The 57,671-nt window shown below is 45.7% G+C and carries 41 protein-coding genes and 1 tRNA gene (2 of these 42 cut by a window edge); 26 read left to right on the top strand and 16 right to left on the bottom strand.

What is annotated here, in order from left to right:
- Window positions 1-1,056: the 5' portion of an ATP-binding protein gene (locus tag QZW47_RS07925; RefSeq protein WP_293125833.1), read on the bottom strand. The gene continues 438 nt to the left of window position 1, outside the view; only the first 1,056 of its 1,494 coding nucleotides appear in the window; it begins with the start codon at window positions 1,054-1,056; its stop codon lies off the left edge, out of view.
- 90 nt (window positions 1,057-1,146) lie between these two features.
- On the opposite strand from QZW47_RS07925, the gene ispE reads away from it, so the two are divergent.
- The 4 genes from ispE to QZW47_RS07905 all read left to right on the top strand — a co-directional run bounded on the left by ispE (window position 1,147) and on the right by QZW47_RS07905 (window position 4,239).
- Entirely contained in the window at window positions 1,147-2,124 is a 978-nt protein-coding gene (gene ispE / locus QZW47_RS07920) for a 4-(cytidine 5'-diphospho)-2-C-methyl-D-erythritol kinase (protein ID WP_293125831.1), read from the top strand.
- A 183-nt stretch (window positions 2,125-2,307) separates the two neighbouring features.
- Window positions 2,308-2,661, top strand: coding sequence for a DUF3082 domain-containing protein (locus QZW47_RS07915; protein WP_293125829.1), 354 nt, complete (start codon window positions 2,308-2,310; stop codon window positions 2,659-2,661).
- Window positions 2,662-2,722: 61 nt separating this feature from the next.
- Window positions 2,723-3,340, top strand: coding sequence for a DUF488 family protein (locus tag QZW47_RS07910; protein ID WP_293125827.1), 618 nt, complete (start codon window positions 2,723-2,725; stop codon window positions 3,338-3,340).
- A gap of 182 nt (window positions 3,341-3,522) precedes the next feature.
- Window positions 3,523-4,239: a hypothetical protein gene (locus QZW47_RS07905; RefSeq protein WP_293125825.1), complete on the top strand. Its 717-nt coding sequence runs from the start codon at window positions 3,523-3,525 to the stop codon at window positions 4,237-4,239.
- Window positions 4,240-4,681: 442 nt separating this feature from the next.
- On the opposite strand, the gene QZW47_RS07900 is transcribed toward QZW47_RS07905, so the two are convergent.
- A complete protein-coding gene (locus tag QZW47_RS07900; protein WP_366930825.1) occupies window positions 4,682-5,263 on the bottom strand; it encodes a Uma2 family endonuclease in 582 nt (193 codons plus the stop codon).
- Between the two features lie 173 nt (window positions 5,264-5,436).
- On the bottom strand, window positions 5,437-6,000 hold the full coding sequence (locus tag QZW47_RS07895) for a type II toxin-antitoxin system Phd/YefM family antitoxin (RefSeq protein WP_293125823.1): 564 nt from the start codon (window positions 5,998-6,000) through the stop codon (window positions 5,437-5,439).
- 90 nt (window positions 6,001-6,090) lie between these two features.
- On the opposite strand from QZW47_RS07895, the gene metH reads away from it, so the two are divergent.
- Complete coding sequence (metH, locus tag QZW47_RS07890) at window positions 6,091-9,684, top strand: methionine synthase (RefSeq protein ID WP_293125821.1); 3,594 nt, start codon at window positions 6,091-6,093, stop codon at window positions 9,682-9,684.
- 425 nt (window positions 9,685-10,109) lie between these two features.
- Here metH and QZW47_RS07885 read toward each other — a convergent pair whose 3' ends face one another.
- Together QZW47_RS07885 and QZW47_RS07880 are read right to left on the bottom strand one after the other, a co-directional pair.
- A complete protein-coding gene (locus tag QZW47_RS07885) occupies window positions 10,110-10,733 on the bottom strand; it encodes a hypothetical protein (RefSeq protein WP_293125819.1) in 624 nt (207 codons plus the stop codon).
- A gap of 250 nt (window positions 10,734-10,983) precedes the next feature.
- Window positions 10,984-11,310 (bottom strand): YbjQ family protein, encoded by a 327-nt coding sequence (locus QZW47_RS07880; RefSeq protein ID WP_293125817.1) that lies wholly within the window; start codon window positions 11,308-11,310, stop codon window positions 10,984-10,986.
- Between the two features lie 277 nt (window positions 11,311-11,587).
- Between QZW47_RS07880 and QZW47_RS07875 the strand changes: the two genes are divergently transcribed.
- The 8 genes from QZW47_RS07875 (at window position 11,588) to QZW47_RS07840 (ending at window position 23,917) form a co-directional block, all read left to right on the top strand.
- Window positions 11,588-12,688 (top strand): tetratricopeptide repeat protein, encoded by a 1,101-nt coding sequence (locus QZW47_RS07875; protein WP_293125815.1) that lies wholly within the window; start codon window positions 11,588-11,590, stop codon window positions 12,686-12,688.
- A 129-nt stretch (window positions 12,689-12,817) separates the two neighbouring features.
- The gene (locus QZW47_RS07870) at window positions 12,818-13,741 is read left to right on the top strand and encodes a class I SAM-dependent methyltransferase (protein WP_293125813.1); all 924 of its coding nucleotides are present in this window, start codon (window positions 12,818-12,820) and stop codon (window positions 13,739-13,741) included.
- 230 nt (window positions 13,742-13,971) lie between these two features.
- On the top strand, window positions 13,972-15,663 hold the full coding sequence (crtO, locus tag QZW47_RS07865) for a beta-carotene ketolase CrtO (protein WP_293125811.1): 1,692 nt from the start codon (window positions 13,972-13,974) through the stop codon (window positions 15,661-15,663).
- Between the two features lie 235 nt (window positions 15,664-15,898).
- Entirely contained in the window at window positions 15,899-16,129 is a 231-nt protein-coding gene (locus QZW47_RS07860) for a YgiT-type zinc finger protein (RefSeq protein WP_293125809.1), read from the top strand.
- A 27-nt stretch (window positions 16,130-16,156) separates the two neighbouring features.
- A complete protein-coding gene (locus QZW47_RS07855) occupies window positions 16,157-17,962 on the top strand; it encodes a hypothetical protein (RefSeq protein WP_293125807.1) in 1,806 nt (601 codons plus the stop codon).
- A 105-nt stretch (window positions 17,963-18,067) separates the two neighbouring features.
- Window positions 18,068-19,168, top strand: a complete 1,101-nt coding sequence (locus QZW47_RS07850; RefSeq protein ID WP_293125805.1) for a saccharopine dehydrogenase NADP-binding domain-containing protein — start codon at window positions 18,068-18,070, stop codon at window positions 19,166-19,168.
- 741 nt (window positions 19,169-19,909) lie between these two features.
- Window positions 19,910-21,235 (top strand): hypothetical protein, encoded by a 1,326-nt coding sequence (locus QZW47_RS07845; protein ID WP_366930828.1) that lies wholly within the window; start codon window positions 19,910-19,912, stop codon window positions 21,233-21,235.
- A gap of 453 nt (window positions 21,236-21,688) precedes the next feature.
- Entirely contained in the window at window positions 21,689-23,917 is a 2,229-nt protein-coding gene (locus tag QZW47_RS07840) for a PAS domain S-box protein (RefSeq protein WP_293125801.1), read from the top strand.
- Between the two features lie 218 nt (window positions 23,918-24,135).
- On the opposite strand, the gene QZW47_RS07835 is transcribed toward QZW47_RS07840, so the two are convergent.
- Window positions 24,136-24,501, bottom strand: coding sequence for a hypothetical protein (locus tag QZW47_RS07835; RefSeq protein ID WP_293125799.1), 366 nt, complete (start codon window positions 24,499-24,501; stop codon window positions 24,136-24,138).
- A gap of 509 nt (window positions 24,502-25,010) precedes the next feature.
- Between QZW47_RS07835 and QZW47_RS07830 the strand changes: the two genes are divergently transcribed.
- From QZW47_RS07830 to QZW47_RS07800, 7 genes are all read left to right on the top strand, one after another.
- Entirely contained in the window at window positions 25,011-25,904 is an 894-nt protein-coding gene (locus tag QZW47_RS07830; protein ID WP_293125798.1) for an ion channel, read from the top strand.
- Between the two features lie 259 nt (window positions 25,905-26,163).
- A complete protein-coding gene (locus tag QZW47_RS07825; protein WP_293125796.1) occupies window positions 26,164-26,490 on the top strand; it encodes a DUF433 domain-containing protein in 327 nt (108 codons plus the stop codon).
- A 3-nt stretch (window positions 26,491-26,493) separates the two neighbouring features.
- Complete coding sequence (locus QZW47_RS07820; protein WP_293125794.1) at window positions 26,494-26,844, top strand: DUF5615 family PIN-like protein; 351 nt, start codon at window positions 26,494-26,496, stop codon at window positions 26,842-26,844.
- 201 nt (window positions 26,845-27,045) lie between these two features.
- Window positions 27,046-28,224: an exonuclease SbcCD subunit D gene (locus QZW47_RS07815; RefSeq protein WP_293125792.1), complete on the top strand. Its 1,179-nt coding sequence runs from the start codon at window positions 27,046-27,048 to the stop codon at window positions 28,222-28,224.
- A 690-nt stretch (window positions 28,225-28,914) separates the two neighbouring features.
- Window positions 28,915-31,956 carry an SMC family ATPase gene (locus tag QZW47_RS07810; RefSeq protein ID WP_293125790.1) on the top strand — a complete coding sequence of 1,014 codons (3,042 nt, stop codon included), beginning with the start codon at window positions 28,915-28,917 and terminating at the stop codon, window positions 31,954-31,956.
- A gap of 410 nt (window positions 31,957-32,366) precedes the next feature.
- Complete coding sequence (locus QZW47_RS07805; RefSeq protein ID WP_293125788.1) at window positions 32,367-33,536, top strand: pyridoxal phosphate-dependent aminotransferase; 1,170 nt, start codon at window positions 32,367-32,369, stop codon at window positions 33,534-33,536.
- Between the two features lie 15 nt (window positions 33,537-33,551).
- Window positions 33,552-35,426: an aminopeptidase P family protein gene (locus QZW47_RS07800; protein WP_293125786.1), complete on the top strand. Its 1,875-nt coding sequence runs from the start codon at window positions 33,552-33,554 to the stop codon at window positions 35,424-35,426.
- A 70-nt stretch (window positions 35,427-35,496) separates the two neighbouring features.
- Here the strand turns inward: QZW47_RS07800 and QZW47_RS07795 are convergent.
- Together QZW47_RS07795 and QZW47_RS07790 are read right to left on the bottom strand one after the other, a co-directional pair.
- Window positions 35,497-35,569, bottom strand: a tRNA-Thr gene (locus QZW47_RS07795).
- Between the two features lie 542 nt (window positions 35,570-36,111).
- Complete coding sequence (locus QZW47_RS07790) at window positions 36,112-38,271, bottom strand: WD40 repeat domain-containing protein (RefSeq protein ID WP_293125785.1); 2,160 nt, start codon at window positions 38,269-38,271, stop codon at window positions 36,112-36,114.
- Between the two features lie 502 nt (window positions 38,272-38,773).
- On the opposite strand from QZW47_RS07790, the gene QZW47_RS07785 reads away from it, so the two are divergent.
- The 5 genes from QZW47_RS07785 to QZW47_RS07765 all read left to right on the top strand — a co-directional run bounded on the left by QZW47_RS07785 (window position 38,774) and on the right by QZW47_RS07765 (window position 48,061).
- Complete coding sequence (locus QZW47_RS07785; protein ID WP_293125783.1) at window positions 38,774-39,919, top strand: sulfate ABC transporter substrate-binding protein; 1,146 nt, start codon at window positions 38,774-38,776, stop codon at window positions 39,917-39,919.
- Window positions 39,920-40,055: 136 nt separating this feature from the next.
- Window positions 40,056-40,916 carry a sulfate ABC transporter permease subunit CysT gene (gene cysT / locus QZW47_RS07780; protein WP_293125781.1) on the top strand — a complete coding sequence of 287 codons (861 nt, stop codon included), beginning with the start codon at window positions 40,056-40,058 and terminating at the stop codon, window positions 40,914-40,916.
- Entirely contained in the window at window positions 40,906-41,787 is an 882-nt protein-coding gene (cysW, locus tag QZW47_RS07775; RefSeq protein ID WP_293125779.1) for a sulfate ABC transporter permease subunit CysW, read from the top strand. Before cysT ends, cysW begins: the two co-directional genes overlap by 11 nt.
- A gap of 136 nt (window positions 41,788-41,923) precedes the next feature.
- Complete coding sequence (locus tag QZW47_RS07770; protein WP_293125777.1) at window positions 41,924-42,283, top strand: NIL domain-containing protein; 360 nt, start codon at window positions 41,924-41,926, stop codon at window positions 42,281-42,283.
- Between the two features lie 654 nt (window positions 42,284-42,937).
- Complete coding sequence (locus tag QZW47_RS07765; protein WP_293125775.1) at window positions 42,938-48,061, top strand: DUF4347 domain-containing protein; 5,124 nt, start codon at window positions 42,938-42,940, stop codon at window positions 48,059-48,061.
- Window positions 48,062-48,568: 507 nt separating this feature from the next.
- Here QZW47_RS07765 and QZW47_RS07760 read toward each other — a convergent pair.
- Window positions 48,569-48,949 carry a c-type cytochrome gene (locus QZW47_RS07760; protein ID WP_293125773.1) on the bottom strand — a complete coding sequence of 127 codons (381 nt, stop codon included), beginning with the start codon at window positions 48,947-48,949 and terminating at the stop codon, window positions 48,569-48,571.
- Window positions 48,950-49,129: 180 nt separating this feature from the next.
- Here QZW47_RS07760 and petG point away from each other — a divergent pair, with 180 nt between their 5' ends.
- Entirely contained in the window at window positions 49,130-49,249 is a 120-nt protein-coding gene (petG, locus tag QZW47_RS07755; protein ID WP_015174208.1) for a cytochrome b6-f complex subunit V, read from the top strand.
- Between the two features lie 171 nt (window positions 49,250-49,420).
- Here petG and QZW47_RS07750 read toward each other — a convergent pair whose 3' ends face one another.
- From QZW47_RS07750 to QZW47_RS07720, 7 genes are all read right to left on the bottom strand, one after another.
- Window positions 49,421-50,503: a glycosyltransferase family 1 protein gene (locus tag QZW47_RS07750; RefSeq protein ID WP_293125759.1), complete on the bottom strand. Its 1,083-nt coding sequence runs from the start codon at window positions 50,501-50,503 to the stop codon at window positions 49,421-49,423.
- 735 nt (window positions 50,504-51,238) lie between these two features.
- Entirely contained in the window at window positions 51,239-52,309 is a 1,071-nt protein-coding gene (locus tag QZW47_RS07745) for a glycosyltransferase family 1 protein (protein WP_293125757.1), read from the bottom strand.
- Between the two features lie 129 nt (window positions 52,310-52,438).
- Window positions 52,439-54,568, bottom strand: coding sequence for a glycosyltransferase (locus QZW47_RS07740; protein ID WP_293125755.1), 2,130 nt, complete (start codon window positions 54,566-54,568; stop codon window positions 52,439-52,441).
- 155 nt (window positions 54,569-54,723) lie between these two features.
- Window positions 54,724-55,326: a hypothetical protein gene (locus tag QZW47_RS07735; protein ID WP_293125753.1), complete on the bottom strand. Its 603-nt coding sequence runs from the start codon at window positions 55,324-55,326 to the stop codon at window positions 54,724-54,726.
- Window positions 55,327-55,425: 99 nt separating this feature from the next.
- Window positions 55,426-56,499 (bottom strand): glucose-1-phosphate thymidylyltransferase, encoded by a 1,074-nt coding sequence (locus QZW47_RS07730; protein WP_293125751.1) that lies wholly within the window; start codon window positions 56,497-56,499, stop codon window positions 55,426-55,428.
- 359 nt (window positions 56,500-56,858) lie between these two features.
- Entirely contained in the window at window positions 56,859-57,569 is a 711-nt protein-coding gene (locus QZW47_RS07725; protein WP_293125749.1) for a M15 family metallopeptidase, read from the bottom strand.
- A 21-nt stretch (window positions 57,570-57,590) separates the two neighbouring features.
- Window positions 57,591-57,671 carry the final stretch of a hypothetical protein gene (locus QZW47_RS07720; protein WP_293125747.1) on the bottom strand. It continues 1,368 nt past the right edge of the window, so 81 of the gene's 1,449 nt are visible here — the last part of the coding sequence; its start codon lies beyond the right edge, outside the window; its stop codon occupies window positions 57,591-57,593.

Here is a 57,671-nt window from a genome sequence, read left to right as displayed (position 1 = left end):
AGCAATAATATTCATAAATACCTGATTGAGCTGTCCGGGATAGCACTCTATTTTTGGCAAATCGTCATATTTTTTAATAATTTGAATACCTGGAAAATTAGAGTGGGGTTTGAGACGGATTTGCAAAATCATCAGGGTGCTGTCAATGCCTTCGTGGATGTCGGCTAATTTCATTTCTGCTTCGTCAAGCCGAGAGAACAGTCTTAGCGATTTCACAATGTCGCGAATTCGGTTGGCTCCGGTTTTCATGGAAACTAAGATTTTTGGTAGGTCTTCTCTGATAAAATCTAAATCAATTGATTTGATTTTTTCTTGAATTGCAGGTTCGGGATTGGGGTATTTTTCTTCATAGGTGTCTGTGAGTTCCAGCAAACTTTCTACATAGTTGGTGGCGGGAGCGATATTGCCGTAAATGAAGTTGATGGGATTGTTAATTTCGTGGGCGACGCCAGCTACTAATTGTCCTAGAGATGACATTTTTTCGCTCTGGACAAGCTGGCATTGCGTCTGCTGCAATTCTGATAAAGTTTGGGCGAGATGTTGAGTTTGCAGCTTTAATTCGGCGGTGCGTTCTTCTACTCTAATTTCTAACTCGTCTTTAGCTTTTTTCAGTGCCTGTTCTACTGATTGGCGCTCGATTATTTCGGCTTGTAGGAGGCTGTTTGCTAGTGCTAGCTGTGCGGGACTGGGAAGGGCTAGGGCTTGAGGGATTAAGTTTACTAAAAGTATGGCTGTAGCGAAGGAAATCATGGCGGTAATTGCTTTCATGGTTCCGGAAATCCAATAGATAGGATGCCACAGCGTCCAGACTTCAAATATGTGAGTGATCCCGCAGGCGACGATAAAGGCTCCAAACATGGCAAAGATCCAGTTGAAAGGTAAGTCTTCGCGTTGCGAAATAAAGTAAACCAGTGTAATGGGGATTGAGAAATAGGCGATCGCAATTATTGAATCTGAGGCTACGTGTAGCCAGACTAACTTGGTTTGCCAGAGATAGCAGTGACCGTGGGGAATAAATGACCCGGAACTAAAAAAAGTTTTCCACATATCCTGCATAATATTTCCTTTGAGTTGTGAGAAAATAGACTCTGACTGGTGTCAATTAATTTCAACCAGGGGTTTATTTCACCTGCGGCTTAATCACCTATGCGTTCATATTCTCTGCTAGCTTCAGCAAAAATCAATCTGTATTTGGAGATAATAGGCGATCGCCCCGACGGATATCACGAACTGGCGATGGTGCTTCAAAGCATAGATTTAGCCGATCGAATTGACTTGCGCGCGATCGGAACCGACACGATCCGCGTGCGCTGCGATCACCCGCAAGTCCCGCCGGATAAGAATAATCTGGCTTACCGGGCGGCGGATTTGTTGGCGCAGCAATTCCCCGATGCTTTGGCGAAATACGGCGGAGTCGAGATTGCGATTCACAAGCAGATTCCGGTGGCGGCGGGGCTCGCGGGCGGTTCTGCAAATGCGGCCGCAGTGTTAGTTGGGATGGACTTGCTGTGGCAATTGGGACTCACTCAGTCGGAGTTGCAAGAGTTGGGGGGAACTCTGGGTTCTGATGTGCCTTTTTGCATAACTGGAGGTACGGCTCTAGCAACTGGCCGCGGGGATAAACTGTCTCCACTCCCCGATTTGGGAGGGTTGTACGTGGTACTGGCAAAGTTTCGCAATCTCAGTATTTCTACTGCCTGGTCGTATCAAACTTATCGCCAACAGTTCAGTAGTTCCTATTGTGCACCAGAGGATTTGGATTGTCGCCGGGAAAGGCTGCATTCGGGGCCGATGGTGGGGGCGATCGCGCAAAAAGATCGATCAAAAATTGGTCAATTGTTGCACAACGATTTAGAAAAAGTTGCTTTACCAGTATACCCGCAGGTGTTGCAATTGCGCGAGGCTTTTGAGTCGGCGGGAGTTTTGGGCGCGATGATGTCGGGTTCCGGGCCGACGGTGTTTGCGCTGTGTGAGTCTCAACAGCAAGCTCAGCAAACTTTAGAACGGGTGAAAAGTGCGATCGCTTCTCCGGATTTGGATTTTTGGGTAGCCAAGTTTAGCAATACAGGTATTCGGATTTTTTCTGAGGGAAATGATGTAAAAGCAGCGGTGGCGACGGTGTAACTCGCAGGTGGTGCGATCGCGATCGTCCGTGAAATGTCGAGGGGGGCGATCGGTCAAAATGAATCTAACTTTGCACAGAGTCTATTTAACTCGAATAACTGATAAAATCTCAGGAAACAACGATTTTTATTTTGGTTAATCCACCAAAAATCTTAAATCTCAAACCTAAAATCTCAAATCGCCATGGCTGATTTAACTAATCCAAATTCTACGTCTCAACCTGTAAAATCTAGTGGGGAAGGTGCCCCTACACCTGCTTCACCGCCGACGGTTGTGCGGTGCGTGACAGGTTCGCTGATGGCGGGCGGATTTGCCGCGGCTTTGTACGCCCTAACTTTGTCGGTAGCCCAAACTTTTGCTAACAAGCCGATTCATTCCGACAATACAACCGTGATTAATATTGCGGCGGCCGTCCGCACATTAGTCATGGGAATTGTAGCTTTGGGCGCAGGCGTTTTTGCTTTTGCATCTGTGGGTTTGATGCTGCTAGCCGCGCAGCTTTTGATTCAAAAATTGGCGAAAAAACCCGCAGCCTGAAACCATCGTCCGAGAGAAACTCTCGTCCGCAACGACGAGAATAAATCATCAGATCGAAGCAATGGAATTATTGACGATCGGACACTCCAATCACAGTATTGAAGCGTTTGTTTTCCTGCTGAAGAAATACAGAATTACAGCGGTTGCGGACGTGCGATCGCATCCTTTCAGCCGCTATTTACCTCATTTTAATCAAACAGAAATTGCAGCCTCTCTGTCTGCGGCTGGCATTCAATATGTGTTTTTAGGTAAAGAGTTGGGCGCGAGGCCGGAAGATTTGAGCTGTTACGATACAGGCGGTAAAGCTTTGTACGATCGCATAGCAGCCACTCCTCTATTTTCCGCCGGAATTCAGCGCTTGCTCAAAGGCGCAGCCAATTATAAAATCAGTTTAATGTGTGCGGAAAAAGACCCAATCACCTGTCACCGGACTATTTTAGTTTGCCACAAACTCAAAGAATTTAATTTACAGATTAATCACATTCTGTGCGATGGCAATTTAGAATCGCACCAGGATTTAGAAGCAAGGCTTTTGAGCAAGTTTAACAAATTGAAAAACAATAACGCTCCGTTGCAGTTAAGTTTGTTTCAATTAGAACCTGAAGTAAAAGATGAAATAGTTGATTTAGAAACAGCTTATTATCGTTACGGATTGACCAGGGCTTATATCAGCAAATAAGGCAATAATCGGCGAGAGATTCTTTATTTTCTATTAATTTTTGCAGCAACTCTTGACATCGAATATGTTTACAATTACGCCACAGACATCCTCGCGCACCAGAGGTTGAGAAAATTTGTTCGAGTTTTAACGTTCTTCGTGCTATAATTCTGCGGGACTGTAGCAGAAAGGGGTGCTTTTTGATGAAAGCAGAATTTTATTATGACTGTCACAGATATATTTGCAGTTTGGTGCAAGTTGATTTTAGCAAAGAATTAAAAATAAAAAATTATCAAGGTTTTGTCTTGGCTGTTAAGCAAGGTGAAAAAATTGGGCTTTTGGGGAAAAGTCGTCATAATGCTAAGAAAGTTGATGTCTCTAAGCCGCATTTTTATAATGTGATTAAAGCAGCTATGAGCGCTTTAGAGTTAGAAACGAGAAATGAGGTGATATTAGAGAGAAATCGCACGATTGCTGATGGTGAAGAAATGATTCAGCAGCACAATCGAGAAATTCGCCTTTTGCATGAACAGCTTAGAATTCAAGCGAGTCACATTGAGCATTTGTCAAGGGAAAATCAGCAGTTGTCGGCGCAGCTAGTAGAGAAGGAAATTAGAGAAACTCAAATTAGTCAAGCCATTGAGGAAGATTTAGTGCTGGCGGGAATTGAGCATGGAATTGGAGAAGCTGAAATTGATCCAGAAGTAGATGAATTACCGATGATAGATTCTGGGTTAGAAGTACATTTAAGCCAAAATCAGCAAGATGTGGAGGAGGTTGAGAAAGCGGAATTAATCAGCGGGGGCGATGTTGAAGTTGTTGATTTAGAAATTATAGAATCAGTAGAAGTGACGGGAGGCGAAAGTGAAATTAAGCATTTGCCTAAAAGAGGTTCACAGAGAAGGAGCAGAAAGAAATAATGAAAATTTTTAATTTTTTTCAATACTCACAGGTTCGTAGTGAGGACTTCAGTCCTTTGATTTTATGCGGACTGAAGTCCTCACTACGAACCTTTGAGCGTGAGGACTTTAGTTTTTTGATTTTAGGCGGACTGAAGTCCTCACTACGAACCTTTGAGCGTGAGGACTTTAGTTTTTTGATTTTAGGCGGACTGAAGTCCTCACTACGAACCTTTGAGCGTGAGGACTTTAGTCCTTGCATTTAAATGCGGACTGAAGTCCTCACTACGAACCTTTGAATGTGAGGACTTCAGTTTTTTGATTTTATGCGGACTGAAGTCCTCACTACGAACCTTTGAGCGTGCATTTTTTATAGGTCGATATTTGGCAAAATTTCTCTAATTCTTGTCCGAAATAGACGCACTGCTGCTCTTTGTCCGATCGCCCTGCTTTGTTCGATAAATTAGGGTATTTCTGCGATCGGCAAAAATGGAAAAGCTATACTTTGAGTAACAGTCTGATATGCGCCATCTACCAGTTGATAAACTTCTAGAGTTTGGCGGCGGTATCTCCAAATTTCTGGAACTCCCAAAGCGGCATAAATTGCGAATTTATTCAGAGAAGAATTCGTGTAGTCTGATTCTACCGCTAAATCGGGCGGCGGATCGGTTTGCAAGTCAATATCTCTGCTTCTGACTAAAGCTTCATTCTGGATGTAGAAACAGGTATCTGGTTCGATCGCCCTTTTCAACTCTTCTCTTTCCAGCAACAGCGCGCCAACGTGCATAACCTCAATTTCTAACTCGTCTGCTATGGCGTTCACGAAGCAGCCTAACATGATTACAGGTACTTCGTGTTTTTGGTAAGGTCTTCTGATTTCTAACACTCCATTGTCATAGGCAATTCTCCACGCGCGATCGTCTCCGACATCAGCCAGCAATGCTTGAAAAGTTCGCCAGCTAACGCCTTTCAAAACAACTTTTGATTCGTGGTGGATAATTTGCTGTTGTACGGGAGGAGACGGAGTTATTGTTTGCGCGTTCATTTTGCGATTCCTTTGTATTGGTTTTGCGATCGAAGGCGAACAAACTTATACCAGTTATAGACAGCCGTGTTAGGAAAGAAGTGTTGTTTACTATTTTGTCAGGTGCGTCGCTATTAGATTGTCGATCTGATGCGACGTATTTTCTATGGCGACACACCCTACGAATAGTTTTATTATGATAACATTTTTAGTCTGGCTTGCTCAGCCATCAGGTAGTCTGGAACCCAAAATCGATCGAGAGACATCAAAATGGCTACAGATATGAAAATATCAACATTTTCTCCCATTTCCTCAGTTGGCAGCAAACCAAATAATTCGTCGAATTCGTTGACATCTGCTAAGATATTATCAATGTCTTCTACAAGTTCATCTGGGTAAATGCAGTGAATTGCTTCATCATTTTCATAATATGCTTCTTCGTCAGGAAAGAATTGTGATGGTTTGAGTTCTTCCATCAGATAATCTAGTTTGTGAAACTCTGTTTCTAAAATTATGGCGGCGATGTCTTCCCCGGCTTGTTGTAAGATAATCCGATCGCCCTTTTGCATCACTCGTTTAATTATGGCGATCGCATTTTCGCAAAATTCCTCCACAGTTAAGCGGAAAAATCCCTCCGATCCCGCCCGTCGCTCCCCTACAGCCGCACCCGCAGCAGAATTTTGACAATCATCCAGGGCGATCGGTAAAATCGTAGGTGCGATCGAACTATTGTCAGCAGCCTTAAATCCTTCAGTCATCAGCCGTTCCTCAACAGACGCATAATTGTTGACAATATTGCACAATAGAGAAAATTGTAAATATATAGCACCTACGTTTTTTTACCGCTGATGAATAGCAGATTCCTCGATCGACTCCACCACCCCTCGCGCCCCGTCATCGTCTTCGACGGCGCCATGGGCACCAACCTGCAAGTCCAAAACCTCACCGCAGAAGACTTCGGCGGGAAAGAATACGAAGGCTGTAACGAATATCTCGTGCACACCAAACCGGAAGCCGTCGCCAATGTGCACCGGGGATTTCTCGAAGCAGGCGCCGATGTCATCGAAACAGACACCTTCGGCGCCGCTTCCATTGTGCTTGCGGAGTACGATTTAGCCGACAAAGCTTATTATCTCAACAAAACAGCGGCTGAACTCGCTAAGGGTATCGCGGCCGAATTTGACACGCCAGAAAAACCGAGATTTGTCGCAGGATCGATCGGGCCCGGCACCAAATTGCCAACCTTAGGACACATCGACTTTGACACGCTAACCGCCGCTTTTACCGAACAAGCTGAAGGACTTTATGACGGCGGCGTTGACTTATTTATTGTCGAAACTTGCCAAGATGTGCTGCAAATTAAATCAGCATTAAATGCGATTGAAGAAGTATTTAAGAAAAAAGGTGCGCGGATTCCGTTGATGGTATCAGTCACAATGGAAGCCACCGGTACAATGTTAGTCGGTTCCGACATCAGCGCAGCTTTAGCTATTTTGCAGCCGTATCCGATAGATATTTTAGGATTGAACTGCGCCACCGGGCCCGATCGCATGGCGGAACACATCAAATATCTATCCGAACATTCGCCCTTCGTGGTTTCGTGCGTACCCAACGCTGGTTTACCCGAAAATATTGGCGGCCACGCGCATTACAAACTGACGCCGATTGAATTAAAAATGGCTTTGATGCGCTTTGTCGAAGACTTAGGCGTGCAAGTCATCGGCGGCTGCTGCGGTACTCGCTACGATCACATCCGCGAACTATCAGAAATTGGCACAACTCTTAAGCCTAAAATTCGCGAGATTACTTGGGAACCGTCCGCTGCTTCAATTTATAGCGCCCAACCCTACGAACAAGAAAACTCATTCTTAATTGTCGGCGAAAAACTCAACGCTAGCGGTTCCAAAAAATGCCGCGATTTGCTAAATGCCGAAGACTGGGATGGTTTAGTAGCAATGGCTAGGGAACAAGTGCGAGAAGGCGCGCACGTTCTCGATGTTAACGTTGATTATGTCGGGCGCGACGGCGTGCGCGATATGAAAGAGTTAGTTTCTCGCGTTGTGACTAATGCAACTTTGCCTTTAATGTTGGATTCCACCGAGTGGGAAAAGATGGAAGCAGGATTAAAAGTTGCGGGCGGCAAATGTTTGCTAAATTCTACTAACTACGAAGACGGAGAACCGCGTTTTTATCAAGTTTTAGATTTAGCCAAAAAATACGGCGCGGGAATTGTCATCGGAACGATTGATGAAGATGGGATGGCGCGGACTGCTGACCAAAAATTTGCGATCGCCCAACGTGCATATAACGCCGCCGTCGAAAGAGGAATTCCCGCCTCGGAAATCTTTTTTGATACCCTGGCTTTGCCAATTTCCACGGGGATTGAAGAAGACCGAAAAAACGGCAAAGCTACGATTGAATCGATCCGCCGTATCCGCCAAGAATTGCCGGGATGTCACGTGATTCTGGGAGTTTCTAATATTTCCTTCGGCTTGAATCCGGCGGCGCGACAAGTCTTGAATTCCATGTTTTTGCACGAAGCGATGCAGGCGGGGATGGATTCGGCAATTATCAGCGCGAATAAGATTTTGCCGATCGCCAAAATCGACCCCCAACACCAGGAAATCTGCCGTAAACTGATCTACGACGAACGGGAGTTCGACGGCGATATTTGCGTTTACGACCCCTTGGGCGACCTGACAACGGTGTTTGCTGGCAAAACTACTAAGCGCGATCGGACTCAAGACGAAAACCTCCCCGTCGAAGAACGGCTGAAACGCCACATCATCGACGGCGAACGGATTGGGCTCGACATCCAACTCGCCAAAGCCTTAGAAACCTATCCGCCATTGCAAATTATCAATACTTTCTTGCTAGACGGGATGAAAGTAGTCGGAGAATTGTTCGGATCGGGACAAATGCAATTGCCATTTGTATTGCAGTCAGCAGAAACCATGAAAGCCGCAGTTGCTTATTTAGAACCGCACATGGAAAGTTCCGAATCTGGGGATAATGCCAAAGGCACATTTATCATCGCGACTGTTAAAGGCGATGTTCACGACATCGGCAAAAATCTGGTTGATATTATCCTATCAAACAACGGCTACCGAGTTATAAACTTGGGAATTAAACAGCCAGTTGACAATATCATCGAAGCCTACGAAAAACACAAAGCCGATTGTATTGCGATGAGTGGCTTGCTGGTAAAATCTACCGCATTCATGAAGGAAAATCTGGAAGTATTCAACCAGAGAGGCATCACAGTTCCCGTAATTTTGGGAGGTGCGGCTTTGACTCCCAAGTTTGTGCATGAAGATTGCCAAAATACCTACAAAGGTAAAGTAGTTTACGGCAAAGATGCGTTTTCTGACTTGAACTTTATGGACAAACTCATGCCAGCAAAATCTGCTGGTAACTGGGAAGATTTGGCTGGATTTTTGGATGAGGCTGAAAATGGCAACGGGGCGGTGAAAGCAGCTAAAACTTCGGCAGAGACTGCGGTTGAGGATGCCAAGAAAGCCGACATTCCGGTGATTATTGATACCAGGCGTTCCGAAGCAGTTGACGCAAATATCGATCGCCCGAATCCTCCTTTCTGGGGAACAAAACTCTTATCGCCCGAAGAAATCCCCTTTGAAGAGCTTTTCTGGCACTTAGATTTGCAAGCATTAGTCGCGGGACAATGGCAATTCCGCAAGCCAAAAGACCAATCGCGGGAAGAATACGATGCTTTCTTAGCTGAGACAGTTTATCCAATATTGGAAGAATGGAAACACAAAATCATCACCGAAAAGTTACTGCATCCGCAAGCAATTTATGGGTATTTTCCCTGTCAAGCTGAAGGCAATTCGTTGTATGTGTATAACCCGGAAATTATGAATGGCGGGCAAGATGCCCACCCCACAAAAGAAAGTGGCACAGGCATCTTGCCTGTGACTGCCACACCTGCTGCAACATTGACATTTCCCCGGCAAAAATCTGCGCGCCGGATGTGCATTGCCGACTTCTTCGCACCGAAAGAATCCGGTAAAATTGATGTATTTCCGATGCAAGTAGCGACGGTGGGAGAAGTTGCGACGGACTACGCCCAAAAGCTATTTGCTAACAATCAATATACCGATTATCTCTACTTCCACGGATTGGCGGTACAGACAGCGGAAGCGGTAGCAGAATGGACTCACGCGCGGATTCGCCGGGAATTAGGCTTTGCTGGCGAGGAACCGGACAACATTCGGGATATGCTGGCGCAGCGATATCGCGGTTCGCGCTACAGTTTTGGCTATCCGGCTTGTCCGAATATGGCGGATCAGTACAAGCAACTGGATTTGCTAAAGTGCGATCGAATAAACCTGTATATGGATGAAAGCGAACAACTTTATCCCGAACAATCAACCACCGCAATTATTACCTATCATCCAGCCGCTAAATACTTCACTGCTTAATTTGTTGGTGCGCGCAGGTTTGTAGTGCGGACTTCAGTCCGCTCCAAAAAAGGACTAAAGTCCTCACTACGAACCTGTTTTTTTATTAGTTTGTAGTGCGGACTTTAGTCCGCATCAAGAAGGACTGAAGTCCTCACTACGAACCTGTTTTTTTATTAGTTTGTAGTGCGGACTTTAGTCCGCATCAAGAAGGACTGAAGTCCTCACTACGAACCTGTTTTTTTATTAGTTTGTAGTGCGGACTTTAGTCCGCATCAAGAAGGACTGAAGTCCTCACTACGAACCTGTTTTTTTATTAGTTTGTAGTGAGGACTTTAGTCCGCATCAAGAAGGACTGAAGTCCTCACTACGAACCTGGAAAAACAAAAAAGCACTTTAAAAAAAGTGCTTTTATCAACATGAAGTTTAATTGTCTGACCAAATTTTTACGAGTAATTGCGAGGAGTGCGTGCGCCTGCTGATGCTCCGGCCATTGCAGCCACCAAACCCAATAGCGATCCGAATAAAAACGACCAACCAGCTTTGGCGGCATTTTCAGCAATATTGCGAGCATCCTGAGCAGATACGCTAGGAGCTTGGTTCGGCAAATTTACGCCACCTTGCTGCGCTTGATTAATCGCTGCTCCGGCATTCGCAGCTACTACGCCAAAAGTCCCGGCTACGCCATTTGCTAACAGCCAAGAGCTAATTGTTAAGGTAGTTGCCCACAAAATTGCGCCGTTCAAAAGCGCCGTGCTGCGGTTCATCGGGCCACAAGCGCGAGCTGTTACCCAACCGCCAACGCCCAAGCTAATTAACAAACTGATAATTGACCAAATTCCGACTCCAGTACCTACGCTGCCGGCTATACTGCGCGGAGCTCCTGAATTAGCAATGTTGCTCAAGCCGATCGCAGCACCCAACGCACTTAACACCAATTGTGTGCCGATCGCAATTACCAAACCTGAAAAAATCGGGCCCCACCGCACTAGATCGTGATATTCCATAACTGGCTTCACTAATGTCGGCTCGGTAACAATGTTATCTACAGGTCTATTTACGTATGCCATAGCTTTTCCTTTCCTTTGGCTGTTTGTTTAGTTTTTAACAATCTTTCACCTAAGCATTGATTGTGGCTGAGATTGAGAGAAACTATATCTGCCTGCGGAAAGAATCAGTATCTACGTCTGAAGAAAGAAACAAAAAAGTCATTAGCCATCAGCCAGCAACTATTTGCTAATGACTAATGACTAATGACTAATGACTAATAACTATTTTATCCAGTTAAAAAACTTCGTGCGCGTATAGAGGAAAGGCCGCTTAACGCAATTTGACAGCCGTCCCAACGGCAGTAATCAACAGCAAAGCCCCCGAAGAGTCTACATTAATCGTGCCGGTGTCAACTTCCACCCCGATTACGGCATTAGCACCCAAGCGCTGGGCCCGTTTTTCGAGTTCTGCGAGGGCATCTCGCTGTCCTTTGAGAAACACTTCCTCGTAACTGCCGGTGCGCCCGCCGATGATGTCGCGAATGCCGGCGAAGAAATCTCGCAGGGCGTTGGTGCCGTAGACCACCTCAGCAGTTACAATTCCCAAGTAAGATTGAATTTCTGCTCCTTGGATGATATCAGTTGTTGTTACAATCATCAGTTGGCCTCAAGTGCGAAAATTTTGATTTGGTCGATTTCTGTAGGTTTACTACATCTCGCCACTCAAAAATTCCAGTCAAACCCTAAGCTGTCAGTCGATTTTAGATTTTAGATTTTAGACTGACTGTCGCATTTAATCTGGGAAGTTGAACTTTGGCCTAAAATTTGGGGATCGATCCTGATGAGTATCGGGGGCTTGTGTCCGTTTCTTTTGGACAAGCATCGCAACTTGACAGCAATTCGCTCTTTTATTCCACACACACTCTTTGAAACAAATGGCCGTCCACAAACAAAGTCTCTTGGTTTTCAGCACGCTGTTGGTAGCAGGATTCGCTGTCGCAGTCCCGCATCGGGCGCTCTCAGCAGAAACACCTGTTGAGGTTAAGCCTCAAAATAATTCAAATTTAGATGCTCTACTGCGACAAGGACGCGAGTTGGTAGATTCAGGAGACTACAGTAGGGCGATCGCCATTTATCAACAAGCAGCCCGTTTAGATGCGGAAAACCCTCGTATTTTTTCCGGTATTGCCTATTTACAAGCGCGTCAGGGCAACTATCAAGCCTCAGTCGAATTTTACCAACAGGCGATCGGTCTCGAACCCAAAAATGCTGACTTCCAATACGCCTTAGGATATGCTATGGCGAATTTGCAAAACTATCCCGCAGCCGCCGCAGCTTACCGTCGCGCCACTGAGCTCGATCGCAAAAATGTCAACGCTCGGCTCGGGCTCGGAGTAGTGCTGTTTCAGCAAAAAGATTACAGCGGTGCATTTAAAGCATACCAAGAGGCGATCGCCCTCGATCCGAAAAACTGGCAAGCTTATTCTTCATTGGGTTTAGTATTGATCCAGCAGGGAAATTTTACCAGTGCTGTCACCGTACTCAAACAAGCAGCCAAACTCGCTCCCAAACAAGCCGCCATCCAGTTAAAATTAGGTACTGCTTTGCTCCGCAGTGGCAACACTTCCGAAGGGCTAGCAGCTTTTGAAGAAGCTGCCAAACTAGAGCCGCGAAATCCCGAAGTACAGTTAGAAATTGGCGAACTTCTGAAGTCTCAAGAAGACTTCGACGGAGCACTTTTAGCTTATAAGCGGGCGATTGACGTGCGCCCCAATTTAGTGGAAGCATACGCTGCGATCGGGGAAATTCAGCTACAAAAACAAGATTTTTCAGGAGCGATTATCACTTTTCGGCGAGTGATTCAGCTCGACCCAGACCGAGCAGAAGCTTATTACAATATGGGTAAAGCATTCAAAGCGCGCGATCGCCAATCCGACGCAATTGAAGCTTTCCAAAAAGCCCTCGACACTTATCGCCAGCAAGGCAACAATGACGGCGCACAAAAAGCCGAGGCTGCACTCAATGAACTGAAGTAATGAGTCATTAGTCAGTGGTCAGTGGTCATTGGTCATCTCGCCCGAAGAGCGAAGTCGAAGGGTGGTCAGTGGTCATTGGTCATTAGTCATCTCGCCCGAAGAGCGAAGTCGAAGGGTGGTCATTAGTCATTGGTCATTGGTCATCTCGCCCTGAGCGAAGTCGAAGGGTGGTCATTGGTAATTAGTCTGCCAACTGTCAACTGTCAACTGTCAACTGCCAACTGTCAACTGCCAACTTTCAACAGACAACTAATTAAAATGAATTCAAATGATTCTAAACCGCCACTATACGAGATGAATCCGCTCGGTCGATTTTCCGATCGCGCTACGGATTATGTCAAATACCGCCCGAGTTATCCAGCCGCTGCGATCGATGCGATTTTAGCAGGACTTGGGGAACCTTCACAGTTAACCGCAGCCGATCTCGGTGCAGGTACAGGGATTTCTTCGCGTCTTTTAGCAGAAAGAGGCGTTCGAGTATTAGCGATCGAGCCTAATGCCGAAATGAGACAAGCCGCTGCACCTCATCCTTTGGTAGAGTTTCGAGACGGAACTTCTGAAACCACTAATTTGCCAGACGAATCACTCGATTTAGTTGTTTGTTTCCAGTCTTTTCACTGGTTTAACCATATTTTAACTTTACCCGAATTGCGGCGAATTCTCAAGCCGTCGGGAAGGTTGGCTGTAGTTTGGAATTTGCGCGATCGCGCGGATGCGCTGACACAGGGCTACACTCAAATTGTTAAGAGCGCTTCCCACAACCATCCTGCCGAACAGCGCGATCGCTCGATCGACTCTTTGCTGGCGAGTTCAGATTTTACTGATGTTACATCGACGGAATTTACTAACAGACAAAATCTAGATTTAGCAGGCTTGATTGGACGAGCAAAAAGCTCATCTTATATTCCCAAATCCGGGCCTCAATTGCAGAAACTTATCTCGGATTTAACCGAACTTTATCAAGCTCAGTGTGGCGGGCGTGGCTTTATTTCATTGGTTTACAACACGATAGTTTATCAGGGCAATCGTACTGATTGTCAAAATCTTTATTGATGCCGATAAATTAAAGACTTTGTGATATAATGCTGAGCAAGTTGGCGGGCGATAGCTCGTTAAATTCAAGAGAAAATAAAGGCGATAGCACAGCCATTATTGTTGATAACTCTATCTTTTGTAAGATGGTCAAACTAATCTCTTAAGATGAATCTATTTCTATTGATAGAGCCCGCAAAGTTGTTAACATTTGTAAAATGAGCAAAATATCCTATCCCAGAGCTTCATCTATGCAAACGTATGATGTGATTATCATAGGAGCAGGTCACAACGGACTGGTCTGTGCGTCTTATCTCCTCAAAGCCGGATATACTGTTTTGTTGTTAGAAAAACGGTCGGTTCCCGGCGGCGCAGCGACTACCGAAGCAGCAATTCCAGAATTACCAGATTTCAAATTCAATTTGTGCGCGATCGACCACGAATTCATCCATTTAGGGCCAGTCGTAGAAGAATTAGAACTGGAAAAATACGGATTAGAATATCTTTACTGCGATCCAGTAGTCTTTTGTCCGCATCCCGACGGCAAATATTTCTTAGCGCACACTTCCGTAGAAAAAACTTGTGCAGAAATTGCCCGCTACAACGAGCGCGACGCTAAAAAATATGCCGAATATACAGACTTTTGGCAGCGCGCTTTAAGCGCAATGATTCCGATGTTTAACGCGCCTCCAAAATCTATCATTGATATTGCAGGTAACTACGATATTGCCAAACTCAAAGACTTATTTTCAGTCATCGGTTCCCCAGAGAAAACGCTGGACTTTGTACGCACGATGATTACCAGCGCTGAGGATATTCTCAATGAGTGGTTTGATGAGGAATTTCTGAAAGCACCTTTGGCGAGACTCGCGGCAGAGTTGGGTGCGCCTCCTTCACAAAAGACTATTGCGATCGGTGCAATTATGATGGCTATGCGCCACAATCCCGGTATGGCTAGGCCGCGCGGAGGAACGGGTGCATTGGTGCAAGCACTGGTCAATTTAGTGAAAACCTATGCGGGTGTTATACTTACTGACCAGCACGTGGAGAAAATATTAGTTGATAACGGTCGCGCTGTCGGTGTTCGAGTTGCAGGCGGCACCGAATATCGAGCTACCAAAGGTGTCATTTCTAATATTGATGCGAAGCGTTTGTTTCTGCACTTAATGGACTCCAGCGATGTTGACGGTGCCGATCCGAATTTGCGGGAAAGATTGGAGCGCAAAATTGTCAATAACAACGAGACTATTCTGAAAATTGACTTAGCTCTCAATGAAGTACCTAAGTTCGATCGCTGGAATCACCGAGATGAATATTTAATGGGTTCTGTTTTAATTGCTGACTCGGTGAAACACGTCGAAATTGCTCATACCCAGCCCGCGATCGGCAAAATCCCCGATTCCGATCCGTCGATGTATGTCGTGTTTCCGACGGTACGAGACCCCTCAATGGCTCCCCCCGGACATCATACGGCTTGGATTGAATTTTTTGCTCCCTACCAAATCGAAAATGCGGAAGGAACCGGCCAGCATGGTACGGGTTGGACGGATGAGCTGAAGAACAAAGTTGCCGATCGCTGCATTGACAAATTAGCAGAATACGCCCCCAATATCAAAAATTCCATCATCGGGCGCCGCGTGGAAAGTCCGGCCGAATTGGGAGAGCGTTTGGGGGCGCTGAAGGGGAATTATTACCACGTTGACATGACGCTGGATCAGATGATATTTTTCCGCCCGTTACCCGAGTTGGCGAATTACAAAACGCCGATCGACGGTTTGTTCCTCACCGGAGCCGGGACGCACCCCGGCGGCTCGATTTCGGGGATGCCGGGACGCAATACGGCTCGCGTGTTCATGCACTCGCAGCAGCCTTTGGCGCAAACATTAGCAGATGCGGCTAATTCTCTGAAATCGACGGCTAAGTCGGTGTTTCGGATTAATTAAAACTGGACTGACGCACTCCGCCAAAGAAACCGGGTTTTTACCATAAAAATTCGTAGGAACTCATGGATTATCTAAAAAACCCGGTTTCTCGATCCCCATGCGTAAGTCCGGTAGAAGCAGGGGCGGAAATTTTCTGCCCCGCTAGATTTAATGTTTCCATTGCGCTTAGTTGCCAGATAGAATAATTTTATTTATAATTGAAAGTTAAGTTTTACATATAAATCTGCCAGTGATTATGTTTCCCGAACGTGAAGTCTGGAACGAAACCATGATTGAACAAAGAGTTAACTATACTCTGGAATTAGATGGAAATTTCATCATTGTTCAAAATGTGCCAGCCAGATTGTGTGTAGAAACAGGAGAGCGTTTTTTCTCACCAGAAACAGTAGAGCGACTACAGCAAATTATCTGGAAAGGAAAACAGCCAAGTCGCACGCTGGAAGTTCCTGTTTATGAGTTTGTGTAATTAGCGGATCGAGAGGCAGTGTAGGTAATGTCATCCCAACTTTTAAAAGATCGTTATCAGGCTTTGGAGTTGCTTGAAATCGGCGACAGTCATCTCAAATTGGCAGAAATCGATCGAGCCGAAGAAAATTTTGCAAAAGCTTTTCAGATAGCCCAAACATTCCCCAATAACATTCCTAAAACTTTGCCTCAATGCTCAGTTTCTGTAAGAGAACAAGTGTTAAATGGGTTCATTCGCAGCTATGCTAAAGTAGAAAACTACGACTCTGCTATTCGGGTGGCACGAGGCATAGAAGATGAGGATTTTCAAGCTTGCGCGTTAAGTGCGATCGCGTCTCAAGTTGCAGCATCGGGACAGCCTGACTCGGCTCTGAGTATTGCCGAAACGATAGCAAGTAACTATTATAAAGCTGTGGCTTTGATTTCTATTTCTTGCAGCTACATTAATGCTGAACAAACAAGCCAAGCTGCTGAAATATTGATTCAGATCATCAGAATTGCTGAAATCATCAAAAACGAACTAAACCCAGCCTGGATGTTAACTCATATTTCTTACTATGTTCAGGAAAAATTAGGACAGCTAGATACAGCTTTTGAGATTGCCCAACTGGTAGAAAATGACTGTGACAAAGCCTTAATTTTAAACCGATTTGCCCAAAAATATGCTCGATCGGGGAAATTCGATCGAGCCATCAAGATTGCTGAAATAATAATAGACAATGAGGAAAAAGAATTAGCTCTAGCTGGGATAGCTAGTGAATATGCCAAAGCTGGACAATCGGATGAAGCCCTGAAAATTGTTGCAACCATAGATAATTGGAAAAACTCACCCTTGATTGAAGTTATAAAAAATTATGCTGAATCTGGGGAATTTGAACGAGCAAAGCAACTTACAGAAACCATAGAATACTCACAAGATAATGACGACCGATTTGAGGCATTCAATGCCATCACCGACGGCTACGTTAAAGCAGGACAATTTGAGCAATCTATACAATTTGCTGGAAGCTTAGATGATAATTTTAACAAAACCGAGGCCTTATCAGTAATCGCATACCGTTGCGCGGAGTTCGGACAATTCGATCGAGCTTTTCAAGTTATTCAAACTATATATGAAATCAATGATGGTTCAGTATGCGATATTTTTTTAGATTGTATTCTTGACTTTGTTGCTAAGGCCAAAGAACGAGATCGGGTGTTAAAGATTATTCAAACAATAGAAAATGAGTCTTACAGAAATTTTATGTTAGGTTGGAGCGCTGCCGATTATGCTAATGCCGGACAATTCGATCGAGCGATAAGCATCGCTGAAATGATGACAGATGGCTCTTTTTCATCCTATGTGTTGAGTTGGGAGGTTGAAAGCGCGATCGCATCCAAGCAGTACGATCGAGCCGTTCAGGTCGCTCAAACAATACATGATATGAATCGTCTACAATCCATCAGGTTGGGTAGGAATGTCATCGCTGTAGCTGAGGCGGGGGAACTTAACCAAGCATTCAAAATTGCTCGAACAATTAATGATAAGCATGAAAAAGCTCAGGCGTTGGCAAACGTTGCCTTGAGTTATGCGGAATCTGCACAACAGGAAAAAGCATCTGAAGTGTTTGCCGAAGCTGTTGAAGTCGCTCATTCTGTAGAGAATATTTATCTAAAAATTGGGAGTTTAGAAGCGATTGCCACTAATTTATCTCGCGCCGGAGAACTCTCAAAAGCTATGGAAATTCTTTCAGGTGTCCTTCAGATTGTTTCAACCGTTGACGATGAGTTTAACAAATGGTCACTACAGCGAGAGTTAAATTCTAAAATGAGGAAATTGACAAAAAGCGAATAATCTTGATAATTCATAAGAACTCAACTAGACAAATCATCCTTTGTGCAGATGGAAATTATGCCTCAAAATAGAGAAACTTAGATTAGCGTTACCCTTTTTTAAACGATGACAAACCGAGTTTTGATTGTCGGCGGCCGGGGACGAATTGGCAACAGCGTTGCTCAAGACATTGTTACCCACACCGACGCAGAAGTTACTATTACCGGACGCGACCCCAATGGCTCTCTTTCGCCAGAGTTGCCGCCAGATCGATCGCACTATTTAGCTTTAGATTTAGCAGACAGTGCAGCTTTGCACCAAGCGGTTGCAGCCTCTAACCTCGTCGTGCACTGTGCCGGCCCTTTTCACTACCGAGACGCCGGCGTATTGAAAACTTGCATCGAAGCAGGTGTGAATTATACCGATGTCAGTGATAGCCGCAGTTTTACTCGCAGAGCTTTAGAATTGCGCGAAACAGCTAAAAATGCCGGGGTGACAGCAATTATTAACACTGGCATTTTTCCAGGAGTTTCTAACAGCATGGTGCGCCGAGATGTTGAGCAATTAGATAGCGCAGAACAGATCCATTTGAGTTATGTTGTCGGAGGTTCCGGCGGTGCTGGCGTTACCGTCATGCGTACTACTTTTTTGGGTTTGCAAATGCCTTTTGATGCTTGGATTGATGGCAAATTACAGCAGATTAAGCCCTATACCGATCGCGAAACGATAGAATTTCCCCAACCCTACGGCAAAACCGGCGTTTACTGGTTCGATATGCCGGAAGCCACTACTTTGCCCGAAACCTTCCCAGTGAAAACAGTTATTACTAAATTCGGCACTTTTCCCGACCTTTATAATCACTTGACTTGGTTTGTTGCCAAATACTGGCCAGATAGCTGGCTGAAAAATCCCTCGGTGATTGAGTTTTTGTCCTATGTCAGTTACGGGATGACGGCTGTTAGCAATAATTTTAGCGGTGTGGGCGTGGCCGTGCGATCGCAAGTAACCGGTCTCAAAAACGGTCATCCCGCCAAAGTTTGCTCGATCGCCCTACACGAAAATGCCGCCGCCGCTGCGGGCATTGGTACTGGCAGCATCGCTCAATTAATCTTAGAAGGCAAACTGACAAAACCGGGCGTTTGGTCGGTAGAACAGGCTCTATCTACTGAGCTATTTGAACGATCGATGCAGAGTAGAAACCTCAATATTAATCAAGAATGGTTGTAATGAAAGCACTGGAATTCTTTAGGGTGCGTCAGCTCATAGATACTCGCTCCCTCGCAAAAGTAACGCTCTGCTGACGCACCCTACTACTAATCTATCTTTTGGTAGAAGTAATGGTAACAAGCAGGCGCTTAATCTGTTACACATCACGAGAAATATGTCTGTGCGTGCGATCGAGATGCGCTAGCTGCTACAAAAGTTGTGATTCGGGTGTGGGTTAGGCACGGCATAGCCCCAAAAATAAGACTGTGCTTCTTGATATCGAACAATATTTTCAACGCGAGTTGAGCAAAGTTATTGCGGATTTTTAGCCCCTCTCTACATCGGGATGGGTATTTTTAGGCTTTTTTGAAATCCATGTTTTCAGAAATCAAGATTTTTCACGGCTGGTAACGCAAAAAAAACTTGATTTCCGAAAAAGTTTGAAATTGGCATTTTTTGTTGACTCTTAGGCTTAAAATTAAACTATAGCAGTTCTCAGAAAGATGAGGTATTAACCAATTAATGCCTCAATCCCTCAATCCCCCAATCTAAAATCTAAAATCTAAAATCAGAACCTGTAGCTCACCTTTTTGAGAAAGGCTATAATTCAGGACTCAGCCATCGATCGCCTATTTATGCGATTGTTCGCAATCGGCATCATTCTATTGCAGCCAAATTGTGCAACCGTTGGTTGTATCAAGTCCGAATAATTGTAAAAAATCTAAATCCTTTCATTCAAAATTGGTATAACTTGTGCATACAATGTTGGAAAGAGCTTGGACACTCAAGCAAAATTTAATTGACTTTGTGCTGGATGCTGAGGGAGATTTGGCGGTAGCTTTGGAAGCTTTTGCCGCAATTCGCTCGACGGGCGAACGCTACGATATTGCTCAGCAAAATCAAGTGATTGACAGTTTTACCGTCGAAGGTAAAGTCGGAGACAAAACGCCGATCGACCTTTTTGTCGAAAGTCACCCGGATTTAACCGATCGCGATATCAGTTTGCTCAAAAGTTGGATCAGAAAAAGCTTCCCCGGCTTGTTTGAAATTACTCAAATTTCCCCTGACAGCTTTGAGGTGACAAACTGGCTGACGGCGAAGCACTACGCTGTCAAACCCAACAGCGCCAATTTCGTGCAAGAAATGTCTCGCTTCAAGTTAGGAGAAATCTTGCGGGCTCGGATTGCGCCTCTCACCGATGACTGGTGGATATTGTCTGCGCCTCCGATTCCCATGGGGAAATTGGGTAAGCCTAAGTTGGCCGTGGCGATCGGCAATTTCAAGCAAAATTACAAAAATAACCTCTACAGCGACGCCCCAGAACTCTTAGAACAAGCTTGGAAGTCAGTAGAACAGTATCACGACGATTTTATCGAATTTTTTGGCAGCGAGGAAGTCACGCTATCGGGATATCACCTTAACAAACAGTTGGCTGAATTTCAGGAGGTAATGACTAAAAAACGCTTAGCTGATATGGGTATCGATCAAAGTAAGTCTTTCGCAGATATTGTTGAAGATGCCGGAGTTGATCCAGAAGAAATCAAAGCAGTGGCGATCGCAGCAGCAGGCGCCGATACTAAAGCAGTTGAGGTGGTACTCGACAGCAATCCCCGTTCAAAAATGGTAACGCCGAAAGTCGAATTGCCCGATCGCTTCAAAAAAGCCGAAAAGGTGACAGCACTTTCTCATCCCCGCTGGGGACAAAGCTTTTTGTCTAACTACAGTCAGTTTACCGAAATGCTGGCAGCAGAGGAGTTTTCCACCATTCCCGGTTACGATAAACTCGTTCGCAGCTATCTCGAAGATCCGGCAATTAATGTGTGGATCTGGCGGCGGTTAGCTAAAGTTAATCCAGCCAAATTAGGCAAAATTTTGCAAACAGTATTGGCGCGCACAGATTTTCAGATCGAGACCGATTTAGATTCTTTGCTGCAAGAGTTTAAAAAACCCTTAGAACCCGAACTCCCTGAAATTGCCAGCGTTCCCCTGCACCTGCACAACTTGTTTCAGGAAGCTTTAGGCGAAGTTCACAAGTCAAAGTCCAAACCGCAGGATAAAAAGAAAACCTCTAAGGGCTTTAAATCCTGACCTTCCCCCTCGCAAACCGCACGCTCACACTGATTGATTGTTCGGATGTCACTGCATTTGATCAGAGAGTCGGTTTTAACCGACTTTAACTTTGAGGCAGGGGTTTAAACCCCTGCCGGACTCCGGTACAAGCTAAAAGCTCGATCTTTAATGCAAAATTCCGCTGCGCCACCGACTCACCCAGCAATCTCAAAATTTAAAACTATCTTCAGTAATCTTACTTAGCCCAATATTTTCTCAAACTTTCTAGCATTACCGATCGGTTTCGCCACAGGGAATTAGGATCGCCATTAAGGCTATACCGCTGAAGTTAAAGATTTATTTCTTTTGACACTTGACTCCAATAAGGTGGTATGCTTATAAAATGAATAACATCTTTTAATCGTCGCAGTTTGAGCGCTTACTACAATGACCCAAAAAGTATTTAAGCATTTCGACGAGTTGCAGGGACCTATGGAGCAACTACCTCTAGAGCAAAAGGAAATTTTTACCAGTAATATTAAGGATTTATCCGGATCTTTGGAGGAATTGGTGACGGAGTTTCAGTCACTTTTATTAGCCAAAGAAAAACAAGCAAACTTAGAAAAAATTAACCACAATTTAGAACTTAAAGTTTCCCAGCAAGCTGCTAACATCAGAAATCTAGAGCGGCAGTTAGAGCAAAGCCAGATGCTGCACAGTAGGGTGACTCAGGCACTGACAAAAGGGGAAGCTAGACTGCAAACTCTCCTGCGAAACTCTTCCGATATAATTACAATTATTGAAGCTAACGGGCGGATACGAGACCAAAGTCCGAGCGCAGTAGAGCGGATTTTAGGCTACAAACCCGAACAAAGAATTGGTGAATTCCACAGCGATTTACTGCACCCAGATGATGTACCCGCTTGGCAAGCATATTTTGCCAGATTGCTCAAACAGCCAGGGATTGCACCGCCGATCGAATATCGGAAACGCCACGCTAGCGGTGACTGGGTGTATTTAGAAGTCATTGCTAACAATTTGCTGCACGATTCCAGCATCAACGGCATAGTCATCAATTCCCGCGACATCACAGAGCGCAAACTCTCAGCAGCAGCTTTAGAAAAATCGCAACAGCAAATCGTTAATATCTTAGAAAATATCACAGATGGCTTTTATACGCTAGACCGCAATTGGCAGTTTACCTACGTCAACCAGAAAACAGAGGATTGCTTGCAAAAAAAGCGTCAAGAGCTTTTAGGTAAAAACATTTGGGATCTGTTTCCAGACACCGCGAACACGATTTTCTTCAAGCAATTTTACCGCTCGGTATCTGATAACGTTAATGTTAAATTTGAAGGATATTACCCGCAGCAAAATATCTGGCTAGAAATCGAGGCTTATCCGTCGGAAGAAGGTTTATCGGTGTTCTTTCAAGATATCACCGATCGCAAAAACACCCAAAATGCGCTGCAAAAAATACACTCTCAGCTCCAACAGCAAACCAAGCTGCTAAATACTGTACTCTCAACTACACCGGACAGACTGTTAATGTTCGATCGCTCTGGGCGACTAACTTATATCAACCGCGCCGGATTAGAGTTAACACTCCTGTCAAAAACCTGCATTTTAGGCAAAACATTAGAAGAAATTGGCTTGCCACCAGAACTGATTAAACTCCACAATAATTGCTGGGAAAATATACTAGCCACAGGACAAAGTTTAACAGCAGAAACTGACTTTATTAATCCGCGTACTGGGCACAGGAATTATTGCAGCTACATCTTTAGCCCCATCGTGAGTGCGAAGGGCAGCATCGAAGCAGTTCTCGTTACAAATAGAGATATTACTGAACTCAAAGAAGCCGAAGCAGCCCTGCGCGCATCCGAATCTCGCTACCGAATTATCTCGCAAATTACCTCAGATTTTGCCTATTCTTTTAACATATTGCCCGATCGAACATCGGTCTGCGAGTGGATGACCGAAGCTTTTACCCACATCACCGGTTACACTCCATCAGAAATCGAAACTTCAGGGGGTCTGCAATTTGACTGCATTCATCCCGACGACGTAGAAATGCTGCTGGATCAAATGCAGTCTCGCGACGGCAGGCGCAAGGAAGTCAGCGAGTATCGAATTGTCACAAAATCCGGTGAAATCCGGTGGCTGTGGGATTGCAGGCAAGTTGTGTGGGATGAAGCCGAGAATCGCGCTGTGGGTGTTTACGGTGCTTGTCAGGACATCACCGAACACAAGTTAGTACAGGCCAAATTGTGCGAAACTAATCAAGTTTTACAAGGCTTAATTAAAGCTTTGCCGCTGGCAGTTGTCGGCGTCGATGCGTCGGCTTTGGTGACGCTGTGGAATCCGGCGGCGGAGCGAATTTTTGGTTGGCAGGAGTCTGAGGTTTTGGGGAAGGTTTTGCCGATCGTTCCTAGTGCTGAAAGCGTAAAGTTTAATGCCATGTTTCAGTCCGAATTGGCAGGGAAAGCGCAAGTTGCTAAGCGCTGCCGGCGGCGGCGGAAAGACGGTTCGTTAATTGATATCCGTATCTCGACTGCACCGCTGCGAAATGCCCAAGGCCTGATTACCGGCACTATCAAGATTGTTTCTGATATTTCAGAAGTTAAGGGAAAGCTACAGCAGAATAGCAATTTCAAGTCCGATGGAGCGCAGCCATTTTGGGCGCGTTACGTCCGTATTCCCGATCTAACAAACAATTAAACCAGCCCGCAGCTAGCAACAATATAAATCAGATAGGTTTGTAGTGAGGAATGCGAGTCCTTCTTCGATCCAATCGCAAGGACTAAAATCCTCACTACATCTGTTGCAAAATTCCTTTTAATCAAATTTCGGAACAGGCTCTCCGGCCCGTTCCACAACAATATTTTTTTCTGTGGAACAGGCCGGAGAGCCTGTTCCCAGCTATTTTTGCCAGAAGTCTACTCTTCAACTTGTCTGACAGCCATGCGTTGCAGCGGCAGGCTGAGTATGCTAGAAGCAGTCAACAAGTAAGAAAGAACAGTAGTCAGCTTCAAACTGAGCAACAACCAGCTATCCTCTGGCAAATGAAGTTTCAGCCCAAAAACAGAGATGCAGTAGACTATCCAGTAAGTAAAGCTCATCTTGATCAGGATTTCTTCACTCAAAGTGCGATCGTCGTCCGCCGGCTGAGAGTCACCCTTATCGCCCAGCAGGAGTAGACCGGCGATCGAAGCCACAAAAGAAACGATCACGAGATTGTCATGCCAGTTAAGCTCAACCATTTCTAAAACTCCGCTTGTATCGTAATTTTTGGAATTAGACATCAGTCTAAAGGATAAGTTTTCCAGCTCCAAGCAATAGTTACAATTTGACACAGCCGCAGTTACAAATCGCAGTCAGGAACTCAGGTCTAAAGACACTGAGCTTGCAAGAGCAAATCTCGAAGCAAGCTATTCTGACCAGCCTAAGTCTTAACTGACTACGTTATTTAGGTCACGACACCCTGGAATGCGAAGCTAGTTCCCCGCTCTGTCGTTTGCAATTAAACAGTTCTAAAGTCACTGGAACAGTGTTGCAAGCCCAACAAGCCCTCATAACATTGACCGACAAGCTAACATCACCCCGAAAGGGAGCCCAACAAAGGCAACCATTATGCGATCGCGGGTTGTAAGGTTTGAGATGGTAATTGTCCCATCGAAAGTACATTACAAAAGTACACCTGATCGAACAACCCCAAGGCGGTAATGGAGAGATTCAAGGCGGTTGAAACCGCCGAGTCGTTTTCCTCTCAGGTCTAAAGACTCGCTCGTTTCCGACTTACCGAGTTTTTTTTATGAAAATACACCGCAACCGCCCACCACAGGCTCGTTTAGTCAGCCGCAAAGGACAATTCCCCTTAAATATTGTCAAGTTAGGAGTACCTCGCCTGCATTTCGCCGACCTCTACCACAAGCTGCTAATTCTTTCTTGGCCGCAATTTTTCATGCTGATTTGTTGCTCCTATATACTCACCAATTCTTTATTTGCCTTAGCTTACTTGGCGGGAGGAGATTGCATTGCTAATGCGCGGCCAGGTTCTTTCAAAGATGCCTTTTATTTCAGCGTGCAAACAATGGCGACAATTGGCTATGGCGCCATGTATCCGCGCACGGATTACGCTAATACTATGGTCACGATTGAAGCGCTGTTTGGTTTGTGGGGAGTCGCGATGGTGACGGGGCTAGCTTTTTCCAGATTTTCTCGACCAACCGCTAGAGTTATCTTCAGTCGCGTAGCTGTAATCGCTCCTTTCAACGGAGTTCCGACTCTGATGTACCGCGCCGGAAATCAGCGCTTCAACCAAATTTTAGAAGCGCAACAGCGAGCTACTTTGATCCGCGACGAAGTAACATCCGAAGGAGAATTTATGCGGCGTTTTTACGACTTGCAATTAGTGCGGAGTCAATCTCCTATTTTCGCCTTAACTTGGACGGTGATGCACACAATTGACGAGAGCAGTCCCTTGTACCAACTTACGGCCAAAGATTTGATCGAGTGTCAAGCAGAAATTGTGATTACGCTAACGGGAATTGACGACACAGTTTCGCAAACTATTCACGCGAGACATTCTTTCGTGGCTTCTGAGATTATCTGGAATATGCGGTTTGTAGATATTATTTCGAGAACTCCGGATGGCGGGCGGGTGGTAGATTATACTCTGTTTCACGAGGTGAAGCCTATTGAATGAATTTTTTGATTTACATTGTTATCTGCTTGGCTGTAAAATAGACCTCTTGCATAAGTCTTTGATTGATACAGAAACCGCAGATATCAGATAGATAAACACAGATAAACGCAGATAATTTCGGGGCGTTTTCCGATTTTTGCAATCTTGTCTAATGAGCAGGCTACGATCGTCGGTTAAATATATTGAATAAAATCTGGCTAGCAAGTGCTAGAATAGTTTGATGGTGACAAAACGTAGATTTTCCTCATTAATTACGAATATGACACTGAAAGAACTACAACCGCAACTCCTGGCATTAAGTCCAGAGGAAAAGACTCAAGCTATACAATTTTTAGCCCAAAGCTTAAGCAACTTTTGGTCGGGAATTCAAAAGACTCCCGGCGTGTGTGGTGGCGATGCTTGTATCAGACAAACACGGATTCCGGTTTGGGTGTTGGTGAATGCTCGCCGTCTAGGTATTTCTGAATCTGAACTCCTAGAAGATTATCCGACTCTGCGTGCGGCTGACTTAGCGAATGCTTGGGCTTATGCTGAGGTATATCCTGACGAGATTGAAACAGCAATTCAACAAAATGAGGATGATTGAAAAGTGGCACGTTTTTATGCAGATGAACAATACCCAAAGCGAGTTGTGGAATTTCTAAGGACTTTAGGTCACGATGTTTTGACAGTACAGGAAGCAGGAAATGCTAATCAAAAAATTCCTGATGAAGAAGTATTAGCTTTTGCATTGAGTATTGACCGCGCCATTTTAACGCTAAATCGCCGTCATTTTATCAGGCTGCATACATTACAACCAGACCATACTGGTATCATTGTTTGTAAAGATGATTCAAATAGGGAGAGGCTGGCTACGCGGATTGATGAGGCTATTTTTAATCTCGAAACATTAAGAGGTATGCTGATTCGAGTTAACCGCCCGTCGGGTGAAGATAAGTGATAGAATACATCCAGCATGAAATGAACTTGTACACTTTATAAATAAATCCACTATCAATTCACCTAATTTAAAATACAAGACGGCTCGCGAGCAAGCTTTATGTGTGTCTTTTCTTCCTTCTTCCTTTTTTTACATTGAGCGAAGCCTTTCACACATTCTTCCTTCTTCCTTCTTCCTTCTTCCTTCTTCCTTCTTCCTACTATGCGAATAATTCATACTGCTGACTGGCATTTGGGGCGGCGTTTTCGAGGAATCGATCGCACTTCCGAAATTGCGATCGCCCTAGAACAGATTTTGAAGCAAGCCAAAGAGCTAGATGTCGATGCTGTGTTGGTAGCCGGAGACATTTTTGACGTTCCCAACCCTCCAGCTTACGCCGAACGCATTGCCTATCACTTTTTCTGCGAACTCCAAGCAGCCGGAATTCCCGCAATTGCGATCGCCGGCAATCACGATTCAGCATCCCGCATCGACAGCATCGCGCAACTGCTATCCCTCGCCGGCGTTCGCGCTTTAGGTAAACCCAGGCGATCGGCAGACGGCGGCAGCATTACTCTGAATACCAAAAGTGGTAAACTATGCGTGGGAGCAATGCCTTTTGCTTCCGAACAAAGACTATTAGATGCTAATTCTCTGTGGCACTCCGCCGATGCCAACCGCCGCCAAGATTACCGGGAGATTGTAGCAGATTTAATGCAAAATTTAACTACCGATTTTCGCGACAATACTGTGAATATGCTGATGGGACACATGAGCATTGACGGCGCTCGCTTAGCTAAATCCGAAGTTGCTTACTACACGCGAGAAAAATACCTGCTGTCATCGCAAACTCTGCCGCCAGAAGCTCAATATGTCGCCCTCGGACACATCCACATTCACCAGCGGATTGCTAAGAGTTCTCCCGCTTATTATTCCGGTTCTTTAATTCAGTTAGATTTCGGAGAAGCGGAACAGGAAAAAGGATTTTGCTTAATCGAAGTTGAGCCGGGAAGTCCGGCGAAGGTAGAATTTAGACCTGTGGCTTGCCACAAACCGTTAAAAGTGCTTCAATGTAATAATGACAATCTCGATGCTACTTTAGAAGCTCATCAATATCACCCGGGTTTTTTGAAGGTAATTGTCGAACTAGACAGCCCGCAAATCGGATTAGCCGATCGCGTTCGGCAAATCTGTTCTCAAGCGCTGTTAATTGAGCCACGCTATCGGGATGCACCGCTAGAACCCACAGAGAGCACTAATATCGATCCCAACAACTTCGATCCAGCAGCAGAGTTCTGCAACTATTATCAAAACCGCTTGGGGACGACACCGCAACCCGCTGTATTGGAGGAATTTCAGAATTTGTACCAGAAGTTTAAGGAAACAGTTATTAGTCAATAGTCATACCATTTTTTTTAAGTTATGAGAAACTTTCATGAACAGGTAAAGGAAATAATTACAAAGCCCAATTGTCCTGTATCTCTATCAGATATTGAAAAAATGGTATGACCATAACAAAGATGGTTCGTAGTGTGGACTTTAGTCCGCAATAAGAGCGGACTAAAGTCCACACTACGAACCTTATAGCATTTTTTTTAAGTTATGATAGAGTTTCATGAAAATGTCAAGGAGATGATTACAATGTCCAATGGTCGTTGATCTCTATTGCATCTTTAGAAAAATGGTATCATTGGTCTTTCTGTCAACTGTCAACTGTCAACTGTCAACTGTCAACTATCAACTATCAAAGGAAATAATTACAAAGCCCAATTGTCCTGTATCTCTATCAGATATTTAAAAAATGGTATGATCATAACAAAGATGGTTCGTAGTGTGGACTTTAGTCCGCAATAAGAGCGGACTAAAGTCCACACTACGAACCTTATAGCATTTTTTTTAAGTTATGATAGAGTTTCATGAAAATGTCAAGGAGATAATTACAATGTCCAACGGTCGTTGATCTCTATTGCATCTTTAGAAAAATGGTATCATTGGTCTTTCTATCAACTGTCAACTGTCAACTGTCAACTATCAACTGTCAACTGTCAACTGTCAACTGTCAACTGTCAACTGTCAACTGTCAACTGTCATATGCGTCCACTAGAACTTTTGCTCGAAGGATTTACTAGCTTCCGCCGGGAACAGCGTTTAGATTTTTCTGAACTCGATTTGTTTGCAATTACTGGTGCTACGGGTGCGGGTAAATCTTCGCTACTAGATGCGATGACTTACGCGCTTTTTGGGACGACAACTCGCAGCGGTAAACAAGTAGGCGATTTGGCAAGTCAAGGTAGCGAAAACCTCAAGGTGCAGTTGCGTTTTACTGTAGGTTTGGCACAGTATCGGGTGACGCGGAGGTGGCGTTTTCGTCCGAAATCTCCCGAGAATAAGGTGATTTTGGAAAGTTGGCAGAATGGGGTTTGGGAAACTCTGGGAACGAGTATTATTGCTGTTCAAAATACGATTGAACAGATTTTAGGCATGGATTTTGATACTTTTACCAGAGCGATTATTCTGCCACAAGGCAAGTTTGATGAATTCATTAAAGGGGATACTTCTAAACGCCGGGAAATCTTGCGACAGCTAGCCGGATTTGAGATTTTTGAGCAGATGCGGAAGGAAGCAAACGACCTCGCAAAGCTGTTGAAACAAGAACGCGAAATGGTGGAAAGGCAGCTAGCTGAGTTGAGCGCGCCGGCGGCGGCTGAGGTGGAGCTAAAACGATCGCAACTTTGGATTTTAGAGCAGCAATTACCTCAGTTCGAGCGCGCTGTTGTCGAAGCTCAAAAGGCTTTAGATGAAGAAGAACAGCTATTTTCGCAAATCGCTCGCTGGCAAGAACTCGAACAAGAGTTGGCTAAGTTAAATGCTAATTCTGACCAGATTACTATCTTAGCACAACGTTTAGAAAGAGCGCAAGCTGCCAACCATTTACAGGCAGATTGGGCTTTAGTGCGATCGGCTCGCAGTCAGTATGAAACTGCCGAAACAGCCGCTGTATCAGCGCGAGAGCAGTTGATTAAAGCTCGATCGGAGCTAGCAGCAGAGCAGCAGAAACTTGATGCTGCCGGCGCCAAATCAGAGTCATTGGCGCCACAAATAAAGGCTCGGGAAGACGCCCTGGCTGCTGCAAAAGTATATGAAGAACAGCGCGCTCAATTAGAGAAAGAAGTTGCCATCGCCCAAAAAAATCAACAAGAAAAACTCCGGTTTTTCCAAACAGCAGATAAAGAAGTGCAAGCTGCTAATACTAAAATTCAGGCTGCGGGTTTTCAAGTTACTAGAGCGGCGGCGTTGCTAGAACAGTATGCGCCGGGAGGAAATCGTTTAGAGCAGTTGCAGCAAATTGCACCTGTATTAATGGAAGTTCAGCTAATTGTCAAGCAGGGACAAGCTCAGCACGAAGAACTCAAAAAAGCACTCGCAGCGAAAGAAAGCGCTCAACATAATTATGTCGAGCTTGCAACTAAATTAGCAGGGGCGCAAGTCAGGCTGAAAGAGTCCGAAGCTGAGTTAGAATCTGCCCAAACTGCTAATGCAGAAGCGGCGCGTTTAGAGAGTGTGGCTGCTGTCAGGATGTCGTTGAATACTGGCGATACTTGTCCGGTGTGCGGGGGCGTGCATCCAGACAGCAATTCGCTCGCTCCTTTACCTAGTTTAAAAATTGTTGATGTTGCCCTTTTGCGCCGGAAAGTGGCGGCTGCAAATCAAGTTTTGCAAACTGCTCAAATGGGTGCTGCTGAGGGGAAAAGTGCGGTTTCAGCCTGGGAGCAAAAACAGTCTGAAATTGCTCGAACATTGGAAGCGACGGCGCAGAAAGTGGCTCAGTTGCGGCAGCAAATCACTCAAGTTATAGAAAATCATGACTGGGAAGTCTTGCAGTTGCAGCAGGAGTTGGTTATACTAGCAGAGAGCGATCGCCAATACCGCGAAACCGAGCAACAATTCCAACTCGCATCGCTGGAATATAATAATTACGAACAAAGATTTAATTTTGCGGTGACAGCTAAAGCAGCTAAACAGCAAGAATATCAAAATGCGATAGCCGAATCAGACCGCCGACAGCAGCAGTTGCAAAGTTGTGTGAATGCGCTTTATCAAATTACCGAATATCAACCCTATGCTAATTTAGCAAAAGCCTTGGCAGAAGTAAAGCAAGAGCTGGCAAGTTTGCTGAAAGTTGCCGAAACATCTTATCAAACTGCTCAAAATATTGCTATTCAAGCGGGCGAGAGAGAACAACAAGCTGGAGAGGTTTTTGCACAAGCCCAAGCCCACAAGCAGCAGTTAAACCAGGATTGGTTAGCAAAATTAACAGCGGCTGATTTCACCGAAGAGACTTTTTTAGCTGCGGTAGCAACCGTTAGCGAACAATCGCAGTGGGAAAGTGCGATTCGGTCAGTGCGCGAGTCAAAAATTCAGTTGGAGACACGGGCGAAGGATTTAGCAGACGCGATCGCAGGTAGAACTACCGATGAGGATACTTTAGCACAAGTGCGATCTGCAAAACAGACCGCCCAAGACAAACTCAAACAAGCCAACAACAACCGCGCCGAACTTTTAGTGTGGATTCAAGTAGCCGCCCAAACCCTCGAACAAGCCGAAAGACTGTCACAGCAAATCACCAACTTCACAGAACAAGAGCAAACCTATCACACCCTAGCGCAAAATTTAAAATCTAACGAATTTCAATCCTACATCTTAGAACATCTAGAAGCCGAATTAGTCGGTAGCGCCACCTTAATCTTGCAAGAATTAACCGAAAATCGCTACAAATTAAAAAACCAAGAAGGCGAATACTGGGTAACAGATAATTGGAATGGCGGCGAAGCTAGACGAGTGCGAACCCTTTCCGGCGGCGAAACCTTCGCCACTTCCTTGTCAATGGCTTTAGCTTTGTCAGAAAAACTTTCTCAAGGAGCTCAACTAGGTAGCTTATTTCTCGATGAAGGATTCGGCACTTTAGACGCAGAAACTCTCGAAAGTGTCACTCAAATTTTAGAATCATTACGCCAGCGAGAAAGGCTAATTGGAGTGATTACCCACGTTAGAGGATTGGGCGAAAGACTGCCCGCCCAAGTTAAAGTATTTAAGTCACCGCAAGGTTCTAGAATAGAAGTTGAAAGAGTTTAACTGTATGATAATGAAGTTCGTAGTGAGGACTTCAGTCCTTTCTAGATGAAGTTCGTAGTGAGGACTTCAGTCCTTTCTAGATGAAGTTCGTAGTGAGGACTTCAGTCCTTTCTAGATGAAGTTCGTAGTGAGGACTTCAGTCCTTTCTAGATGAAGTTCGTAGTGAGGACTTCAGTCCTTTCTAGATGAAGTTCGTAGTGAGGACTTCAGTCCTTTCTAGATGAAGTTCGTAGTGAGGACTTCAGTCCTTTCTAGATGAAGTTCGTAGTGAGGACTTCAGTCGTCTCCCCGGATTGCAATTAATCAGGACTAAAGTCCTTACTACGAACCAATTTTAGCGTGAGTGCAATTAATCAGAACTAAAGTCCTTACTACAAACCAATTTTATTAGGGAGGCCGAGTTAAATTAAATGAACAATCACCCAACTCGAATGCAATCGGTACAATCGCCAATCATCCCAATAGTAGGCGAACTAATCCGGCAAAATCCCGGAACCATATCATTAGGACAAGGCATAGTTTACTACAATCCGCCCCAAGAAGCCTTTGAAAAAATCCCCGACTTCTTCGCAAATCCCGACAGTCACAAATACAAAGCCGTCGAAGGAATTCCCGAATTACAAAATGCCATCGCAGCCAAACTCAAAACAGATAATGGGATAGAAATCAACAACAAAAACTGCATAGTCGTTACCGCCGGTAGCAACATGGGATTTACCAACGCCATCCTCGCCATCACCTCGGCGGGAGACGAAGTTATCATCCAATCACCCTATTACTTCAACCACGAAATGGCCGCAATCATGGCAAATTGCCAGCCAGTTATAGTAGAAACAGATGCCAACTATCAACTTAATATCCCTGCAATCAAACAATCAATCACCGACAAAACCCGCGCCATCGTCACCATTTCTCCGAACAATCCAACTGGTGTAGTTTATGCCGCCGAAGCACTCCGGGAAGTCAACGAAATCTGCCGCCAACACAACATTTATCACATCAGCGATGAAGCCTACGAATATTTTACCTATGACGGCGCAAAACACTGTTCGCCCGCAACTTTTCCCAACAGCAGCGAACATACAATTTCCCTGTTTAGCCTTTCCAAAGCCTACGGTTTTGCGAGTTGGCGCATCGGGTATATGGTAATTCCAGAGCATTTGCTGGTTTCGGTAAGGAAAATTCAAGACACCATCTTAATTTGTCCGCCCGTAATTTCCCAGTATGCAGCCCTGGGAGCCTTGCAAGTTGGTCGAATTTACTGCGATAATTATGTAAGGGCGATCGCATCTGTACGCCAACTCGTATTAGACGAACTAAATACTATCCCCAATTTATGTACAATTTCCCCAGCCGCCGGAGCTTTCTACTTTTTCTTGAAAGTTGACACCGAACTCGATACAATGGAATTAGTAGAGCGATTAATTCGCGAACATCACGTAGCAGTGCTTCCCGGTACAACCTTCGGCATGGATAAGGGCTGCTATTTGCGCGTTGCTTACGGTGCCCTGGAAAAAGCAACGGCCACCGCAGGTATTCAGAGATTGGTTAAAGGTTTGAAGACAATTTTAAACAAGTAACATAGGATATAAAAAATGGTTGCAACTAACTTAAAAGTAGATACAAGCATTCAAAATGCCTCCTCCACAAAACTTGATGACTTGCGCGCTTTGATGGCAAACTATGACTTAGATTGCTATTTCATCCCAGCCGTAGACGAACACTTAAATTTATCAGTTCCAGCAGCCAAGCAACGGCGCGCTTGGATTTCCGGTTTTACAGGTTCCGCCGGCGATTTGTTGGTTGGCAAAAATTCCGCTTGGTTGTTTGTAGATTCCCGCTATTACGAACAAGCAGAATTGCAAGTCGATCCTGCACTGATTCAAATATCGAAACTCGGCTTAGAAGGAAATTTAAGCTTAATTGAGACTTTAGAAAAATTAGCGGCAGAATCTGCCCAAAAACCAAGTAAAATTAGATTCGGTTTCGATCCGTTTACCGTCGCCGCAGAGCAATATCAAAATTGGGTCAAAAAATTTGCGCCTGGGGGAATTGAGCTAGTCTCACTCCCGGAAAATTTAGCAGACAAAGTTCGTCAAACGGCAGAAACTTTACCCACAATTGACGAATCTCCGATATTTAGCTTACCAGCATCTCTGACCGGAGAAACCGCCACCCAAAAATTAGTCCGAGTCAGGGAAGCGATGCAGAAAGCTAATATCGATGTACTCCCGATTACCAACCTCAATCAAATAGCGTGGCTGTTCAATCTCCGAGGCGCGGATATTCCCCACATTCCCATTTTCATATCCTACGCCATTCTCACCGCAGACGCAGCGTTTTTGTTTACCAACCTCGAACGAGTTTCACCAGAAATCGAACAAGAATTGTCGCCGAATGTAACTTTGCTTCCCTACGCAGATTATCCGTCAACTTTAGAAGCTTGCGTCAATTTACCGAAAAAAGTTCGGGTGCTATTCGACTCGAAACACAGCACAGCAGGCACTTACCAGTTAATTTTAGACCAGCAAAAAGCTAAAAATAACATCGAAATAGTTTTCGAGCCGAATCCGGTGGAAGGGATGAAAGCTCGGAAAAATCCGGTGGAAATTGAGCAGATGCAATCAGCCAATTTTAAGGCAAGTCGAGCTAAAACTCTAACTTTAAAGTGGTTGACAGAACAGCTAGAAAGTGGTAGTGTATTGACGGAGTTTGATGTTAAAGAAAGCATCGAAAGTTTTTATCAGCAAGAAACTGATTTTCACATTTTAACGTTTAGGACGATCGCAGGTGCTGGATCAAATAGCTCGATCGTCCATTACGGCACTCCCAGCCCCGAAATCACGTTAAAACCCGGAGAATTGCTGCTGTTAGACTCAGGCGCACAGTATTTAGCCGGGACAACCGACGACACTAGAACGATGGTTGTAGGGGAACCGACGGCGCAGCAAATCGAACACTACACCACAGTTTTGATAGCACACATCAACTGTGCCATGCAGCAATTTCCCAAAGGTACAACCGGATCGCAGTTAGATGCGATCGCCCGTGCGGTATTATGGCAACAACAGCTAGATTACGGACACGGCACAGGCCACGGAGTCGGCGCATTTTTAGCCGGTCACGAAGGCCCCAACGGTATCAGCAAATTTGTCCAATATCCCCTGGAACCGGGAATGATCACAAGTATCGAACCTGGGTATTACGAACCAGGTTGGGGCGGAATTCGCCTGGAAAATCTCTATGTTGTCAGGGAAATGCCCTCAAAAAACGGTTCGGTTTGGTACGGATTTGAACCGCTGACGTATATCCCGTTTGAGCAAAAATTGATAAATGTCGATCGGCTGTCCAAGACTCAACTAAAATGGTTGAACAACTATCACGCTTCGGTAGTCGAGAAACTCGCGCCCGTAATTGATGTAGCAACAATCCCTTGGTTGAAAAAAGCTTGCGCTGCCTTTAGTTCGTAGTCAGAACTTTAGTCCTCTTAAAAACAAGAGGACTAAAATTCTGACTACAAACACCTGATTCTGCTTATAAAGCTGGTGACAAGACTCGAACTTGCGACAGGCTGATTACAAATCAGCTACTCTACCAACTGAGTTACACCAGCAGTGAAAGTTAATATAGCAAACTTATCGCCATTAGCGCAACCCCCCCAGCAAACTTTTTTTCAAATTCGCCCAAAAACCCTCCCCGTAAGGGCAGAACCGGAATTATTGTCTCTCGGGCACACCCACACCTCAGAAACCGGGTTTCTTCCTATATTTCTCGTTACGCAACCCATATTTTTCGTAGAAACCCGGTTTCTCACCCCTTCCTAGGTGCACCCAAATCTCAGAAACCGGGTTTCTTCCGATATTTCTCGTTATTCAACCCAAATTTTTCGTAGAAACCCGGTTTCTAGCCCAGTGGGTAAGTTTTGTGAAGCTTCTCGCGACGGGTTTTAAACCAGTGCGGACTCGCAGCCAACCCAGATTATCTAAACTAAGGACAAATGACAGTTGACCAATGACAGTTGACCAATGACAGTTGACCAATGACAGTTGACCAATGACTAAGGACAAATGACTAAGGACAAATGACAAATGACTAAGGACAAATGCCCCATGCCCCATGCCCCATGCCCCATGCCCCATGCCCCATGCCCTATGCCTAATCGCAGCGCCAAATCTTAATCGTCTGATCCGCACTGCCGCTGGCGAGCAAATTGCCCGAAGGTGCGATCGCCACCGAGTATACTGTACCCGTATGTCCCTTAAGAGTTGTCAACAGGTCTCCTGTTTGGAAATTCCAAATATTAATCGTATTATCATCGCAGCCGCTAGCCAAAGTCAAACCGTCCCCACTGATAGCCACCGAATCGCCCCGACTCACATAATTCTGCAAAATATGCAGCGCCTCATTCATCCCTAACTTTGCTACCCCGTTTCCCTTCGCAGAATTAGAATTTAAAATCCGCAACAAACGGCCCGTGTGCAAATTTCGCAGCTTAATCGTATAATCATTGCTAACGCTAGCCAGAATTTGACCGTCCGGGGCGATCGCCACAGAATTCACCCCAACATTCACACCCGAAAGAGTCCGCAGCAACATACCGCTTTGCACGTCCCAAACCTTGCTCGTCGCATCCGAACTGCCGCTCGCCAATATCTTGCCATCCGGGCTAAAAACCACCGTATTGACATTATCAGAATGACCCCTCAAAGTCCGCAGCAACTCACCAGTCCGCAAATTCCACAGCTTAATCGTATTATCAGCCCCGCCGCAGCTAGCAATTACCTGTCCCTTCGGGTTAATCGCCACCGAATTCACCTCCATAGAATGTCCCGGAAAAGTACACAGCAAATCGCCGTTATACAAATTCCAAAACTTAATGGTTTCATCGGAACTGCCGCTGACCAACATTTTACCATCAGAGCTAATAGCCACGGAATTTACGCGATCCGAATGTCCCGTCAGAGTACCAATTAAATCTCCTGTTTGTAAATTCCAAATCTTAATAGTTTTATCCCAACTGCCGCTAGCCAAAATTTTGCCATCAGGACTAATCGCCAGAGAATTCACAAAAGATGAATGTCCCGGTAGCGTGTGCGCGCACCGCCATTTCAGATTTTTAAATTTGTGAGCTAATTCCTTCGCCCGCTTAGCAGCAACCTCAGCTTCCTGTCGGCGTTTGAGCTCTTCCTCCTCCAAACGCTTGCGTTCCGCCCTAGCTTTCGCCTCTCGCACCGCCAGCCGCCGCATCTCTCCCTTATAGGTTATTCGCTGCTGCTCCTGAATTTCTTTAAGAGTTTCAATATACGGTAGAACCCAATCTTTAGAAAACCATTCTTGGGCAAATTCCGCCTCTAAATCAAATAGTTTAGGTTCGTGAGTAAAATCGATATTTAAATAATACAAATCGGCTAAAAATCCTGCCAATAACTTGTGAATAGTCACAATTATTTGCCTGATCGTCCGCAGTCTCACTTTTTCATCTTTTCCCTCTGCTGCCAACTGGTTATCCACCTCTTCCCAGTTCCAAGGCTGCATCGCCACGAGAGAAACGCTCTGATTGATAATCCCCCAAAAACCGACATGAAAATTCACTTCATAATCGCTGATATCGCTGTACAGTATAGCTGTCGGTACCGGAGACAACACAGTCTGCAATCGCTCCACATCAATATCAGAAATCGCCTTTTTAAAATAATCTCCGTAAAACTGAACCGGGCAGGATTCTCCGTGCTGTGGGTAGTGCTGGTTCAAAAAAGTTCTCAACTTAGCCGGCAGCTCGATATTCAGATTGTGGCGAAACGAATCAGGGCAATCTTGGCTAATTTTTGCCGGAGCTACTAACAACAGCAATCGGTGCTGCTGCTGCTGCAAAATCTGTTCAGTTTCCTGCCTGCTCAAATTAGAAAACCAGTTATCTTTGTCCCAAATTGTTTGAATTTCGCTCAGCTTGACTCGAATTGCTTCTGATTGAAACTCCCGCATTAACTCGCGCGAAAGCCTGCTAATTGCTCGCTTATCTCTGACTTCTTCTGCCTTAATTCGATTGAGGCGTTCTTCCTTTACCCATTCTTCTTCTGTGCTGGCGAGCTCAATCAACTCTTGTTCTCGGGCTTGCTGTCGCTGCAAATATTTCACTTGTGCTTTAATCCAGCGGGGGTCTTTTTTGATTTGCTGGTTCAAAGCCGAAGAACCAGACGGCTCAATTTCTGCATAGCGCTCGTTGACAGCGCTTGCTCCCAATCTTTCTCCCAATTCGCAGGCTACAGGCTTCAACAGTTCAATTAGGGTGTCTGAGACGGGGCGAGGTAATGACATACCAGTTAAAACTTTTTCTTAACTTAAGGGCGTGAGCGCGAGTCAGGTGTATCCCGCTGGGCGGGGACTCTTGGCAAGGCCCTAGATTTGGGCGATCGATTTTAGATTTTAGATTTTAGATTTACTCCGCAATCGATTTTAGATTTGAGATTTACTCCACAGATGAATCTGAGAGCTAGAACTTGAGTTTGCTTGTGATGATTGCCAGGGTATGGTGTCCGTTTTTGGGCGGGTCGATCGCATTCCTCGCGGCGTATCATCGTGCAACTTTACAGACTTAGCACCTTAACTCAATCATAGTGTTTATACGGTTTACATTTTATGCCGAATCTGAGTCGAAAGTGCCTAGGGTAAAGACTTCAGGATATTCGATCGACTCTGAGTCCTCCAATTCATTTTTTTTGTTGCCATTTTTACCCGCACTTGTCTATAATCTTAGTTCACAACCATAAATACGGTATTCCGACCTAATAACCGTACTTTCATTAGGGGAACAAATATAATGAGCCCGTGGCAACACCTAACTCAACAATTTAACCGTACACAACAGCCACAAATTGGCAAAAATCGATCGTTGACCGCACTAAAAAGATTTGTGTCGCTATTGTTAGTAGGAATAACTTTAAGTCTGGCGATCGTCTCCTGCCAGCAGGGAACCCCCAACAACCCAGCAGCGACTTCAGGCGGTGCTAGCTCAGCAGGCAACAAAGGCAAAGTAGAATTAACCCTCGTATCCTTCGCCGTCACCAAAGCCGCCCACGAAGCGATCATTCCCAAATTTATAGAACAATGGCAAAAAGAAAAAGGCCAAACTGTCATCTTCAGCGAAAGTTACGGCGGTTCCGGTTCCCAAACCCGAGCAGTAATTGACGGATTAGAAGCCGACATTGTACACCTAGCCCTCGCCCTCGACACGACCAAAATCGAGAAAGCCGGACTCATCCAGCCTGGGTGGGAAAAAGAAGTCCCTAACGAAGGCATCATCAGCAAATCAGTAGCAGTAATCGTCACTCGCGAAGGCAATCCCAAAGGTATCAAAACCTGGGAAGATTTAGCCAAAGACGGAGTAAAAGTGATTACCGCTGATCCCAAAACATCAGGCGTTGCTCGTTGGAATTTCCTCGCACTTTGGGGTTCGATGATCAAAACTGGAGGAGATGATGCTAAAGCATTAGATTTTACCAGCAAAGTCTATAAAAACGTCCCGATTCTGACTAGAGATGCCCGTGAAGCCAGCGATGTATTTTTCAAACAAGGTCAAGGCGATGCCTTAATCAACTACGAAAATGAAGTTATTTTGGCTGCCGATAAAGGTGAAAAACTGCCATATACGATTCCGCAAGTTAATGTGTCGATCGACAATCCGATCGCCATTGTCGATAAAAACGTGGACAAACACGGCACTCGCGAAGTCGCCGAAGCATTTGTCAAGTATCTGTACACACCAGAAGCCCAGCGAGAATTTGCCAAAGCAGGATTTCGCCCAGTAGATGAGACAGTCGCCAAAGAAGCAGAATTTGTCCAAAAATATCCCCCCGTCAAAACCCTATTTACAGCTAAAGATTTGGGAGGTTGGGGAGAAATTCAGAAGAAATTCTTTGATGACGGAGCCACATTTGACAAAATCCAAGGTTCGATTAAACGCTAATTCCCTAATTACCTGTTCGTAGTCAGGACTTCAGTCCTTCCCAAACGGTTCGTAGTCAGGACTTCAGTCCTCCCCAAAATATTAGCTTTTTAAGGACTAAAGTCCTTACTACAAACGAAGAAATACTCAAACCTAAATGGCAGTATCATCTCAAGCAAATAACGCTCAATCTGCGATCGCCAATATCAAAAGAGCGATCGGCAAAATCACACTACCTTGGGGAATCACCATCGGCTACCTCAGCCTGATGCTATTTCTCCCAGTCACAGCCATGCTGCTAAAAGCCAGCACAGCAAACCCCGGCGAATTTTGGAAAATAGCCACCAGCCCGATCGCCCTTTCCGCCTACGATGTCACCTTCGTCACATCACTAATTGCCGCCCTAATCAACGGAGTATTTGGCACATTAATAGCCTGGGTATTAGTCCGCTACGACTTTCCCTTAAAACGGATTATCGACGCAGCAGTCGATTTACCCTTTGCACTGCCAACATCCGTTGCAGGTTTAACCCTCGCCACAGTTTACAGCGATAACGGCTGGATCGGTTCGCTATTTGCACCATTAGGAATCAAAATATCATTCACTCGCTTAGGCGTAGGAATAGCCATGATCTTTATTTCCTTGCCATTCATCGTGCGGACTGTACAGCCAGTTTTACACGAAATGGAAAAAGACATCGAAGAAGCAGCTTGGTGCTTGGGAGCCTCTCAATTTCAAACCTTCTGGCGAGTAGTTTTACCGCCGCTGTTTCCCTCAATTTTAACCGGAGTTGCCCTCGGATTTTCCCGAGCAGTTGGCGAGTACGGTTCCACTGTCATAGTAGCTTCTAACGTGCCGTTTAAAGATTTAATTGCTCCGGTCTTAATTTTCCAAAGATTGGAACAATACGACTATGCAGGAGCCACAGTAATCGGCACAGTCATGTTAGGTATTTCCCTAGCAATGTTGTTCACAATCAATGTTTTACAAGCATGGAGAAGACGCTATGACGGCTGATCTCAATCCCTCAACAAATTATCCGCTTCCTCCCGTTGGTTCTGCGTCGCGCAGCAACGAAAAAGCCTGGGTAAAACCCACATTAATTGGCATTGCGATCGCCTATCTCGGCCTGGTCTTATTTATCCCGGCGCTCAACGTTTTTTACCAAGCTTTCAAAAAGGGATTCGAGCCATTTTTCACAAACTTAACCTCACCAGATTTTTTATCAGCAGCACAGCTTACCCTACTAATCGCTCTGATAGTCGTACCGATAAACACTGTATTCGGCTTGTGTGCAGCTTGGGTAATCGGCCGCAATAAATTTCCCGGGCGCACCCTATTAATCACGATTTTAGACGTGCCGTTTGCCATATCTCCCGTAGTTGCAGGTTTAATGATTGTACTGCTGTACGGTCGCTTGGGATGGTTCGGCCCGTTCTTAGAAAGTGGCGGGATTAAGATTATTTTTGCCTTCCCCGGAATGGTGCTGGCTACTGCTTTTGTGACTCTACCTTTTGTCGCCCGTGAAGTAATTCCTGTTTTGGAAGAAGTAGGAACCGATCAAGAAGAAGCGGCGAAAACTTTGGGAGCAAATGATTGGCAAATCTTCTGGAATGTCACTCTGCCGAATATTCGCTGGGGCTTGCTTTACGGAGTGATTTTGACAAATGCTAGAGCCATGGGAGAATTTGGAGCTGTTTCTGTAGTGTCGGGAAATATTGCCAAAAAAACCCAAACTTTGCCTTTGTTTGTTGAGGATGCTTACAAGCAGTACGCAACGCAAGCAGCGTTTTCTGCTGCGGTAGTTCTCGGCTTGTTAGCCGTTGTTACCCTCGTACTTAAGGAGATTTTGGAACAAAAAACTAGCATCAAGGAGGTTGACAGTTGACAGTTGACAGAAGAGCCCCGAGCGAAGTCGAGGGGTTGACAGCTTGCGCGCTGAGCGAAGTCGAAGAGTTGACAGTTGACAGTTGGGTTTTGTTCCTCAACCCAACCTACATTTAAGTAAATATTAGGAGACTAAAATGTTAGATCAAAATACTGGCGAATCTGAATTTGAGCCGATCGACAATTTTCACCATACTCAACAATCAGACCTCCCGCACACAGATTCAGGAGACCGCAGACCAACTACAACCCGCATTCGCATTCGCATTCCCAAAGAATACCATCACGAACCTGTAATCTCTAACCTGATTTCGGAACACGGCTTGACGGTGAATTTTAATGCAGCTTTGTTGGGCGGAAAAACTTCTGATGATGGTTGGTTTGATTTGGAACTTAACGGTACAAGTCAACAGATTGAAAGTGCTCTGATTTATCTCAACGATTTAGATGTAGAAATCTGGAGCAATTCCAATCATCCCGATGAAGAAACTTGGTAAAGGTTTGTATTGAGGACTTTAGTCTGGAGTTAGCTAGGACTAAAGCCCTCATTACAAACCTATTTTCTTGTATTTGTGCGATCGCCCAAACATATCATCGAGCCGCTCAAAATATAAATTAACAGTAATTAACGAGAAACAATGGGTTTGAAGCCAATCCCTGTAAGCGAGAAATTAAAAGCAGACAAGGCAATTGCTCCAATTCTCGGACTTGCAGGTAGATGTCGCCCTGATTTAGTTCAACGTCAACTGTCAACTGTCAACTTAATTAGATTATTGACAATCTGGCTTTAACCTGGTATATTATCCATCTCAGTTACATAATTTTAGATCAAAAAAAATAGCGCTCCAGTTTTCTGCAACATTTTTATAACACCCGGAACAATATCCCCCTTTAAAACTTCTAAAAAATCAATCAAACTAACTTTGTTATGGTAGGCTTTGCATAAACAAAGGTTTTTGTCAATATTCAATTTAGGTAAAATTTGGTGGAGTTCCTCTTATTTGGCTTAGCCCAAGTAGGAACGGGCTTTCATCTCTAAATTGCGAAAACTAAGGCCAACGATCGGCATCCGCACCGGAAAAAGAGTTAAAGCGGCTGCGTTTGGTTTGTGCTATGAATTTGATGTGTGCGTGTACCAGAGGAATTTAATCATGGCAACCGACAAAAAAGAACGGAAACACCAGATAGTTTTTGCAGATTCACAAGTTAAAGATTGTGAAAGTTTAACAAATACCGCGAATCAGGATACAGAAGTTATTATTCTGAAGGGCGATCGCGACGGCATCGAGCAAATCGCCGAAACACTTAAAGAGCGAAAAAACATTGCAGCCGTCCACATTTTGTCCCACGGTGCAGCAGCCAGCTTGCAACTGGGAACCACAGAACTCAATCTCAGCAACATAGAAACCTACCGCAATTATTTAGAAACATGGTTTGCTTTGCCAGGGCCCGAAGCAAACTCGAACTCTACAACTACTGCTAAACCAGAAATTCTGCTCTACGGCTGCAACGTCGCCGCCACAGAAGCAGGTGTCGCCTTCGTGCAAAGGCTGAGTCAGCTAACCGGGGCAAATATTGCCGCATCCGACAACTTGACCGGCAGTGCGGCACTCGGTGGAGACTGGGTGTTGGAAGTGACTACAGGGAAGATAGAAACACCTGTGGCATTTTCCCAAGAGGCGAGGGAAGCTTATAGTGGCGTGCTGATTAACCTAGACGTTAACAACTTTAGCGAACTAGACAATGCTATTAGGGTTGCCAACACCAACGCTGGCCCAGACACAATCACCATTAAGACCAACTTCACCCTGACAGGGTTGCTACCCAGCATTACCGGCCCTACTGATATTATTGGCGGCGGTTTCAAAATCACCGGCAGTCCCACAGCCCGAGCCTTTGTAGTTAACAGTACCGGCCTAGTTAACATATCCAACCTCACCATTGATTCTGCAACAGCAGTAGGAGGAATCGCACCGGCTGGTGGTGGTGGTGGCGCTGCGGGTTTAGGCGGCGCACTTTTTATCAACAGCGGTACAGTCAACGTTGACAGAGTGACGTTCTCGAACAACCAGGCGATCGGCGGTGCAGGTGCTACTGGAATCGGTGGCAAAGGTGGCACTGCTGATTTCGGCGGGGTTCCCTTTGGAGGCAGCCCTGGCACCGCTTTCCCAACTGCGGCCAGCGCAGGTGGTAGTTTTACCCCCAATGGCAACCCCGGCAACAGCGGTTCTCCTGGCTTCTCCGCAGGTGCCCCTGCTGGTAGTGGTGGTGCTGCTGGCGCCGGCGGCAATGGGATCGGGCTGGCTGGCGTAGGCGGCATTGGTGGCACTGGTGGCGCTGGTGTGACCGGCTCTATTGGTGGCGGCGGTGGTGCTGGTGGTGCTGGCGGTGCTGGTGGTACTGGTGCTACCACCAACGGTGGCGGTGGTGCTGGTGGTGCTGGTGGTGCTGGTGGCTTCGGCGGTGGTGGCGGCGCAGGCGGTACTGGTGGTACGTCTACTCCCCCTGCTCTTGCTGGTGCTAACGGCGCAGGAGGTGTTGGAGGCTTCGGTGGCGGTGGCGGCGCGGGAGCTACTCCTGGTGTCAGCACTGCTATCAATCTCTTCAGCCCTGGTGGGACTGCTGTCGCTACCGCAGGTGGCGGTGGTGCTGGTTTGGGTGGTGCGATTTTTGTCGGTGGCGGCAGCTTAACCTTGACCAACAGCACCTTGTATAGCAATACAGTCAGGGGTGGAAATGCTGGTGCTGCTACCGCAGGTGCGGGTACAGCCGCAGGCGGTTCAATTTTTGTCAACTTTGGTGCCACAGCTACCCTGACTAACAACACGATCGCCTATAACTCTGCCACAGCAGCGACAGTTGGTACACCGGCTAGTCTGATTGCTAATGGCGGAGGAATTTACAACAACGGCGGTACTGTCACGGTCAAGAATACGATCGTCGCTGGCAACACTGCTGCTACCAACACAGATGTGACAGGGGCATTTATAGGGAACAATAACCTGATTGGAGTTCTCGGCACTAGCACGGGTTTTACAGGTCAGGCATTAGCGGTTCCTCTGGCGACTGTATTAGCACCAGCCGCCGCTGCCGGACTCAATGGCGCAACTGCTCCCGCTCCTTTCACCCTTGCCTTAGTTGGCAACCCCGTCGTCACCACTAGCACTAATCCTGCCATTGGTGGCGGCGACAACGCTGCGATTGTTGGAGCTACAGACCAACGCGGCACAGGTTTTCCTCGCAAAATTGACAATACTCTCGTTGCAAAACCCAATGTTGACATCGGTGCTTACGAGTACGGGCCAGTTGTTCAGGGTCAGAAATTCAACGATATCAACGGCGACGGCGTTAAAGCTGCGACAGATCCAGGTCTAGGTGGATGGACTATTACCGCAGGAGCCCCGACTTCTACTACATCTGTCACTACTGCTGTTAGCTCTGCGGTTGCTGCAACTTTGGGTCAATACACCGTCACGGATACTAAGGCAAATACTGCGATCGCAGAAACGTTACAATCAGGTTGGGTACAGACTTTAGCGCCAACAGTGACCACTGGTACTGCTGATGTCTCTAACGCCAACTTCGGTAATTTCCAGAAAACTACGATCGCAGGCAAAACCTACACCGACCTCGCGGGCAACGGCGTTTTAGATATTCCTACCGACACCGTATTAAACGGCGTCGTAGTCAATCTCTACAAAGACACCAACGGCGATGGCATATTCCAAGCAGCCACAGATACAGTTGTCGGCACGGCGCAAACGACGGCAGGAGCAGGAGATTACCTATTCCCAGACATCGGCCCCGGCAAGTACCTGATTCAAGCCACTGCCCCAGCCAACTCCAGCATTTCTTTCCCGGCTGCGGCGATTCCAGTTACCGCCACTAGCGGTACTCCCGTCACCCTGCAAAACTTCGGCATTTTCCAAAACATCACCGTCAGTGGCAGGGTATTAACCGACGTTACAGGTAACGGGTTGAGTCCTGACGATACCCCCCTCAACGGTACTACCGTCCGCCTGTTTAAGGATACTAACAATAACGGCACATTAGATAGCGGCGACGCCCCAGCAGGCACTCAAGTTTCCGGCACAGCGCCTGCGGCTCCCGGTACTTATAACTTTACTGGCGTAGGTAGCGGTCGGTACTTTGTGAGAGAAGATGTCCCCGCAGGTTTCTCACAAACTGGCGGGCCGACTTCTTATACAATTAACCCTGTTAGCAATACGCCGATCGTCGGTCAAGACTTCGGCAACTTCCAAGTCGGCAAAATTAGTGGCATCAAATTTAACGACCTCAACAGAAATGGCGCTCAAGATGCCGGCGAAGCACCGCTACCAGGCTGGACAATCTACCTGGATACCAACAACGACGCCAAGCAAGACCCAACCGAAATCGTAGCCGTCACCGATGTCACCGGTAAGTACCAGTTCAGCAACCTGCTAGCGGGCACCTACAACGTCCGGGAAGTACAGCAACCGGGCTGGATACAAACCAAGCCCGCAGCTAACACAGCGTTGACGGTGGCCGTCACCAGCGGTAGCGACTCCCAAAACAACAATTTCGGCAACTATTTCCAGACGAGCACGATCAGCGGTCAAAAATTCAACGACCTCAACCAAAACGCCGTTAAGGATAGTGCGGAACCAGGGCTAGGGAACTGGCAAATCTTCCTCGATAGCAACCCAGCAAATGGAATCTTCGATCAAGGGGAAATTACCAGCGTCACTAATGCTGACGGCACCTACACTCTACGCAACGTACCCGCAGGCACTTTCCAGGTAAGAGAAGTACAGCAAACTGGCTGGATTCAGACCACACCTAACCCCGCCCCGACTGTCGTTAAGGCCGGAGATGCCATCACGGGCGTTAACTTCGGTAACTTCCTGCCCCAACCGGGCGCGATCCGAGGTCTCAAGTTCCAAGACACTAACAAAAATGGCATTCAGGATGCCGGAGAACCCGGTTTAGCCAATTTCCAAATTGTGTTAAACAGGGTGGTCACTGGAACAGCTCCTTCTCCTACTCCTGCCCCTGCTTCTGTTACTACCACCACGGACGCCAGCGGTAACTATCTGTTTGCCAACCTAGCGCCGGCAACCTACAGCATCCGGGAAGTCAACCAAACTGGGTACACTCAAAGCACCCCCAACCCTGCCGACATCATTCTGACTTCGGGTGCTATTGTCAGCGGCATCAACTTCGGGAACTCCCCGACGCCGACACCGATTATCACCACGCCGACGCCGACGCCTCCGACGCCGACGCCAACGCCTGTCACGACGCCGACGCCGACAGTTGTTATCACGACGCCGACTCCGGCACCGACTCCGGCACCGACGCCGACGCCTGAACCTGTGCCGACGCCGACTCCGGCACCTGTACCGACTCCAACACCTGCACCTGTGCCGACGCCGACTCCGGCACCTGTACCGACGCCGACGCCTGCACCTGTACCGACGCCAACGCCTGCACCGACACCTGTACCGACAGATTTGGTTTGCCCTGATGAGTTCCCCAGGATTATCGCTCCCAATCTGCCGGCGAGTCCTTCACGGAACGGTGTTGTCAACGGCACTAACGGCAACGATACCCTTGTGGGCAGTGCAAACACTGACTCTATCTTCGGGTTGGGCGGCGACGATTTGATCTTTGGTCAAGAGGGTGGCGATTACATCAATGCCAACACGGGTAACGATACTGTGTACGGTGGCATTGATGCCGATACTCTCTTTGGTGGTAAAGGCTTTGACTTGATCTTTGGCGATATTAGCGACGATACAATCTACGGCAATCGTGGTAATGACTCGATCTCTGGCGACCAAGGCAGTGATGTATTGTACGGTGGCAAAGGCGATGACCTAATGTTGGGAGGTCTCGATGATGACGTGCTATTTGGCGATCAAGGCAATGACACTCTCTGCGGCAACGAGGGTAACAATACCTTGCTTGGCGGCAGCGGCGATGATGTGCTCTTTGGTGGCAGTGGTGATGATTTGCTGTTTGGCGGCAGCGGTAACGATATCCTGATCGGCGGTACCAGCGCCAATCGCTTTCTCTTGGCTCCCGGTGGGGGAACTGACACGATTATTAACTTTACGCCCGGATTTGATACGCTGCTGTTGGCGGGAGGCTTGGACTTCAATCAACTGTCACTTAGCCAAACTAACGGCTCGACGGCGATCGCGATCGCCAGCAGCAACCAGATTTTGGCTGTAGTGGCGGGCGTGCAGCCTACCCAGTTATCGGCGAGCAGCTTTAGCTTGCTCGTTTAGTCCACAAGGAGGTGTCAAACAGCAGCTAAAACCCAGTCGCAGCCTGCTGTTTGACGATTACACCCCCGATCGCCCAGCCCTCCCCTTCAACCAGGGGGGACAAAATTCTTCTCAAAATCCCCCAACAATCAGGGAGATGCCAGGGAGAGGGGCGATCGGCGGTAAATTATATAGACAAAGGGGAGCAGTCATTTGTTGACACAAATGACTGCTCCCCTTTGTCTTAGGATCGAAAATTAAATAATATCGTTTCCGGTTGTATCGGAATGATTTAACCGCAGAGGGCGCAGAGGACACAGAGAGAGAATAGAGAGATTAATAATTCCTATGCAACCGGATTTGATATAACTTACAATTTTCATTGTTATTGTGGGGTGGGCGGGACGCCCGCCCTTGTAAGAGTGCGGGCTCTCCCGCCCACCCCACAAACTTGTGCAAGTTATTAAATTTTCATTCCTTACCTGACAATCCGCAGCCAGGGAACGAATATTGTTGCCCTTTTTTTGGTTAAATTTGTTGGAGATATTTCAGCAAGTCGGCCATTTCTTGCGGGCTGGGCTGAAATTGTGGCATGGGTGGGGTTCGCCCGCTGGTGACTTGGCGGATCAGCTCGAATTCGGATTTGCGCTGCGACACTCCGTGCAGGTTGGGCCCGACTTGGCTGTCTGAAACCAATGTATGACAGCCTGCACAGTTCATTTGAAAAATGGCAGAACCCTGAAACTGGTTGCCTGTCAGGGACAGGACGCTTTTGACATACGGCTCTGCGACTTGAAACTGACGGATGGTCATGCTCGCCAACATGATGGCAAGCAACACCGCGATCGCAAATATGACCAGTCGCTCGATCGGGTTTTTAATTTCATTCCTGGCAAGTTGGTGATTCAAAGGATTTCAATTAAAAATAGTATCTACAAGAAAATTTATTTCTCATAACATAGCTTAATCCTTCGCAGCGGGGAGAGCAAGCTTTCAGAACTCTTGAATGGTGGTTTTGTGAAAATTCATCTGTATAAGTGCTGGTAATATTAAAAATAGATTGTTAAATCTTAACGTTAAGGAGCTCTCATGGTAGAACCGCTGCTTTCAGGTATTGTTCTGGGTCTAATCTTTGTTACTCTCTCGGGGCTGTTTTTTGCTGCTTATCAGCAGTACAAGCGCGGCGATCAGTTGGGTATCAACAAGTAAAAGGGTCTATCAGTCCCTTGGTGAAGCGAGGGGGCGAGGGGGCGAGTGTCCGATCGCGATCGTAGGAAAATCTCGTTCCCTCTGCCCTCTTGCTTCTGTCAACTGGCTTCTGTCAACTGTCCGCTGTCAACTGACTAAAGCTGTCAATTGTCAACTGTCAACTGTCAACTGTCAACTGTATCGATCGAGAATAGCAGCAGTTTCGCGCCCTGTCTGTTCCCAGCTAAATTGTTTTGCTCTGGCCAAACCGAGCTCCCGCAACTGCGATCGAACTTTGCTATCAGTAGCAAGCTGTTGCATAGCAGAGGCGATTTCCGGGACGCTGTAGGGATTGACTAACCAAGCCCCCTCCCCCCCCACTTCGGGCATGGAAGACAGGTTAGAGGTGATGACAGGAGTTCCACAAGCCATTGCTTCGAGCACCGGGAGACCGAATCCTTCCCAAAGACTGGGAAATACTAGGGCGATCGCCCGGTTGATGACTTTCGGCAAATCAGCCGCGGGGAGGTAATTGAGGAATTTTACGCGATCGCACAATCCCAATTCTGCAACCTGCGCCTTCAGCAGCGGCGTATAGCGTTTATCTTCCGATCCTGTAATCCACAATTCGTACTCGGAATTATTGGGTAAAGCCGCAAAGGCTGCGACAACTCGCTGCACGTTTTTATGAGGATTGTGGCGGCCCATATAAAGGAAATAATTGCTTGTTGGTAAGTCTAAAAACTTAAAAAAACTGGCATCGTAGCCGGGAAAAATTCGCGAGATTAAAGAACTTGGAATCTTGCAAAAATTGATGATATCGTTAGCAGTTGATTCGGAATCGCAGATGATATGTTCCGCCTGTCGCAGCACTTGCGGAATGTAGTAGCGGTGATAAATTGCCAGCGGATCGAAGCGGCGGGGAAATCGCAGGGCTATTAAGTCGTGGACTGTAATTATATAGCGGCATCCGGCAAATAAAGGTGCTTCTGGAATTGGAGAAAATAAGAGGTTTGATTTTAGCTGTTTGTATATTTTGGGGAGTTGGGTTTGCGTCCACAGCAATCGGTTGATGTGTCCTTTGGTTCCTTGTTCTGGTGTGAGGTTGGCGGGGATTTTGTAGCAGTTGTTGTTGGGGAAGTTTTGGGCTGTGAGTAAGGTTGGGTTGAGGGTTTTTAGGTGGGGGAATAGGTTTTTGGCGTAGATGGCTAAGCCTGTTGGTTGAGAAATTAGGAAGGAAAGATTTATTAGTAGGTTGGATTGGGAGTTTGGCATTTGGCACGGAATATGAGGATGGACAATTTTAAACAAAAATCAAGGCTTGTAGTGAGGACTTTAGTCCTTTTTCTTCAGATTAATACGGACTGAAGTCCGCACGCTCCAACAAAAATCAAGGTTTGTAGTGAGGACTTTAGTCCTTTTTCTTCAGATTAATACGGACTGAAGTCCGCACTACAAACAAAAATCAAGGTTTGTAGTGAGGACTTTAGTCCTTTTTCTTCAGATTAATACGGACTAAAGTCCGCACGCTCCAACAAAAATCAAGGCTTGTAGTGAGGACTTTAGTCCTTTTTCTTCAGATTAATACGGACTGAAGTCCGCACGCTCCAACAAAAATCAAGGCTTGTAGTGAGGACTTTAGTCCTTTTTCTTCAGATTAATACGGACTGAAGTCCGCACTACAAACAAAAATCAAGGTTTGTAGTGAGGACTTTAGTCCTTTTTCTTCAGATTAATACGGACTGAAGTCCGCACGCTCCAACAAAAATCAAGGCTTGTAGTGAGGACTTTAGTCCTTTTTCTTCAGATTAATACGGACTGAAGTCCGCACTACAAACAAAAATCAAGGTTGGTAGTGAGGACTTTAGTCCTTTTTCTTCAGATTAATACGGACTAAAGTCCGCACTACAAACAAAAATCAAGGTTGGTAGTGAGGACTTTAGTCCTTTTTCTTCAGATTAATACGGACTAAAGTCCGCACTACAAACCTTAATTTTAGACTGATTTTTTCTAAAGATATTGTTGTAGGATTTTGGCGGTTGCTTTTCCGGTTTTTTGCCAGCTAAATTCTGCCGATCGCCCTAAGCTAGCTTTTTTTAAGTTCGATCGCACTTTTGAATCTGTCGCTACTGTTTGCATGGCTGCTGCTATTTCCCCGATGCTGTAGGGATTGACTAATAATGCCGCATCTCCGGCTACTTCTGGCATTGATGACAGGTTGGATGTGATGACTGGTGTACCGCAGGCCATTGCTTCCAAAATTGGCAAGCCGAAGCCTTCCCAGAGTGTGGGAGATACTAGGGCGATCGCCTGATTCATCAGTACGGGTAATTGCGAATAGGGAACGTAACCGAGAAATTTTACGGAAGATTGTAAGCCTAATTTTTCTACTTGGGCGATCGACTGCGGCGTGTAGGCGTTGGGAGGCCCGGCTAGCCACAATTCGTAATTTGCGCGATCGGCTAAACTCGCAAATGCAGCAATTAATCTTTCTAAGTTTTTGTAAGGATCGTGTCTGCCGGTATACAGAAAATAGTTTTTAGCTGGCAAATCGAGATATTTAAAGTTAATATTATCACAAGCTAGGGGAATTGCCGTCATTTTCTGATGCGGAATTTTGTAATATTTAGCAACATCCGCTGCTGTTGATTCTGAATCGCAAATAATGTGTTCTGCTTGGCGCAAAACCTGCGGTATGTAGTACCGAAAATAAGCTGTTAATCGAGATAATTTTTGCGGGAACCGCAAAGGAATTAAATCATGAACTGTGACTATGTAGCGGCATTGGGAATATAAAGGTGCTTCGGGTATTGGGGAAAAAATCAGGTTTGACTGCAATTCGCGGTAGATTTTAGGCAAGTTAAATTGAGTCCACAGCAGTCTGTTGATTTGTGCTTTTGGCCCTCGATCCGGTGTAATGTTGTCTGGGATTTTATAGCAACTATAATCGTCTATTTGCTGGGAAGTCAGCAAAGTTGGTTCTAGTTTTTGAAGTTGGGGAAAAAGATTAGCTGCATAAGTCCCGATTCCCGTGGGTTCGGCAGTTAGAAAGGATAAATTAATTAACAGTGGATTGGACACGTTTTGAGAATAAATTAACTTTTTATTAATCGATATTTGATATCAAATCTGGTTGATGCCAGATTTAGGCGCGGTTGAAACGCCGTCTACATTTCTGCCGCGTTATTACCCAGATCGATATCTGGATGCTTAAGGTCGATCGAGCATTTGAGCAATATCAGCAGGATTTGGCAGCCGAATTGTAGCATACTCTTGGTGAATAATCTCAAAAAAACTCTTGACTTTTTTCTCAAAAGGTGCCAGTCTAAAGTTCTGACTGCGTTGCTGCGCGCTAGCTTGAAGCTCTGCTAGCAAATCGGGATTGACAATTAGTTGATGTGAATATTGGCACAGTTGTTCAACGCTATTGAACAAAAAGCCCGATCGCCCGTGTTCGACAATTTCCGGTTGTCCACCGCCACAAAAGGCGATCGGAGCACAACTATTTTGCATTGCTTCGACAGTCGCCATCCCGAAATGCTCAAACCTTTGAGGATTGACTTCGCCCAAACCGCAGGCGTGCCAAAATATACTGGATCTAGCATAAAGCGATTTGATCTCATCTAACTCTGCATTGACTTGGAGTTCGATCGCCCTTGCATCTTCCTTCACTAAATTCTGCACCGTCTTTAAATAAGGATTTTTGGGAACGCTGCTACCAGCTAAAATCAACCTCCATCCCTGAAGTTCTACTGGATAATTTGTTAGCAAGCTGCGGAAAGCTTCGATTAACTCAATTTGCTTTTTTGTCCCCCCAGCTTCAAACTGTCCCACAGCTAAAATTATCTTTTCTTTTGGTACTTTAGCTATTGCCATTTCCACGGGCGGATACAGCAAAAAAGTTGGCTGCAAGTTCCAGCGTTTGTCCAACCACTTGATAGTAAATTGGCTGTTGGCAATAATAAAGGTGTAGTCATCCACAGCAAAGTGAGAGTTCCGAAAAGTATTGGGAAAGTGGCAGAAAAATACTGATATAGGCGATAGCGGTTTTACTTTTTCCAGTTGATTCGCGTTGACAAAAATATCGTAATTTTTGCTTTCTTTGGCAATTTCATCGAAAGGATTTTCCATATCGTCGGCGATGATGCTGGAATCGATGCACTGCATTGCGCGTTTTTCGTAAAATTCCAAGGGAATAAGTTTAATTTTGCAGCCTGAAAGATTCAGCCCGTACCACGACTCTAAGTCGGAAACAGCAACGGGTTTGTTGGTGATGAAGGTAATGTCAAATTCATTTTGCAGCAGCGAAGCGGCGGTAGCGACGTATTTTTGCCCGCCGCCGATAAAATGCAGTCCGTGATCGTAAATTGCGATCGACATTTTGCGATCGCCCCGCACCACCTGCAATCGAGGTAAAATGCGATCGATCTTGCTGCGGCTGTAAATCACCGCCAACTTTTCGGCCAATTGCGGCACTACCGCGGCGACAATTTCCGGTTTCTGATAATCTAGCAGTTTTTTAATCGCGACAAATAAACTCTCGAACAGCAAATCGTACTGCTTGTTACTAAAAAAATCAGAAGTGTGAATTGCTTTAACTAATTGCAACGGTTCGTGTTTCGCCAAATACAAAAAACGATTGCGGTTGCAGAAATACTCGGTGAGTTTGCTACCTTTACTCGAACCCCTATACTCGTGATGGGCGATAGCTGCGGGAGTATAAAGCATTTTCCACCCGCGTTTGTGACAGCGTTTGGCAAACTCTACATCTTCAAAATACATCACAAAATCTTCATCAATCGGCCCGACATCTTCCAGACATTCCCTGCGAAAAAGCACCGCCGCCCAACACAGCCCCTCGACTTCTCTTTCTGTATCGTACTGTCCCGCATCTTTTTCGCCAAAGCCGACATCTTGCCAATAATAATTAGGTAATTGCTGAATTCCGGCGCTGTTAATTCGCCCATCTTTGAACAGCAATTTACCGCTAGCTGCACCTACTTTTTTGTCATTTTCTAGGCGTTTAATTAATATTTCTAGCCAGTGACGGTCAAGGGTTGCATCGTTATTTAGGAAGCAGATGTATTGCCCTTTTGCTTCGCTGATGCCGAAGTTGAGAGCTTTGGCGAAGTTGTTGGCAGAATTCACAAAAATCTGAACTTTGGGAAACAGTTCGCGGAGGGAAGTAACGGAATCGTCTGCTGAGCAATTATCAATTACAATTAAATCGATGAGCTGTTCGGGATACGCAAGTTTTTGGAGAGATTTTAAGCAGTCTTTGGTGTGGCGCAGCCCGTTATAGTTGACTATAATAAACGAGCATATTGGCAGTAAAGTCATTCGATTTTGGATTTTGGATTTTGGATTTTAGATTGAATTATTTAGGATTTAATAATTGAAGAATTGAATTATTGGATTTTTTTTATTTAAGCATTGCAAAATTGCGAATGAATCCTGGGCTGGCGATCGAATTATTTAGGGTCATTTTTGATTTTTTATTGCGGTCGATCGAGCAATTGAGCGGCAATCTCCTCTAAAATAGCAGTATGTTGCTGCTGTACTGCTTTGATTTGCTCTATTTCAGACTGAAAACTGGCGATCGCCTTTTGTTGAGTCTCAAGCTGTACTTTAACTTCGGGAAATCCGCTGCTGAATTCCGAAGTAACTTTTTTTTCGAGAGTTTGTTGATTTTCTTGCAATTTTTGCAATTGTATGCTCAACGTTTGCACGACGCGGGTATTAGCAAAATTGTAAATAACTTGTCGTTCCAGTACGGGCCTGAGCAATTTGCGGACTATTTTTCTCACGGCTATGACCGCAGAACCGAGGCGCCTTTGGTAAGATGTAATTGGGACGTTGTAAATATCGAAACCGCTCTTCAACAGCGCGATATCTTCGTCATCTTCATCTCGAACTCGACTATTTACTCTTGCAGACAGCGGCAGCTCAGCAATACCAATTCGCGGCTCCAAAGTTTGCCGCAATTTATCTATGATTTGTTGAGTTGGTATTTCTTCGTACTGCAATCTTCCCCCTCCTTTTATTATGGTGCGCCACAAGCACCATCCCGTGACTGTAAAGCGCTTGTGGCGCCGCATCTAGTGAATTTTCTTTCCGTCAATGGGTGCGCGTTGCGCGCCCTACAAGCTGCGCGTTATCCCGTAAATTGCCCTTGGGAAAATAGTGCCAATGTCAATTTAAACTAGCTCGATTTGACTGTCATCACCGATCATAAACCGCAGAGCTTTCGGACGCGGCGGGGCGTTAGTAAGTTGTGCTCGCTGTCCGATCACGCTGTCAACAATCCGCTGGTGAATGCCAACTATTTTCGCCCCTTGCAAGATTACACTGTGTTCGATGTCAGCATCAATCATCGTCACGCGATCGGCAATACTGCTGTAAGGCCCGATAAAGCTATTTTCAATGCGGCAATTTTCCCCAATTACCACAGGCCCGCGAACTGTAGAATTAATGATTTCCGTGCCTTCACCTACTTGCACTCGCCCGATTATTTGACTTTTAGCGTCTACTTTTAATTCCGTTGAAGCTACGACACAGCTATCTAAAATGATTTGGTTTGCACTCAGCAAATCGTCTTTTTTACCTGTATCCAGCCACCAACCCTCTAAATTGCAGGCTTCTACCTGTTTTTGCTCATTGATGAGCTGTTGGATGGCATCGGTAATTTCCAGCTCGCCGCGGGGCGAAGGTTGAATTTGATCGATCGCCTCGTGAATGCTAGGAGCAAAAAAGTAAATCCCCACCAGTGCTAAATTAGACGGCGGAACCTTAGGTTTTTCTACTAACTGCAAAACTCGCCCGTTTTCATCTACTTTAGCAACACCAAAAGCAGAGGGATTGGGAACTGGACGCAGCAAAATTAGAGCGTCTAGCTTTTGCTGATTAAAGTTCTCTAAAAACGGATCGAGCTGGCTCTGAATTAAGTTATCTCCCAAATACATGATAAACGGAGAATCGCCCAAAAATGGTCTGGCAACTTTCACCGCGTGAGCCAGTCCCGCCGGTTCTGATTGCAAAATATAAGTAATTTTTGCACCGAAGCGAGAGCCGTCTCCTGTTTTCGCCTTCACCTCTTCCCCGGTTTCGGGACTAATAACAATCCCAATATCCGTAATCCCAGCCGCCACAATGCCTTCAATTCCGTACCACAGTATCGGCTTATTTGCCACAGGAACCAACTGCTTAGCACCCGTATAGGTGAGGGGACGCAAGCGTGTTCCTTTGCCGCCAGAGAGGATGAGTGCTTTCATTGGGTGAACTCTGAGTTATCCTTTAGGGTTTGCGGTGCTGGCTGAATTTGCCTGCACTTGTTCGCTATCGTTAATCTTAAAGCACCGCTACCCCGCTGGCAATAGCCTCCCTGGAACAGTTGACAGTTGACAGTTGATAGTTGACAGTTGACTCCGAAAGTTGACAGTTGACTCCGAAAGCAGTTGATGGTTGACAATTGACAGTTGACCGAAGTAAGAAGGAAGAAGGAAGGAAGGAAGGCTTAATAAAAGCTAGGGTTTCAGCAATTTAGGACGTTCTCAGTGTCTTGGCGGTTGCTATCCAAATGATTTATGGCGATCGAGCATTCAGTCATCTCAAATATAAAACCTCAAAGGGTTTAATAGCGGCCGTATCGGGCCACAACTTGACTACCACTATTGTTTTGATTTGTCAACCAAGCCCACATCTGATCGCCCAGAGAAAAGTGCCACCATTCGTTAGGATGCCGCTGAAAACCAGCAGCTACCATCGCCTCTCTTAATATTTGCCTGCGGCGGTGATATTCCTGTTTTTGCGGCTCATCGCTATTTGCATAATAATCCGGATAAGAACGTTCCGATATTTCATCAATCGCAGAACCCATATCAATTTGTCGCTGATTTTCATCCACCAAAGTTACATCTAAAGCCGCACCCGTACTGTGAGGGGGAGGCGTCGCCAGATCCATGCTCGGTACCGCCCAAAATTGATATACGTGTTCTATAATTACTTGCCGTTTGTCTTCGGAAACCGGAAATTCGCAGCCTTGAGCTACGGCAATTTGATTAAAAGTATAATCGACCATAAATTGCTGGACTTCCACGGGCCGGTAAGCGTCAAATATCAGAATTTGCCAATTTGGATAATTTTGCTGTAGTTGCATTTTAGCGGAGAGCAAACTATCTACAACTCCTTGCCGCAAATAGAAAGGCGAATCTGCTTTGCTGTTTTGATAGGGAGCACCCAACTTTTGATAAGCGTGTGGCGTTTCAAAGGCAAAATGTTCAGGGGGAATTGGCACTAAAGGCTCGCCGCATTCATCGATCGCGATTTGCTGATATGGTTTCATAATTTAGATTGCCTTGCTGCATTACACTACATTATCGTCGGCAGGGATATTTTGAGTTTGCTTGAATCTTTTCAATAACCTGTTAAACATAAAATATATTGC

The organism is Microcoleus sp. bin38.metabat.b11b12b14.051, assembly GCF_013299165.1.
Classification (GTDB): domain Bacteria; phylum Cyanobacteriota; class Cyanobacteriia; order Cyanobacteriales; family Microcoleaceae; genus Microcoleus.
The sequence above is the reverse complement of the archived record's forward strand: the minus strand, read 5'-3'. Positions and strand labels throughout refer to the sequence as shown.

Excerpts from the sequence above, each read along its gene's own strand:
- ispE (WP_293125831.1), top strand. The coding sequence starts at position 1,147 with ATGCGTTCATATTCTCTGCTAGCTTCAGCAAAAATCAATCTGTATTTG.
- QZW47_RS07915 (WP_293125829.1), top strand. The coding sequence starts at position 2,308 with ATGGCTGATTTAACTAATCCAAATTCTACGTCTCAACCTGTAAAATCT.
- QZW47_RS07910 (WP_293125827.1), top strand. The coding sequence starts at position 2,723 with ATGGAATTATTGACGATCGGACACTCCAATCACAGTATTGAAGCGTTT.
- QZW47_RS07905 (WP_293125825.1), top strand. The coding sequence starts at position 3,523 with ATGAAAGCAGAATTTTATTATGACTGTCACAGATATATTTGCAGTTTG.
- QZW47_RS07900 (WP_366930825.1), bottom strand. The coding sequence starts at position 5,263 with ATGAACGCGCAAACAATAACTCCGTCTCCTCCCGTACAACAGCAAATT.
- QZW47_RS07895 (WP_293125823.1), bottom strand. The coding sequence starts at position 6,000 with ATGACTGAAGGATTTAAGGCTGCTGACAATAGTTCGATCGCACCTACG.
- metH (WP_293125821.1), top strand. The coding sequence starts at position 6,091 with ATGAATAGCAGATTCCTCGATCGACTCCACCACCCCTCGCGCCCCGTC.
- QZW47_RS07885 (WP_293125819.1), bottom strand. The coding sequence starts at position 10,733 with ATGGCATACGTAAATAGACCTGTAGATAACATTGTTACCGAGCCGACA.
- QZW47_RS07880 (WP_293125817.1), bottom strand. The coding sequence starts at position 11,310 with ATGATTGTAACAACAACTGATATCATCCAAGGAGCAGAAATTCAATCT.
- QZW47_RS07875 (WP_293125815.1), top strand. The coding sequence starts at position 11,588 with ATGGCCGTCCACAAACAAAGTCTCTTGGTTTTCAGCACGCTGTTGGTA.
- crtO (WP_293125811.1), top strand. The coding sequence starts at position 13,972 with ATGCAAACGTATGATGTGATTATCATAGGAGCAGGTCACAACGGACTG.
- QZW47_RS07860 (WP_293125809.1), top strand. The coding sequence starts at position 15,899 with ATGTTTCCCGAACGTGAAGTCTGGAACGAAACCATGATTGAACAAAGA.
- QZW47_RS07855 (WP_293125807.1), top strand. The coding sequence starts at position 16,157 with ATGTCATCCCAACTTTTAAAAGATCGTTATCAGGCTTTGGAGTTGCTT.
- QZW47_RS07850 (WP_293125805.1), top strand. The coding sequence starts at position 18,068 with ATGACAAACCGAGTTTTGATTGTCGGCGGCCGGGGACGAATTGGCAAC.
- QZW47_RS07845 (WP_366930828.1), top strand. The coding sequence starts at position 19,910 with ATGTTGGAAAGAGCTTGGACACTCAAGCAAAATTTAATTGACTTTGTG.
- QZW47_RS07840 (WP_293125801.1), top strand. The coding sequence starts at position 21,689 with ATGGAGCAACTACCTCTAGAGCAAAAGGAAATTTTTACCAGTAATATT.
- QZW47_RS07835 (WP_293125799.1), bottom strand. The coding sequence starts at position 24,501 with ATGTCTAATTCCAAAAATTACGATACAAGCGGAGTTTTAGAAATGGTT.
- QZW47_RS07830 (WP_293125798.1), top strand. The coding sequence starts at position 25,011 with ATGAAAATACACCGCAACCGCCCACCACAGGCTCGTTTAGTCAGCCGC.
- QZW47_RS07825 (WP_293125796.1), top strand. The coding sequence starts at position 26,164 with ATGACACTGAAAGAACTACAACCGCAACTCCTGGCATTAAGTCCAGAG.
- QZW47_RS07815 (WP_293125792.1), top strand. The coding sequence starts at position 27,046 with ATGCGAATAATTCATACTGCTGACTGGCATTTGGGGCGGCGTTTTCGA.
- QZW47_RS07810 (WP_293125790.1), top strand. The coding sequence starts at position 28,915 with ATGCGTCCACTAGAACTTTTGCTCGAAGGATTTACTAGCTTCCGCCGG.
- QZW47_RS07805 (WP_293125788.1), top strand. The coding sequence starts at position 32,367 with ATGAACAATCACCCAACTCGAATGCAATCGGTACAATCGCCAATCATC.
- QZW47_RS07800 (WP_293125786.1), top strand. The coding sequence starts at position 33,552 with ATGGTTGCAACTAACTTAAAAGTAGATACAAGCATTCAAAATGCCTCC.
- QZW47_RS07790 (WP_293125785.1), bottom strand. The coding sequence starts at position 38,271 with ATGTCATTACCTCGCCCCGTCTCAGACACCCTAATTGAACTGTTGAAG.
- QZW47_RS07785 (WP_293125783.1), top strand. The coding sequence starts at position 38,774 with ATGAGCCCGTGGCAACACCTAACTCAACAATTTAACCGTACACAACAG.
- cysT (WP_293125781.1), top strand. The coding sequence starts at position 40,056 with ATGGCAGTATCATCTCAAGCAAATAACGCTCAATCTGCGATCGCCAAT.
- cysW (WP_293125779.1), top strand. The coding sequence starts at position 40,906 with ATGACGGCTGATCTCAATCCCTCAACAAATTATCCGCTTCCTCCCGTT.
- QZW47_RS07770 (WP_293125777.1), top strand. The coding sequence starts at position 41,924 with ATGTTAGATCAAAATACTGGCGAATCTGAATTTGAGCCGATCGACAAT.
- QZW47_RS07765 (WP_293125775.1), top strand. The coding sequence starts at position 42,938 with ATGGCAACCGACAAAAAAGAACGGAAACACCAGATAGTTTTTGCAGAT.
- petG (WP_015174208.1), top strand. The coding sequence starts at position 49,130 with ATGGTAGAACCGCTGCTTTCAGGTATTGTTCTGGGTCTAATCTTTGTT.
- QZW47_RS07750 (WP_293125759.1), bottom strand. The coding sequence starts at position 50,503 with ATGCCAAACTCCCAATCCAACCTACTAATAAATCTTTCCTTCCTAATT.
- QZW47_RS07740 (WP_293125755.1), bottom strand. The coding sequence starts at position 54,568 with ATGACTTTACTGCCAATATGCTCGTTTATTATAGTCAACTATAACGGG.
- QZW47_RS07735 (WP_293125753.1), bottom strand. The coding sequence starts at position 55,326 with ATGCGGCGCCACAAGCGCTTTACAGTCACGGGATGGTGCTTGTGGCGC.
- QZW47_RS07730 (WP_293125751.1), bottom strand. The coding sequence starts at position 56,499 with ATGAAAGCACTCATCCTCTCTGGCGGCAAAGGAACACGCTTGCGTCCC.
- QZW47_RS07725 (WP_293125749.1), bottom strand. The coding sequence starts at position 57,569 with ATGAAACCATATCAGCAAATCGCGATCGATGAATGCGGCGAGCCTTTA.